Consider the following 57671-nt stretch of genomic DNA (forward strand, 5'->3'; position numbering starts at 1 on the left):
AACTGGTGCGCGGCTTGCGCCAGGTGGCGTTGCAGCTGGGCGTGCGGATTCATGAAGGCACGGCAATGACCGGGCTGGAGGAGGGCCGTCCGGCGCGCCTTCACACGGCGAGCGGCCGGGTGACCGCCGACCGCGTGGTGCTGGCGATGAACGCGTGGATGGCCCGCGCGTTCCCGCAGTTCGAGCGCAGTGTGGCGATCGTCTCCAGCGACATGCTGATCACCGAACCGCGGCCGGATCTGTTGCAGGAAATCGGTTTGATCAGCGGCGTGACTGTGCTTGATTCGCGGATTTTCGTGCACTACTACCACAACACCCCGGACGGCCGGATCATGCTCGGCAAGGGCGGCAATACCTTCGCTTACGGCGGGCGGATGTTGCCGGTGTTCGACCAGCCCTCGCCCTATACCGGGTTGCTCAAGCGCAGCCTCGACGACTTCTTTCCGGCCTTTGCCGATGTGAAAGTCGACGCAACCTGGAACGGCCCCTCGGATCGCTCGGTCACCGGCCTGCCGTTCTTCGGCCGGATGAGTGCCAGCGGGAATGTGTTCTACGGTTTCGGTTATTCCGGCAGCGGCGTCGGGCCGTGCCACATGGGCGGGCAGATCCTCGCTTCGCTGGTGCAGGGCCTCGACAACCCATGGACACGCTCGCCGCTGGTCAACGGGCCGCTGGGTTACTTTCCGCCGGAGCCGATCCGCTACCTTGGCTCGCTGATGGTGCGCAACGCCATTCGCCGCAAGGAGCGCGCCGAGGATCACGGTCGGCGACCCCGGCACCTTGACGTGCGTCTGGCGAAATTCGCGGCGGCGGCGGGCAAGGCCGACAAGGCGTGAGCGTCAGCGCGGCGGGGTGGAGCGGTTGAGCAGCCAGTCGAGCAACAGGTCCTCCTCGGGCTCGGTTTCTCTCGGTTGTGCCGGTTGGGGCCGGCAGGCGTCGAGGCAGAGGATCGGTCGGTCGGGATCGCTGTCGAGAAAACTGACCCAGACTTCGCTGCCGGCGCAGGGAAGATTTTCCCGAGGCACGCAGGCGTCGGCATGGGGCATGACCAACGGCAGCCACAACCCTTCGCTTGCGCCGTCAGGTGAATGTTCCGGCCATAACCGGACGGCCATGCGTCCCTGATCGTCCACCTGCGCCGGTTGCCCCGGTGCACCAAGCAATTGCGCCGGGTGATACCCCGGAATGCGCGGACGCGGTTGTTTCGGCGGCGGGCGAAACGGGGTCGACCAGGGCAGCGCCGTGAAGTCGTTGTGATAGCGGCGAACCGTCGGCACTGGGTCGAGAATCGAAGGTTGCTGGCCTTGATGACGCAACTCGGTGATCAGCCACTGCTCGTTGAAGGCGTTTACCGGGTGCTCCGTGACTTGCAACAGGCGTCCGCTGAGCAGGCGCAGACAATCGCTGCGGCCCTGAATCGAGCGCGACCGGCAGCGTTGGCGCTCGAGCAGACGGCGACTGCGCTGGGTGGCGTGACGTTGCGCAGTTGGCAGAGATTCCTGTGGGGCGACGGCACTGCCCAGCGTGTGATTGGCGGCCTCCTGACCCTTGATCGGTCGCCCTCGCTCTCGTACGCCGGCAGGCATCGGAGGCAGTACCGCCTCATGCCGCTGGAACAGGCTGCTGAGGCCGCTGGTTGGCGCATCGAGCTGGGTGTTGAAAGGAATCGCCGTCAGTTGCTGTGGCAGGCTCAGGCTGTCATCGGCGAACACCACCACATGGCCGTCCGGCTGATGTTCGAAGTGGTAGTGAATGCCTTCCTCTTCGCAAAGCCGTTGCAACAGGGCCAAATCGGTTTCGTCGTACTGAATGCAGAACGGACGCGGCGGATAGTGGCCGACGGTCATCTCGATCCGGTAGCTGTGGGCGGGCAGGTGATGTTCGATCAACAGTTGCTCAAGGATGGCCGGCACGCTCAGTTGCGTGAAGACCCGGCGTACGGGATGTTGCTCCAGCGCTTGCAGATGCGGCATCAGCACCAGTTGGTAGGCGATCCGGTGCGTTGCGCGATGTTCGCAGCTGGCACTTTGAATGATGCCGTGAATGCCGTGATCCTCATCCAGGTGCAGAAACGCCGCCTGATGCAGCAGCTTGCCGGGTGACCAGGCGGGCGCCAGGCCCATGACCTCGATTTCAAACCGATAAGGCTGATTCAGCGCTTCATGACCGCTGAAGCGCAGCACCGGCAGGCTTATCCCGCCTTCGGCCAGGGTCAGTGAAAACGGACTTTCCTTGTCATTGAGCATTCGGGCAGGCTCTGTTCTGGCAATACGGGCGACAGAGGGTACGAAAACGCGACGTTGATTGGACATGGCAAACCGGTTTTTCAGAATCGCCCTACAAGGCGCGTAGAAGATGTCGATCCGCAGCGGATTTTTTGGTCGATTGCCGACTTTAGGCCGTATAAACTTGCCGCCATGCGTCGGCCAATAGATGTCTCGGCGCCACAGATCAAGAGAGTGAGTAATGGGCGCACAGTGGAAGGTTAAACACAAAGAAGCGGCAGCCAACGCCAAGGGCAAGATCTTCGGCAAACTGGTGAAGGAAATCACCATTGCTGCGCGTAACGGTGCCGATACCGCCACCAACGCACACCTGCGTCTGGTGGTCGAACAGGCCAAGAAAGCCTCGATGCCCAAGGAAACCCTGGACCGTGCCATCAAGAAGGGTGCTGGGCTGCTGGGCGAAACCGTGCAATACCATCGCGTCACCTACGAAGGCTTCGCACCGCATCAGGTGCCGCTGATCGTCGAGTGCGTGACCGACAATATCAACCGCACCGTGGCGGAAATCCGCGTGGCGTTCCGCAAGGGTCAACTGGGTGCTTCCGGTTCCGTTGCCTGGGACTTCAACCATGTCGGCATGATCGAAGCGTCGCCGGACACCCCGGACGCCGATCCGGAAATGGCCGCGATCGAAGCCGGCGCGCAGGATTTCGAAGCGGGCGAAGAGGGTGCGACCCTGTTCCTGACCGATCCGACCGACCTCGATGCCGTGCAGAAAGCCCTGCCGGAACAAGGCTTCACCGTGCTGTCGGCCAAACTCGGCTACCAGCCGAAGAACCCGGTCAGCGGTCTGAGCGACGAGCAGATGGCTGAAGTCGAGGCGTTCCTCGAAGGCCTGGACAACCATGACGATGTGCAGGACATGTTCGTCGGTCTGGCCGGCTGATTTTTCGAGTCAGTAACGCTGCAATCGCGAGCAGGCTCGCTCCCACATTTGATCAGTGTTGTCACCCTTTACAGGGGTGATACAAGTCGATTGTGGCAGCGAGCCTGCTCGCGATTGATCGCGCAGTGGTCATTACTGTTGCAGCACCTCAACGATCTCGCCGAACCCCGGCCGTGCCAGCACGTCCGGCTGACAGCACTGCTGTTCCAGGGCCTCCAGCGCCTGACGTTGTTCATCGCTCAACCCCGAGTCGATGCGTGCCAGCAGTTCCCCCAGCAAAATCCCGAACGCCCGCACTTCGAGGCGCTGCAGTGCACGGGTTTCAGGCGTGTCCGCCGTGGCATGGAATGATGCCGCGCCAAAATCCCCCAGCAGACAATCGCCCTGATCGTTCAACAGAATGTTGTGTCCGTAGAGATCGCCATGGGTGATGCCGTGACGGTGCAGATGCCCGGCGACCGAGGCAATGCCCCGGGCAATACGCAGGGCGACGTCGGCACTGAAACGGCAATCATCGGCATACACATCCCGTGAACAGGACGCCAGGCTCGGCAGTCCGGCCAGGTTGCGGTAACTCGAATCGATCAGTTGCATCACCAGGCCTTGCTGACCATCGGGATGCTGGTCGATGCGGCCTTCGACGCGGATCAGGTTCGGGTGCATCCCGGCGGTGATGCACGCGTTCATTTCATGCAGCGGCGAGCCGTCGCTGGTCATCTCACCTTTGTACAACTTGACCGCCACCGGCGTAGCCGACTGGTCCGCAGACTGCCACTGCGCCCGGTAAATCACCCCGGAAGCGCCTTCGCCCAGCCGTTGCTCCAGCTGCAGCGCCGACCAGTCGATCAGGGGCGCGTTGTTGAGCGCGTCGGCATCGGCTTCGGTTTCCAGCGGATTGCCGGCGTAGGCCAGCCAGGTCAGGCTCGGCAAGGTCAGCAGCCATTGCGGCAGCTCGGTCAACTGGTTGGCGGCAATACGGATCAGTTCCAGCCGATGGCACTGGCTCAGTGACGGCGGCAGCGTGCGCAGGCGATTGCCGGCGAGCATGAGCTTTTGCAACAGCGGACGCTCGCCCAGTTCCGTGGGCAGGGTTTCGATGGCGTTGTCGGTCAGGATCAGCCAGCGCAACTGCGGCGGCAGCGCCGCGCCGGGCACCTGGGTGATCCGGTTGGCCTTGAAACCGATCATCGTCAGCGCCTGACACTGGCCCAGGCACGCCGGCAACCGGGTGAACTGATTGTCCGAGCAGAACAGCACGCGCAGGCGTGTCAGGCGGTGCAAGTCGTCCGGCAAGCTGCTCAGGGCATTGCCGCTGAGGTTGAGCACTTCCAGCGTGTCGGCCAGGTTGAAAATCTCCGGCGGAAATTCAGTCAGGCCTTCAGCCAGGTCGAGCCGGGTGATGCCCGACAGTTCGCCGGCGCGCAGTTGTGCAAGGGTGTGCATGAAAAGGATCGCTATCTGGAAGGCGCCCGAGCCCGGAAATGGGCGGCATGATAACGGCAAATCAGCCCGGTTCGTGCACTTCGCGCAATTGCCCGAGCCTGCTGCGGGTGCGGGCCAGATCGATCGCCTGGCCGCCGAGGCTTTCACGCAACGGGAGCTGGCCGAGCAGGGTCAGGTGTTTGTCCTGGTCGTAGAGCACGTCGATCAGGTTGATGAAACGTTGCTGGGCGGCGATCGAACATTCGCCCAGTTCCGGCAGTTCATCGATGATCCAGTGGTCGAAGCGCCGGCACAGTTCCAGATAGTCCATCACGGCGGTGGGCTGTTCGCAGAGGTCGCTGAAGGTGAAACCGACGCGCCGGTCTTCGCACAGCCGCGCCTGCAGATGCCGGCTACCGACTTGCAAAGGCAACGGCGCGGCGTCGAGTGGCGGCAGGTTCAAGGCCAGGCGCTGCGCCGGGGTGGCCGGCCAGACGTAATAGCCTTGGGTGAACACCTGATGCGCATGCCGACGCGCCTGGCTGCGGTAATCGTGCGGGCCGCCGACTTCCATGACCTGCATGCGCGCGTTGATCAGGTCGATCACCGGTTTGAACCGCGCGTGGTACAGCGGGTTGGGCAGCAAGCCTTCGGGCGGGTAGTTGGAAGTCACCAACAGCAGGATCCCGCGCTTGAACAGCGCCTTGAACAAGCGGGTGATGAGCATTGCATCGCCGATGTCATGCACATGAAATTCATCGAAACACAGCACCCGACAGTCCAGCAGCAGCGCATCGAGGGTAACGGCCAAGGCATCGTCGCAGTCACGATGCTCGAACATGCCTTGGTGCAACTGGGCGAAGAACCCATGGAAGTGCAGACGGCGCTTTTGCGCAATCGGCAACGCCTCGAAGAATCCGTCCAGCAGCCAGCTTTTGCCGCGCCCGACCGCCCCGTGCAGATACAGGCTGGGCGGGGTTTGCGCAGGGGTGCCGAACAACAGGCCGGCCTGCTGCGCCATGCAGTCGATGACTCGCTGCTGGCTGTGGCTGAGGGTGTAGCCCTGGCCGTGGGCCTTTTGCCGGAAGTAGTCGCGGACCGATTGCGCGCTGGCAGCGCACTGGCCCGCAGCGGTACTGGAGCGTTTGCCGAGGAGGCGGCGCAAGGCTGACCAGCGATGGGTCAGACGCGAACGTTCGGGCGGTCGGGCGGGCACTGCAATCACTCCGTCATCATCGGGCCGGCTCCCCGCGAGCGCGGCGGCGTAGTGTAACCAGACGGGTAGTTTTGCTTCCACTGCGCTTTATCGTTTTCCCGGACATTAATCTGCGGCATGTACAGGTTTTTTCAACATGATGAATCGACCTGTTGCCAACCTTTCGAAACAAATCCCGGCGGTTGCCTGGATCCAATCGACTGGCGCAATCGGCGTCCGTTGCTAACCTGAAACACTGTAACGGCAGATACGCCGTCGCGATCAAGGAGCGGGCGGTGAAAGCAGGGATGGTCTGGGCATTGCTGGGCGGGCTCGCGGCACCGGCCCACGCCGCCGATCTTCAGGTCGAGGTGCGGGTCGATGTGCAGCGCGGTTGCCAGTTGATTGGCCAGCAACGTGAAGCCGGTATCGAACAACTGGGCGTACTCGACTTCGGCGTCACGGCGCGGCTTGGCGACCGGGACGGGCCACTCGGCGCGGCGCTGACGAATTCGCGTCTGCCGCGTCTGGAATGCAACCCGGACACCCCGTACCAGTTGCGTGTCGATGGCGGCTTGCACGGTGGCGTCGGCGAGGTGCGTTATATGGCGGGAGAGGCCGGCAGCAAGCCGATTCCCTATCGCCTGTATCAGGACCCTGCGCGGCGGGTGCCGCTGGTGGTGGATGTGCCGGTCAGTGGCCGGGTGCCGGACAGCGGCACGGTGGACTTGCCGCTATACGGGCGGATCGAACGGATGGCAGAAGTGCCTTGGGTCAGCCGGTATTCGGATCTGGTGAAGGTGACGGTCACCTGGTGATCGCGGCGTTTTTTCAGCCATCCGCTGGATCCGGGTGGCGCAGGGAAGGGCGTTCAGTGATGAGCGCAATGTTCGAGTGATCCTGAAGGAGTAGGCGCTCAATGATGGACAGACACGGGCGGGTAATCGCCATAGCCACGCTGCTGATGTTCACCGAGGTCGCGCCAGCGGCAATCAGTGGGCAGATCGTCGCGCGGCTGACGTTGATCGCCGGCTGCGAAGTGACCAACGCCTCCAGCCCCGCCGGCCCGGTGGATGGGCTGGGCTCTCTCGATTTCGGCCAGCAGGGCCCGACCTGGAATGCACCGATCAAGGCCAGCCTCAGCGAAGCGGGCAGCGGCCAGCTCAATGTCGCCTGTAACCCTTCGGTCACCGGGTTCACCGTGACCATCGACGGCGGCACCCATGGCGACGGCACCACACGCCGCCTGAGCAACGGGCGCCAGACACTTCCCTATCAGCTGTTTCTCGATGCCTCCGGCAGCCAGAGCTACAGCATTGGTCAACAACACAATTTCGCTGTCACCAGCGGCGCACAGATACCCATTCCGGTATTTGGCTCGGTGGTGGCGAACACCCGTGCGGTACCGGCCGGTGTCTATACCGACACCCTGACGGTGACGCTCGACTGGTAACCCCGTAGAGGACGGACACCATGCGTACGATTGCATCAAGGATAGCTTTGTCGTTGCTCGGCCTGACGCTCGCTTCCAGCGTCAATGCCGCCACCACGGTCACCGGCCAGATCACCTCCAGCCTGACCCTGATCAGCAGTTGCCAGGTCAACGGTTCCGGCGGTTCTACCGGGCTGAACTTCGGTGCGTTGAACTTCGGCACCGCCAACAGCCTGTTCACCACGGCGACCGGACAGGTGCTGGGCGGCGGGGGCGGGGCGCTGTCGATCCTGTGCTCGGCTGGCACCACGCCGACGGTCAAGGTCCGGGCGGGCGCCCATGACGGGCTCTCGCCGGGCGGCACTCGCGCGTTGTATGACGGAGTGGCCAATTACGTGCCGTATGACCTGTACACCGACGCCGGGCACTCGCAATTGCTGGCCATCGACGGGGTGATCAACCTCGCGGCCAGCACCGGTGTAGCGCAGACCGTGAACATCTACGGTCAGGCGGTCGGCAAGGCCGGGCTGCCGGCGGGCACGTACACCGACACGATTTCCGTTGAACTGACGTTTTAGCGCCATGGGCCGGCATGGCTGTGCGGGGCTGTTGCTGCTGTGTGCGGGCAGCTTGCCGCTGCCGTTGGCGGCGGTGACCAGCCAGAGTTTCCAGGTCAGTGCCACGGTGACACCGGGCTGTCTGGTGGTGGGGGGCGTATCGAACTATGGCGGGCTGAATTTCGGTTCGCGGTCGGCGCTGGCTACCGGCACGGTGCAGGTAGCGTTGACCGGCGGTGTCACGCTGCAATGCACGCCGGGGGTGGCGCTGAACATGACGGTTGATGGCGGCCAGTACAACAGCGGCGGGCGACGCATGCAGATCAGCGGAGGCAGCGCGAAGGTGGCCTATGCGCTGTTTCGCGATGCGGCGTACAGCCAGAGCCTGGGCATCGGCCAGAGTGTGGCGGTGGCCTACAGCGATGCGAACAACATCAGTCTGCCGATCTACGGGCAGGTGCAATTGCCGGGCAATCAACCCGGGGGGACATACAGCGATGTGTTGCAGGTGCAGCTGTCGTGGTGATGTGAAATGACAAGGAGCAGGTTTATGGGGTTTTTCACGTCACGCTATTCGTTCGCGTGTTGCGCCGTGCTGGCGCTGGTCATGTTCGGGACGCTCAAGGCCCAGGCTGCCAGTTCGGTGCTGATCTGGCCGATCGACCCGGTATTGGAGGCCGATCAGCAGGCCAGTGCGCTGTGGCTGGAAAATCGCGGCACGGAAACCGCCAACCTGCAGATCCGCGTGTTCGGCTGGAGCCAGAGCGGTTTCGAAGAGCAGTACCGCAATCAGCGGGAGGTGATCGGCAGCCCGCCGGTGGCGAAGATCGAGCCGGGTCAGAAGCAACTGGTGCGCCTGACCCGCACCAAGGACGTGCCGCCAGGCCAGGAGCTGGCGTACCGGATCATCATCGATGAAATCCCCTCGGCTCAGCCGCCCGTCGCCGAAGACGGCAAGACCGCTGCGGCGATCCGCTTCCAGATGCGCTACTCGGTACCGCTGTTCGCCTATGGCGCGGGTTTGTGGAGCAAGGAGGACAGCGCCCGCCAGCGTGACCCCAAGGGTATCGGCCTGCCGCAATTGAGCTGGCGCACGGTGGCGGTGGAGGGCCGTCCTTATGTGGAAGTGCGCAATCAGGGAGCAGTTCATGCGCGGCTGACTGATGTCGCCATCAAGCAGGGTGGTCAAAGCAAACCGTTGGCCGAGGGCCTGCTCGGTTACGTGTTGCCCGGCGCGGTGATGCGCTGGCCGGCACCGGGGCCGGTGGCGGGAGAGCTGGTGGGACGGATCAATGGCGCGGCCAAGGTGCAGAGCATTCCGCCGGCGCGATAGCCATATCGAGTCATGTCGAAGTGATCAGGCTTCGGCGCCAGCGGTTTCAGGAGGAATCAGTCCATTGACGGACGTAACACGCTAATGAGTCCAGGATGGGCTCGCCGTATTCAGCGTCCGTTGTGGCTCATGACCGGCGCGTGGTGCCTGATGTTCATTCATCCATCCGGGGCCGGTGAACTGCCGCCGCCTCCCAGCGGCATGGAGGCCGTGAGTGATGCACAGTTGTTTCTGGAACTGGTGGTTAACCAGATGAATACCGGTCGGGTGGTGGCGGTGGAGCAGCGCGGCGGGCGCCTGTTCCTGCCGGCCAGCGTATTGCGCGACACCGGCATGAAGCTGCCGGCAGAGGCCGGTGCCGAAGTCGATCTCGACGGCCTGCCGGGCCTGCACAGCGATTACGACAGCGTCAGCCAGCGCTTGCTGCTCGACGTGCCACCGGACTGGCTGCCGGAGCAGTTCATCGGCAACCGCGAGGTTTATCCGCGCACCCCGGCGCTGAGCAGTTTCGGCGCTTTGTTCAACTATGACCTCTACCTCAATGACACCGACGACGCCGGCACTTATCTGGCGGCGTGGAACGAGGTGCGGCTGTTCGACAGTTGGGGCACGTTGTCGAACACCGGGCAATATCGCCGTACGTTGTCGGGGGATGCGGTCAGCACGCTGGACAACGGCTATCTGCGTTACGACACCACCTGGCGCTACTCCGATGATGAACGGATGCTGACCTACGAGGCCGGGGACGTGGTCAGCGGCGCCTTGCCCTGGAGCAGTTCGGTACGGCTGGGCGGTGTGCAGTTCTCAAGGGATTTTGCGGTGCGTCCGGATCTGGTGACCTATCCGCTGCCGCAGTTCGCCGGGGAAGCGGCGGTGCCGTCCTCGGTGGATCTTTTTATCAACGGCTACAAGTCCAGCAGCACCGACCTGCAACCGGGGCCGTACACCCTGACCAACATTCCGTTCATCAACGGCGCGGGCGAGTCGGTGGTGGTGACCACTGATGCGCTGGGCCGTCAGGTGTCGACCACGGTGCCGTTCTACGTCACCAGCAGCCTGTTGCAAAAGGGTCTGAGCGATTTTTCGGTGGCTGCCGGTACGTTGCGCCGGGATTATGGCCTGAAGGACTTCAGCTACGGACCGGGCGTGACCTCGGGCAGTCTGCGCTACGGCGTCAGCGACACGTTTACTCTGGAGAGTCACGCCGAGGCGGCGGATTCCCTGACCCTTGGGGGACTGGGCGGTAACTTGCGGCTGGGCAATTTCGGAGTGCTCAACAGTGCGATCAGTCAGAGCCGTTTCGACGGCGACGGCGGTCAGCAACTCAGCCTCGGCTATCAATACAGCGGGCAGCGCTACAGCTTTTCCTATCAGCGCCTGCAACGCCACGACCGTTACGCCGACCTGACCGTGGTCGACAGCCCTTACACCACACTCAGCAAGCGCAGCGAGCAGGCGACCCTGAGCCTCAACCTCGAACGCTGGGGCAGTCTCGGCGTCGGTTATTTCGATATTCGCGCGGCAGACGAAACCCGCACGCGGTTGCTCAATCTGAGCTGGAGCAAACCGCTGTGGCGCAACAGCAGTTTCTACCTGTCGGCCAACCGCGAAATCGGCGACAGCAACTGGGCGGTGCAGGCGCAACTGGTGATTCCGTTCGACCTGCGCGGCAGCCTGGCCATCAGCAGCGAACGCAGCAAGACCGGGCAGACGCAGCAACGAGTCAACTACAGCCGCGCCGTGCCGTCCGAGGGCGGGGTGGGCTTCAATCTCGGCTACGCCAAGGGCGACGGCGCCGATTACCGCCAGGCCGATGTGACCTGGCGCCTGCAATCGGTGCAACTGCAGGCCGGCGTCTACGGGACGTCCGACGCCGAAACCCGTTGGGCCGATGCCAGCGGCTCGCTGGTGTGGATGGATGATCAAGTGTTCGCCGCCAACCGCATCGACGATGCGTTCGTGGTGGTCAGCACCGACGGCTACGCGGACATTCCGGTGCGTTACGAGAACCAGCAGGTCGGCCAGACCGACCGCAACGGCCATTTGCTGGTGCCGTGGAGCAGTGCCTATTACCGCGGCAAGTACGAAATCGATCCGTTGAACCTGCCGGCCAACGTGCGCAGCCCGAATGTCGAACAGCGCGTTGCCGTGCGCCGGGGCAGCGGCTATCTGCTGGAGTTTCCGCTGAGCCGGGTGATTGCCGCGAGCATCGTGCTGGTGGATGCGCAGCAAAAGGAGTTGCCGCTGGGCAGTGGCGTGCTGCACGAACAGAGCGGCACGCGGACGGTGGTCGGCTGGGACGGACTGGTCTACCTGGAAAACCTCCAGGCGCAGAATTCGCTGCGGGTGACTCTCGCGGACGGCAAGACCTGCCAGGCGCAATTCAGCGTCGATCTGCAGCAGGATGAAGTGCCGCTGATCGGCCCGTTGGTGTGCCAATGATCCGGGCGCGGCTTGCTCTGTGGCTGTTGTTGCTGCTGCCGGGGATGGCGCAGGCGCTGTGTTCGGTGGTGACCACCACGCCGGCCGGGTTCGGCAACATCAGTTCGATCGCCGTGCGCACCACCTCGCAACCCAGTTCTACCCTGAACGGAGGCTTGAGTTGCACCGGTTCGCTGCTGTCGCTGTTGACCAACAATGACCATTTCTGGGCCACGGTCACCTCGACCCAGAGCGGCTTGCTCGGACCTACCGGCGACGTGATCGGTTACACGATCTACGCCAACAACAGCACCAGTTACCCGCTGACGCGTGGCACCGCCTATGACTTCGCCCGCAACGGCATTATCGACGCCCTCGGCTTGCTCGGCGGTACGGTGCCGAAAACCGTTCCGCTCTATTTCGGGACCACCATCGGCAGCAACGTGGCGGCCGGCGTGTATACCGAGACCCTGAGCATTTTCTGGAACTGGAATTATTGTTCGGGCATCGGTGTCGGCGGGCTTTGCCTGGGCCGCGACGTCAACAGCGGTACCACGACGCTGACGGTCAACCTGACGGTGTCCAACGACTGCACCATCACCGCACCGAACATCGCTTTCGGCAGCGCACCGGTGGTCAGCGCGTTTACCCCGGTGACCGGGCAGACCATCAACCTCGCCTGCACCAAGGGCAGCGCCTACACCGTGGGGCTGAACGACGGGCAGAATGCGCTGAGTGTCGGCGGACGGCGGCGGATGATTTCCGGCAGCAACTATCTGGCCTACGACATCTTCAAGAGTGCCGGCACCACCCGTTGGGGCAGTGTCGGCGCGGCTCGTCGGGCCAGCAGCGATGCCGAGGTCAATCCCGGCAACGGGCTGGGTACCGGCAGCCAGATCTTCAACTACAACGCGAAAATCTACACCGACCAGACCACACCGCCCGCCGGAACCTACCTGGACAATGTGGTGCTGGATGTGGGGTTCTGAACCGGCTAGAAGCTCAGGGATTGCTTGAGCATTTTCGCCGCCGGGGTGTCGGTCGGACTGACCATCGCGTAGTTGTAGCCTTTGCCGGACCAGTACTCGGCCTGCAGATCCCCGTCCTGGCGGCTACCCCGGGGCAGGAAGGTATTTTTCGGTCCCGGTGGACGCACGTAGAAACTGACCTTGTGCCCGCTCTGGTCTTCATACATCACCATCGCCGCCGGGCCTTCGTCAGTGCTCAGCAGGCGGCCGCTGACCGGTGCAAACCCGGCCGACGTCAGGTCCGGCAGGCGATTGGCCTGAGTGAAATAACGGTCGAGCCAGCGCTGGATGTCGCCGTCGCCATCGACTTTGTAGTCCGCCGGCAGAAGCCCTTGCTGGGCGATCAAACGGTACGCCTGCAAGGCGTCCGTCATCGGTGCCGGGGCATGAAACACGGTCATGTCCCGGGCCTTCCAGCCACCGACACCGCCGAGGCTGACGGCAATCAGCAACACCGCCGCGCTGGTCCACTGGCGGCGCGATTGGCGTTTGAGGCGCTGACGGATCAGCGCCGGATCGAGGTCCGGATTGGCCGGCTGTTGCAAGGCGCCGCCGAGGGCGGCGCGCAGGTGCTGGGCGTCCTGTTGCCAGGCGCGAACCTGCGCCGCTTCGTCCGGGTGACTGGCGAGCCAGGTTTCCAGCACATGCCGGTCGGATTCGCTGAGCTGATGGTCGACGTAGGCGTGCAGGTCACGTTCGTTGGGGGGCAGACTGATCATTTGAGTATCCGCAAGGAAGGGCTGCTGATTTCCCCGTCGCTGAGCTGGCGCAGGGCCTGGCGAGCACGGGACAGGCGCGACATCACGGTGCCGGTGGGGACGCCGAGAATCTCGGCGACCTCCTTATAGGTCAGGCCTTCGACCGACACCATCAGCAGCAGCGCGCGCTGTTCGGTGGGCAGTCGGTCGAAGGCCTTCAAAGTCGATTGGGCAATGACGGTGCGTTCCACAGAGGGCTCGGCGTCATCGCGTCCGGTGAAGAATTCGAGCATCCGCGCATAACGCCGCGAACGCCGGTGCGCATCGAGAAACTGCCGGTACAGGATCGAAAACAGCCAGGCGCGCAGATCACCGTCGGCGCGTTTGTCACCCCAACCCGACAGCGCCCGCTCCAGACTGGCCTGTACCAGGTCGTCGGCGCTGCTGCCGTTGCGAGTCAGCGACACGGCAAAACGCCGCAATCTGGGGATTATTTCTCGCAGTTGTTCGTCGAATTCGCTCATGAAGTTCTGCTAGTCGCTACGCTGTGGACTAGGAAGACGCCCGGCATTGGAGGTTATTCCACGTTCTGAAAAATAAATACCGGGCCGTGGAATAAATCCCGATGGCGTGCGTCTTGCTGATTCTTCCTACTTGTGGCCGATGGCCCTGGAGTGCTTCATGGTTGATCGCAGTTCATCGCCCGGCGGGCCACAACGCCCGCCACTGAGTGCCGCGAGCCTGGTGTTGCGTCTTGGCGGAATCGCCGTGGTAGTCGCAGCCCTGGCCGGGGCGTTTGCCTACGTTCATGGTTCATTTGACCCACAACGCCTGACACCAAAAGCGTTGGTGGATGTGCTGGAAAAGAACAACGGCGTGCATCCGGGCTTTCGCCGCAATCACGCCAAAGGTGTGTGCGTGATCGGACATTTCGAGAGCAGCGGCGAGGCTCGCTCGTATTCTGTCGCGCAAGTGTTCAACGAGCCGCGCACTCCGGTGGTCGGGCGCTTTGCGTTGCCGGCCGGCAGTCCGTATGCGCCGGACAGCGCCGTACCGATCCGCAGCCTGGCGCTGCGTTTCACTCAGGCCAACGGCCAGCAGTGGCGCACCGGGATGAACAGCATGCCGGTGTTCCCGGTCGGCACGCCCGAGGCGTTCTATCAATTGCAGCAGGCGCAATCGCCGGATCCCGCCACCGGTAAACCGGATCCGACCAAGGTGCCGGCATTTTTTGCCGCACACCCGGAAGCCGTACCGTTTCTGACCTGGATAAAAACCGCCAAACCTTCGGCCAGTTACGCGACGGAAACCTACAACAGTGTCAACGCGTTCTATCTGGTGGACGCCAGCGGCAAGAAGCAAGCGGTGCGCTGGAGCATGACGCCTCTGGCCCAGGACGCTGCCGGTGCGACCGCGCCTGAAGGTAGCGACTTCCTTGAAAAAGACCTGGTGCAGCGCCTGGCGGAAGGGCCGCTGCGTTTTCAGTTGAACATCACCTTGGCCAATGCCGACGATCCGGTGAACGATGCGAGCAAGACCTGGCCCGCCGGACGCAAGGTATTGAACGCCGGCACCCTGGTGCTGGAAAAGACCCAGCCGCAGCTCAGCGGCGAATGCCGTGACATCAACTACGATCCGCTGGTGCTGCCGGCCGGCATTCAGGGTTCCGACGATCCGCTGCTCGCCGCGCGCTCGGCCGGTTACGCCGATTCCTACCTGCGTCGCACCAGCGAAGTCAGCCAACTGCCCACCGGCAAAAAGGAGGCTCGCCCATGAGCACGCAACCGACTCATTTCAATCCGCTGGCGCGGTTGCTGCACTGGTTGATGGCGTTGATGATCATCGCGATGTTGTTCATCGGCGCCGGTATGGTGACCTCGGTGTCGGCGCGGCATGAATGGTTGATCAACCTGCATAAACCGTTGGGCATCGCGATACTCGCTTTGGTGATCGTGCGCATTCTGGTGCGACTGGGCACCCGTCAGCCGCCGCTGCCGGCGGATCTGCCGGGCTGGCAGGTGATGGCGGCCAAAGCCTCTCATCTGTTGCTGTACGCGCTGATGCTGGTGTTGCCGCTACTGGGCTGGGCGATGATCAGTGCGGCGGGGGATCCGGTGATGCTCGGCGCGTCCCTGCAATTGCCGTCGATCGTGCCGGCGGATGCGCAGGTGTTCGCGTTGCTGCGCAAGGCTCACGGGTATCTGGCGTATCTGCTGTTCCTGACCGTGCTGCTGCACCTGGCGGCGGCGCTGTTCCATGGCTGGGTGCGCCGCGACGAGGTGCTCGACAGCATGCTGCGGGGACGCAATCGCGGTTGATCGTGTGTCAGTCCGATGTGGCGAGGGCGCAAGCCGCCTCGCCACGTTTCTGTGTGGCCAGTGTGCGCCACCAATAAAGCAGCGCGACCATGTTGATTGCGGCACCCAGCCCGCAGACGCCTGGCCATCCTGCCCAGGCATACATGGCCGTCGAGGCGATTGAGCCCAAGGCGCTGCCAATTGAGTAAAACAGCATGTAGCCGGCGGTCAGTCGGCTCTGCGCCTCCGGGCGGACGCTGTAGATCATGCTCTGGCTGGTGACGTGCACGGCCTGCAAGCCCAGATCCAGAGTGATGACGCCAAGCAGTAGCGCCCATAGTGATAAATGGGTGAGTGCGATTGGCAGCCACGAGCCCAGCATCAGCAGCAGCGACAGACCGCTGACCCATTGTCCCCATCCTCGATCTGCCAGGTGTCCGGCTCTGGCGGCGGCGAGTGCACCCGCCGCGCCGGCGAGTCCGAACAATCCGATCTCACTGTGGGAAAGCGACAGCGGCGGGGCGGCCAGCGGCAACACCATCGGCGTCCACAGCACCATGGCGCTGGCGAAGGTGAGCAGGGCGAGGATCGCCCGTTGGCGCAGCACCGGTTCTTCACGAAACAGGCTGAACACTGAGGCGATCAATGCCACGTAATGCGTGGTCGGTCGTGCTTCTTCATCCTTGGGCAACACCCGAAACAGCAACACAGCCATCACCAGCGTCAATCCCGCTGACAGCAGATAGATCGAGCGCCAGCCGGCCAGATCGGCCATGCCGCCGGCCACCGTGCGCGCCAGCAGAATGCCGACGACGATGCCGCTGGTGATCACGCCGACTACCTTTCCGCGTTGTGCCGGGACCGCGAGAGTTGCGGCGTAGGCGACCAACACCTGGGTGACCACGGCCAGCAGGCCGGTCAGGGTGACGCCAATCAGCAGCCAGGTGCTGTTCGAGGCCAGAGCAATCATCAGCAAGGCTGCGGCGGACAACAGTGTTTGCGTGACGATCAGCCGCCGGCGGTTGAGCAGGTCGCCGAGGGGTACGAGCAATAACAGCCCGAAGCCGTAGCCGACCTGAGTCAAGGTCATGACGATGCCGATGCTGCCCGGCGAGATCTCGAAGGCTTCGGCCATCGCATCCAGCAGCGGCTGGGCGTAATACACGTTGCCCACCGCGAGGCCGCAAGCGATGGCGAAGAGCAGCACGACACCTTTATCGAGTGTTGCAGTTCTCATGTCCCGGTTCCTTTCAGGTTTCAAGTTGAAACTTGAATGACGGTAAGTAATCCGGTTTTGATTTGCAACCTGATTGAGTAAAAGTCGGCGCAAAAAAAAGATCGCAGACAGGCTGCGATCTTTTGTGAAGCGAAACTCAGGGGCGATCAGCGCAGGGTGTCGACCATGTCCGCGATGGTGGTCAGCACGTCCTTGCCCAGTTGCTTCGAGCGCTTGCCCGACCAGCCGGTGAGCGGATTCGGCGCATCATCGTGATCCTTGAACGGCATTTCCAGGGTCAGTGACAGGCAGTCGAACTTCTGGCCGACGCTGTTGCAGGCCAGGGTCATGTTGGCCTGGCCCGGTTCATCGCGGGTGTAGCCATACTTGGTCTGGAAATCTTTGGTGGTGTGCTTCAGGTGGCTGCGGAAGTGTTCTTCGAGTTTCTCGATCCGCGGGGTGTAACCCGGATTGCCTTCGCAGCCGGCGGTGAACACGTGGGGAATTTCTTCGTCGCCGTGTACGTCGAGGAACAGATCGACGCCGTGCTTTTCCATTTGCTGTTGTACGAAAAGTACTTCGGGGCTGACTTCCTGACTGGCGTTCTGCCAGGCGCGGTTCAGGTCCTGGCCCATGGCGTTGGTGCGCAGGTGACCGTGGAAGGCACCGTCCGGGTTCATGTTCGGCACCAGGTACAGATCGGCGCTGGCCAGCAGTTTGTTCAGCACTGGATCGTCATGATGTTCCAGGCGTTCGATCACGCCTTCCATGAACCACTCGGCCATGTGCTCGCCGGGATGTTGCTGGGCGATGATCCAGATCTTGCGGCGACCTTCGGCGCCAGTGCCTTTGCGCAGCAGCTGAATGTCGCGGCCTTCGACGCTTTTTCCGGTGGCCAGCAGTTCGGTGCCGGCCTTGGTCAGCGCCTGCTCGATCAGCCAGTCATGACGGCCACGGCTGTAGGGCTCGAAGTAGGCGAACCAGGCGTGGGTCTGCTCGGCTTCGAGGCAGAAGCGCAGGCTGTCGCCTTCGAATTGGGTCGGAATGCGGAACCAGTTGACGTGATCGTAAGAGGCGACCGCCTGATAGCCGGTCCAGGCTTTGTTGTAGGAGGACTGACTGGCGTTGACCAGACGGAACCAGTGTTCCTGATGAACGTGCAGGCCGCTGGCCTTGAAGTGGAACCACTGGAAATGGGCGCTGCGGGTATCTGGCCGAATTGCCAGAACCGGGTTGAGCGGATTGCTGATGTCGATGACTTGGATGTTGCCGCTGTCGAAGTTGGCGCTGATGTCGAACGAAGATTTGGCCACGGTCATAATCGGTTCCTGAATATGATTTTTATGGCGGCTACTTTACACGCAAGACAGGGGTGAAACCGAGGGAAATTGCGGGTTGTGGCGGGGGGCGTCTTCCGTGACGCGGATGCAGCTTAGTGGCTGTGCGATTGATTCTCAAGTGCTAATTGGCATTACTTTGCCCCAATGCGGCCGGGGTCCGCTTGCCAAGCAATATTCTTTTGATATTATCCGCGCCATCGAATTTGCAGCACCCAAAGACTTCATTAGCCTGAAGCCACAAGCCAGAAAACTGGCAAAAAAAAGACCCGGCAAAAAGCCGGGTCAAAAACCGTGATTAGCCTGATGAGGAGATAGTCCAGAAGACCGACCTAAGGTCTCTGGCCCATCGACTGATCTCGCGACCAGCTGCTTGCAATAATAATCATTATCATTTGCAAGTCAAATGTTTTTATCTGCGCGATTGGAAAGTTCTTTCCTGTCCGTCCTAACTCCCGTCTTCAGCGAACCGCGCCATCGAGCGAGTGATCGACCATCGCTCGTGCCATGTCCACCATGTGCACGACCGAAAACGCCAGATCCCGATTGACGCCCTGTAAGCCATCCGCAGCCTTGAACGCCGTGGCTGCTGCGCATCGCAGCAGGTCGGAGGCGTGGACCAGGGATTCTTCGCCACTCAGGTTGCTGTTCACGCCGAAGAAGCGTTCCTCTGCATCCGGTTCTGACACAGCTGGTTTCAAGTAATAGTCCAACGCCCGTTGCGCAGCGGCACACCCTTGCGGGGAGGTGAAGGTGGTGTCCATTTGCAGGTCGGGCAAGTCTTTGCTGGTGATATTCATGGTGAAAGGTCACTCCTTGGTCGATTCAAATCCGTGACTCAAGAATAGTACTATCAGTATTTGTGACCAGAATTTAAATACTACAATATGTGTTTTGCCGGCCGCAGGCGTCCACGTATGGTGCCGCACATGGATAAATGGATTGAGTTGGTCAAGGCCAAAATGAGTGAACTCAACGTCACTCAAGTCGAGCTCGGCGAGCGCGTCGGCATGTCTCAGGGCGGTATCGGCCATTGGCTGAACAAGCGCCGCGAGCCCGGCATTACGCAGATGAACCGCGTGCTGAAAGCGCTGGGCATGGAGTATCTCGAGGTCGCGGTGGTGATTCGTGAACCGCAGATCGATGCGGACGACGAAATGCCCCTGGCGCAGAAGTACAACCCTTACTTTCGCTATCCGGTCAGCGAGTGGAATGCGTCGGTCGAGGCCCGCGAGAGCCAGCCAGCGTATTCCAGTGCCAAGGACAAGCGACGTTTCGAACTGACGGATTACCACGCCCGTGGCCCGGCGTTCTGGCTGACGGTGACGGGTAACGCGATGACCGCGCCCACCGGGCAGAGCATCGGCGAGGGGATGATGATTCTGGTGGACCCGGCGCTGGAAGCCGAGCCCGGCAAACTGGTGATCGCCCAGTGGCCGGACAGCGACGAGGCGATTTTCCGCAAGCTGATCGAAGAGGGCGGCCAGCGCTACCTGGTGCCGCTCAATCCGACTTGGCCGAAAGCTTTGTTGACCGAAGAGTGCCGAATCATCGGCGTCGTGGTTCAGGCAACCGCCAAATACTAGTCAGATCGATCCTCGTCAGGCGTAGGATCGATCCACCTTTCAAGCTTCTTCCAGTTCGACCAGTGCGCTGCCTTCGCTGACCATTTCGCCTTCCTGGCAATACAGCGCCTTGATCACCCCGGCATGGGGCGCGCGGATGCTGTGCTCCATCTTCATCGCCTCGAGCACCACCAATTGCGCACCGGCTTCAACCGCTTGCCCGGCCTCCACCAACACTCGAACGATGCTGCCGTTCATCGGCGCCGTCAGACCGCCCTGATGGCTGTGGCTGGCGTCGACAGCGCTGATCGGGTCATACGTTTCAACGCGTCGCAACTCGCCGTCCCATTGCAGAAACAGCACCTCTTCACGACGAATCGCCCGCAGCTGCCGACGCAGCCCGTCGTGCTCGAGTATCAGTTGCTCGCCGATCAGTTTTGCACTGCCGCCAGCACCGAGCGTCAACGCCCGGTCCTGCCCCTCGCAACTCAAATGCAAAGTGATTTCACGTGGCAGGCCAGCACGCAAACCGCTGGGAAGCGCCCAAGGCGAAGCGGGATCATCCGCCCGAGCCATCCCCGGCAGGCTCTGCGCAAAAGCCTGCGCCGCCGCCTCCCAGAACTCATCGCTCAGCGCAGCAGGCGCTGGCAGCAGTTGCTCCTGATAGCGCGGAATGAACCCGGTATCCAGCTCGGCCGCCGCGAACGCCGGATGACCGATGATCCGCCGCAGGAAGTTGATGTTGGTCTTCAGCCCACCAATCGCAAACTCATCGAGCATGCTCAGCAGCCGCAAACGCGCCTGTTCACGATCCTCGCCCCAGGCAATCAGCTTGCCGAGCATCGGATCGTAGAACGGCGAAATCTCGTCGCCTTCTTCAACGCCGCTGTCCACACGGCGCCCCGGCCCTGCGGCGGATTCGCGATACAGATCCAGACGCCCGGTCGCAGGCAGGAAGTCATTCGACGGATCTTCCGCATACAACCGAACCTCAATCGCATGCCCGTTGAGCGGCACCTGATCCTGGGTGATCGGCAGTGCTTCGCCGCGAGCAACGCGAATCTGCCAGGCCACCAGATCGAGCCCGGTGATGGCTTCGGTGACCGGGTGTTCGACCTGCAGCCGCGTGTTCATCTCCATGAAGAAGAACTCGCCGCGAGCATCAAGCAGAAACTCCACCGTGCCGGCACCGACGTAACCGATGGCCTGCGCCGAACGCACCGCCGCTTCGCCCATCGCGCGACGCAGTTCCGGGCTCAAACCCGGTGCCGGCGCCTCTTCGACGACCTTCTGGTGCCGACGCTGGATCGAACAGTCGCGCTCATTCAAATACAGGCAGTTGCCATGCTGATCGGCGAACACCTGAATTTCTACGTGCCGCGGCTTGAGCAGGTATTTCTCCACCAGCATCCGCGAGTCGCCGAACGACGACTGCGCTTCACGCTGTGCGGAGGCCAGCGCTTCAGCCAGTTGACTGACGTCCTCGACGACCTTCATGCCTTTACCGCCACCGCCAGCGGTGGCCTTGAGCAGCACCGGATAGCCGATGCGCTCGCAAGCATCGCGGAAGGTGTCCAGATCCTGAGCTTCGCCGTGGTAACCCGGCACCAGCGGCACGCCAGCCGTTTCCATCAGGGCCTTGGCCGCGGATTTGCTGCCCATCGCGTCGATGGCCGAGGCGGGTGGGCCGAGGAAGATCAGGCCGGCCGCTTCGATGGCGCGAGCAAACCCGGCGTTCTCCGACAGAAAGCCATAACCCGGATGAATCGCCTGAGCGCCGCTGGCCTTGGCCGCCGCGATCAGTTTGTCGATTTGCAGATAACTGTCAGCCGCTTTGCTGCCGCCCAGATCCACACGGATGTCCGCTTCACGGCTGTGCCGCGCTTCACGGTCGGTGGCGCTGTGTACGGCGACGGTGGTCATGCCCAGCGCCTTGGCGGTACGCATGACCCGGCAAGCGATTTCGCCACGGTTGGCCACCAGCAGGGTGGTGAGAACAGGTGCGCTCATCAACGCGGCTCCTTGGTGGTGGTTGCGGCTTGCCAGCTCGGCGCACGTTTCTGCAAAAAGGCCCGCAAGCCTTCCTGGCCTTCCGGGCTGACGCGGATGCGGGCGATGGCGTTTTCGGTGTAGCGGCGCAGGGCCGGCGTCAGCGCGCCGTTGCCGACTTCACGCAGCAGGTCCTTGCTGGCGCGCATGGCGGCGGGGCTGTTGAGCAGCAGGTTGTCGATCCATTGTTCGACTTTCTGTTCAAGCTCGGCCGCCGGATAGCTTTCGGACAGCAATCCAATCTCACGCGCCCGTTGGCCGCCAAAACGCTCGGCCGTCAGCGCATAACGCCGCGCCGCGCGCTCGCCGATGGCTTGCACCACAAACGGACTGATCACCGCCGGCGCCAGGCCAATGCGCACTTCCGACAGGCAGAACTGCGCGTCATCGGCGCCAATCGCCATGTCGCAGCAACTGATCAGACCCAGCGCGCCGCCGAACGCCGCGCCTTGCACCACGGCAACGGTCGGGATTTTCAGCTTGGCGAGGTTATACATCAGCTCCGCCAGTTCCCGAGCGTCGTCGAGGTTGGTGTGGTAATCGAGTTCGGCCGATTGCTGCATCCAGGCCAGATCCGCGCCGGCGCTGAAGTGCTTGCCGCGTCCGCGCACCAGCAGGAAACGCAGGCTGGCGTCGCTGGCGATCTTGTCCAGCGCCAGGATCAGTTCGCGGATCATCTCGGCGTTGAACGCGTTGTTCTTTTCTTCGCGGCTCAGCCACAGGGTCGCGAAACCCCTTGGGTCGCTGTGCAATTCGAGGGTGTTGAAGTCGCTCATGAGGTTCTCCCGATCACATCCGGAACACGCCGAAGCGGCTCGGTTCGATAGGCGCGTTCAACGACGCGGACAAGGCCAGGGCCAGTACATCGCGGGTCTGCGCCGGGTCGATGACGCCGTCGTCCCACAGCCGTGCGCTGGAGTAGTAGGGGTGACCCTGTTCTTCGTACTGGTCGAGAATCGGTTGCTTGATCTCCCTTTCCTGCTCGGCGCTGAACGCCTGACCGCTGCGTTCGGCCTGCTCGCGCTTGACCTGAACCAGCACGCCCGCCGCCTGTTCGGCGCCCATCACGCCGATCCGCGCGTTCGGCCACATCCACAGGAAACGCGGATCGTAGGCCCGCCCGCACATGCCGTAGTTCCCGGCGCCGAAGCTGCCGCCGATGATCACGGTGAATTTCGGCACCTTGGCGCACGCCACGGCGGTCACCAGTTTGGCGCCGTGCTTGGCGATGCCGCCGGCCTCGTATTTCTGGCCAACCATGAAGCCTGTGATGTTCTGCAGGAACAGCAGCGGAATCCCGCGCTGGCAGGCCAGTTCGATGAAGTGCGCGCCTTTTTGCGCGGCTTCGGCGAACAGGATGCCGTTGTTGGCGAGGATCGCGATCGGGTAGCCGTGCAGATGGGCGAAGCCGCACACCAGCGTCGTCCCGAACAGCGCTTTGAATTCATCGAACGCCGAACCGTCGACCAGTCGCGCAATCACTTCGCGCACATCGAACGGCTGCTTGGCGTCCGCCGACACCACGCCGTACAACTCGTCGCTGGCGTACAGCGGTGCAATCGGCGTGCGCTGCTGCACTTCGCCGAGTTTGCGCCAGTTGAGGTTGGCGACGCTGCGGCGGGCGAGGGCGAGGGCGTGCTCGTCGCTTTCGGCGTAATGGTCGGCAACCCCGGAAGTCTTGCAGTGCACATCGGCCCCGCCGAGGTCTTCGGCGCTGACCACTTCACCGGTCGCGGCTTTCACCAGCGGTGGGCCAGCGAGGAAAATCGTCGCCTGATTGCGCACCATGATCGCTTCGTCGGCCATCGCCGGCACATAGGCGCCGCCGGCGGTGCAGGAACCCATGACCACGGCAATCTGCGGAATGCCCATGGCGCTCATGTTGGCCTGGTTGAAGAAGATCCGCCCGAAGTGTTCGCGATCCGGGAACACTTCGTCCTGGCGCGGCAGGTTGGCGCCGCCCGAGTCCACCAGATAAATGCACGGCAAGCGGTTTTGCTGGGCGATGGTCTGGGCGCGCAAGTGTTTCTTCACGGTCAGCGGGTAGTACGAACCACCTTTTACCGTCGCGTCGTTGGCGACGATCATGCATTCGACGCCTTCCACGCGGCCGATCCCGGCAATCACGCCAGCGGCCGGCACGTCCTCGCCATAAACGGCATGAGCGGCCAATTGGCTGATTTCCAGAAACGGCGAGCCCGGATCGAGCAAGCGGTTGATCCGCTCACGCGGCAGCAGTTTGCCGCGCGAGGTGTGACGTTCCTGAGCTTTCGCGCCGCCGCCCTGGGCCACTTGGGCGAGCAGGGTGTGCAGGGCGTCGACCTGTTTGAGCATCGCCGCGCTGTTGGCGGCGAACTCCGCTGAACGAGGGTTGAGCTGGGTATGCAGGATAGCCATGGACAGCTCCGTTTAGCGGGTTTCGTTGAACAGTTCGCGACCGATCAGCATGCGACGGATCTCACTGGTGCCGGCGCCGATTTCGTACAGCTTGGCGTCACGCAGCAGACGACCGGCGGGGAATTCATTGATGTAACCGTTGCCGCCGAGAATCTGGATCGCATCAAGGGCCATTTGTGTGGCACGTTCGGCGGTGTAGAGGATCACGCCGGCGGCGTCCTTGCGCGTGGTTTCGTTGCGCTCGCAGGCCTGGGCCACGGCGTAAAGGTACGCGCGGCTGGCGTTGAGCTGGGTGTACATGTCGGCGACTTTGCCCTGGATCAGCTGGAATTCGCCGATGCTCTGGCCGAACTGCTTGCGGTCGTGGATGTACGGCACGATCAGGTCCATGCACGACTGCATGATCCCGGTCGGGCCGCCGGACAGCACGACGCGTTCGTAATCGAGGCCGCTCATCAGCACTTTCACGCCGCCGTTGAGGACGCCGAGAATGTTTTCTTCCGGCACTTCGACGTCATCGAAGAACAGCTCGCAGGTGTTGGAGCCGCGCATGCCGAGTTTGTCGAACTTGTTGCTGCGGCTGAAGCCTTTCCAGTCACGTTCGACGATGAACGCGGTGATGCCGTGCGGGCCTTTTTCCAGGTCGGTCTTGGCGTAGATCACATAGGTGTTGGCGTCGGGGCCGTTGGTGATCCAGGTCTTGCTGCCGTTGAGCACGAAGCGGTCGCCGCGTTTATCGGCGCGCAGTTTCATCGAGACCACGTCGGAACCGGCGTTCGGCTCGCTCATCGCAAGTGCGCCGACGTGTTCGCCGCTGATCAGCTTCGGCAGGTATTTGGTTTTCTGTTCGTGGTTGCCGTTGCGGTTGATCTGGTTCACGCAGAGGTTGGAGTGGGCGCCGTAGGACAACGCCACCGAAGCCGAGCCACGGCTGATTTCTTCCATCGCCACCACGTGCGCCAGGTAACCCAGGCCAGCGCCGCCGTACTCTTCCGGTACGGTGATGCCGAGCAGGCCCATGTCACCGAACTTGCGCCACAGATCAGCCGGGAACAGGTTGTCGCTGTCGATCTGCGCGGCACGCGGGGCGATCTCCTTGGCGACAAAGGACTGAACCTGATCGCGCAGCATGTCGATGGTTTCACCGAGGGCAAAGTTCAGGGATGGGTAGCTCATGGGTCACCTTTTGGCTTTTTTGTAGGGTGGGGAGAAGGGCGTTTCAGTTCTCACCTTTACGTTAACGTAAGCCTGTGACGAATGGCTGTCAATCACCCTTTACGTTAACGTCAACTTGAGCGAGAGTAGGGCCAGTTCTGAATGGTCGGAGCTGCCGTGGCTCCGTTCCAACACCCACTAATAAAGACAATAGGGGTCGTCATGGATCAATCCAGTGCAAACCCGCAGCGCAGCTATACCCGTGGATCCCAGGACAAAGCCTTGCTGGCGATGACCATCGGGCAGAAGTTCGACGAGACCGTCGCGCAGTACCCGGACGGCGAGGCGCTGGTGGTGCGTCATCAGCAGCTGCGTTACACCTGGCGGCAACTGGCCGACGCGGTGGATGTTCACGCCAGAGCGCTGCTGGCGTTGGGTTTGCAGGCCGGTGACCGGCTGGGTATCTGGGCGCCGAATTGCGCGCAGTGGTGCATCACACAGTTCGCCACCGCGAAGATCGGCGTGATCCTGGTCAACATCAACCCGGCCTACCGCAGCTCCGAACTCGAATACGTGCTCAAGCAATCCGGTTGCCAATGGCTGGTCTGCGCCGGTGCGTTCAAGAGCTCCAACTACCACGGCATGTTGCAAGGCCTGCTCCCGGAACTGGTCGAGCAATCCATCGGCGAGCTGCGCAGCGAGCGCCTGCCGGAGCTGCGCGGCTTGATCAGCCTCGATCCGCGGCCGCCTTCGGGTTTTCTTCCGTGGTCGCAACTGGCAGATCTGGCCGCCAGTGTCTCTCCAGCACAATTGCGTGAACGCAGCGACAGCCTGCACTTCGATCAACCGGTCAACATCCAGTACACCTCCGGCACCACCGGTTTTCCCAAGGGCGCGACCCTCAGTCACTACAACATCCTCAACAACGGTTACATGGTCGGCGAAAGCCTCGGCCTGACCGCTGTCGATCGCTTGGTGATTCCGGTGCCGCTGTATCACTGCTTCGGTATGGTCATGGGCAACCTCGGCTGCATCACCCACGGCAGCACCATGATCTATCCCAACGATGCCTTTGATCCGCTGCTGACCCTGAGCACCGTCGCCGAAGAAAAGTCCACCGCACTCTACGGCGTGCCGACCATGTTCATCGCCATGCTCGATCAGCCGCAGCGCGCCGAGTTCGACCTGTCGACCCTGCGCACCGGGATCATGGCTGGCGCCACCTGCCCAATCGAAGTGATGCGCCGGGTCATCAACGAAATGCACATGAGCGAAGTGCAGATCGCCTACGGCATGACCGAAACCAGCCCCGTGTCCCTGCAGACCGGCCCATCCGACGAGCTGGAACTGCGCGTCACCACCGTGGGCCGCACTCAGCCGCAACTCGAAAGCAAAATCATCGACGAGGCCGGCAATCCGGTACCGCGCGGCACCATCGGCGAGCTGTGCACCCGTGGCTACAGCGTGATGCTCGGCTACTGGAACAACCCGCAGGCCACCGCCGAAGCCATCGACGCGGCAGGCTGGATGCACACCGGCGACCTGGCGAGCATGAACGACGAGGGTTACGTGTGCATCGCCGGGCGTAACAAGGACATGATCATCCGTGGCGGCGAAAACATTTACCCGCGCGAACTGGAAGAGTTCTTCTTCACCCATCCAGCGGTGGCGGACGTGCAGGTGATCGGTATTCCCTGCTCGCGTTACGGGGAAGAAATCGTCGCCTGGATCAAATTCCATCCCGGCCACAGCGCCACCGAACAAGAGCTGCAAGCGTGGTGCAAGGAGCGCATCGCCCACTTCAAGACGCCACGGTACTTCAAGTTTGTCGAGGAGTTTCCGATGACGGTGACCGGCAAGATCCAGAAATTCCGGATGCGTGAGATCAGTATCGAAGAGTTACGCGAAAACCAGACCTGACAAAGATCGAATGTGGGAGCGGGCTTGCTCGCGAATGGAGTGTGCCATTCACCAAGCATGTTGACTGACCTGACGCATTCGCGAGCAAGCCCGCTCCCACAAAGGGGGCGGTGAAAACAGAAATCACAGGAAGCACAAAGGGGAGCCGAAGCTCCCCTTTAATTTTGTCGTCGCGTGCTCTTTTTTATTATTGAGGGGCGGTCTGTTGTTGTTTTTGGCAACCGTGGCCCTTTACCGCTGTTTTTGGCGACCCCCATCCGGGGTCAAGAGCAAACGTATTTTTTTGAGCGCTGATCTGCTTTCTCGTCTAGCGATCCAACCGATTCGGGAGCTACCTGAAGGTAGTTTTATTGTTCTCTGCCCGGTTGCGGGTCATTCCGAGGAATACCCTGAAAAGCACACCTTCTCCAAAAAAATCTGTTAGCTGCGTCTCTGCCGTGTTGTTTTTGTTATGTCAGAGTCGGTACGTCTTATTTTTATTGGTTTGCTGCTTTTTATTCTTGTTATGCCATAGAGATAGCAGAAGCCGTGCCAACTTTTAAAAACCCTTTTAAATCAATGGCTTGATGTTTTTGAAGGATTTTTCCTTCAGGCAACACCAGACAATTTGTTTCCGTGTTACTCGCTTGTGCCCACGTTTCGCGCTCGGCGGTAACACCATCCCCTCACTGTGCGCTACGGGCCTTGGCCACGCGCGAACCGGTCGGGCGACCCAGCACCGCACTGATCTGTTGGCCGGCGGCAATCAAGGCGTCGAGGTCGATACCGGTCTCGATGCCCAGGCCGTTGAGCAGGTACACCACGTCTTCGGTGGCGACGTTACCGCTGGCGCCTTTGGCGTACGGGCAGCCGCCGAGGCCGGCGATCGAGCTGTCGAACACCGCGATGCCTTCCAGCAGGCTGGCGTAGATATTGGCCATGGCCTGGCCGTAGGTGTCGTGGAAGTGGCCGGCGAGTTTCTCTCGCGGCACCTGTTTCGAGACCACTTCGAACAGACGGCGGGTCGCGCCCGCGGTGCCGGTGCCGATGGTGTCACCCAGCGAAACTTCGTAGCAGCCCATCGCGTACAGCTCGCGGGCCACCATTGCCACTTGCTCTGGAGCGACCTCGCCTTCGTAAGGACAGCCGAGCACGCAGGAGACGTAACCGCGCACGGTAACGCCGTGCTGTTTCGCCGATTCCATGATCGGCGCGAACCGCGCCAGGCTTTCGCTGATCGAGCAATTGATGTTGCGTTGCGAGAACGCTTCGGACGCGGCGGCAAACACGGCGACTTCCTTGACCCCGGCGGCGAGTGCATCCTCAAAACCGCGCAGGTTTGGCGCCAGTGCGCCGTAGGTCACGCCGGGCTTGCGCTGGATCTGCGCGAATACATCAGCGGAGCCGGCCATCTGCGGCACCCACTTGGGCGAAACGAAACTGCCGACTTCTATATAGCCGAGGCCGGCGGCGCTCAGCGCGTCGACCAGTTGCACCTTGTCGGCGACGCTGATGGGCTGGGCTTCGTTCTGCAGGCCGTCACGCGGGCCGACTTCGATCAGGCGTACTGGGGAGGGGAGGGACATGGCGTTGACCTGCTCTTTGAATTCCTGCGGAACCCCTTGTGGGAGCGGGCTTGCTCGCGAAAGCGGAGTGTCAGCCGACAAATCTGTTTCTGAAACACCGCTTTCGCGAGCAAGCCCGCTCCCACATTGGGATTTATTTAGGTTACTGAACTGATTGCTGACTCTTGAGCGTCTGCTCCAGCGCCTGCACGCAGCGTTCTTCGGCGGTGTCGAGTTCCAGCTTCATCTGTTCGATGTCCAGCAATTGCTGTTCAAGCTGTTCCCGCCGTTCGCTGATTTTCGCCAGCATGCTGTTGAGTTGTTTGGTGTTACCGCTGGAGGGGTCGTAAAGTTCGATCAGCTCGCGGCACTCGGCCAGGGAAAAACCGATGCGCTTGCCCCGCAGGATCAGCTTCAGGCTGACCTTGTCGCGTGGCGAATAGATGCGTTCCTGGCCTCGGCGCTCAGGGCTGAGCAGGCCTTGTTCTTCATAAAAGCGGATCGCCCGGGTGGTGATGTCCAGCTCGCGGGCGAGGTCGGAAATGCTGTAGGTCTGGCTGCTCATGAAAGCGCTCGAAGAAGGGTCTTGGCGCTAAGCTAATGGCAGGTTGACGTTTACGTCAAGTAGCGGGCGCCTGCAGCTTGTCGAGCTTCTTCTCGTGCGCTGTCACTTGCTGGCACAACTCGATCATCTGCTCGCGCATCCAGCGGTTGGCCGGGTCTTGGTCGGTGCTTTCGTGCCAGTACAAATGGGTTTCCACCGGCGGTACATCGTTGACCGGCAGATTGAACGCATGCAGGTCATGGCGGCGGGCGAAACGCTCCGGCACGGTCATCACCATGTCGGTCTGCTGCAACACTTGGGACGCCATCAGATAGTGCTGCGAGCGCAGGGCGATCTTGCGCTGGATGCCCATTTTGCCCAGCGCCAGATCGACATGGCCCAGGCCACTGCGCCGGCTGGAAATATGAATGTGGGTCAGCGACAGGTAATCGTCGAGGGTGAATTTTTCCTTGGTCGCCAGCGGATGACCCTTGCGCATCGCGCAGACGTAACGGTCTTCCATCAGCTTGACGTGGCGCACCTGCGGGTCGGTGTTGAGCGGCGCATCCACCGCGAAGTCGAGGCGCCCGGCGGCCAGTTCCTTGGTGGTTTCCCGGCGTTTGGACAGGAAGCTTTCGATGATCACCGTCGGCGCCAGACGACGCAGACGCTGGAACAGCGGCGGCAGAATCACCGCTTCGGTCAGGTCAGTCATGCTGATGCGATAGGTCTTGACCGCTTGCGAAGGGTTGAAAATGCGGCTTTCCTGAACCGAAACCCGCAACAGCGAGAGAGCGTTGCGCACCGGGCCAATGATGTTCTGCGCCATGGGCGTCGGCACCATGCCTTGGGCGGTGCGCACGAAGAGCGGGTCGTTGAAGGTCTCGCGCAACCGCGCCAAGGCGTTGGACACCGCCGGCTGGGTAATGCCGACAATCTGCCCGGCGCGGGTCAGGTTGGCTTCGGTGTAGATCGCGTCGAAGACGATGAAAAGGTTGAGGTCGACCTTGCTCAGATTCATTACGCGGCTCTCTTTTTATAGGTGGATGGCGCGGGTCAGGGCGGCCAGGAAAATCAACCAATCATATATCGGTGATGAATGTTTATACACGCCGAGAATAGGCTAGGTAAATTATCAACGCTGTTCTAGCATCGATTGCATGACTTAAACAACCTGCCGAAAAAAGGTAATTGCTCATGGATTTCGCTTATTCGCCCAAGGTGCAAGAACTGCGTGAGCGCGTGACCGCGTTCATGGACACTTACGTTTACCCGGCCGAAGCCGTGTTCGAACGGCAGGTTGCCGAAGGCGATCGCTGGCAGCCGACGGCGATCATGGAAGAACTCAAAGCCAAGGCAAAGGCCGAAGGTCTTTGGAATTTGTTTCTGCCTGAGTCGGAACTCGGCGCCGGCCTGACCAACCTTGAATACGCGCCATTGGCGGAAATCATGGGCCGTTCGTTGCTCGGTCCCGAGCCGTTCAACTGCTCGGCCCCCGACACCGGCAACATGGAAGTGCTGGTGCGTTACGCCAACGAAGAACAGAAGCAGCGCTGGCTCGAACCGCTGCTGCGCGGCGAGATCCGCTCGGCATTCGCCATGACCGAGCCGGACGTTGCGTCCTCCGACGCCACCAACATGGCCGCCCGTGCCGTGCGTGATGGCGACGAGTGGGTGATCAACGGCAAGAAATGGTGGACCTCCGGCGCCTGCGATCCGCGCTGCAAGATCCTGATTTTCATGGGCCTGAGCAACCCCGACGCCCCGCGTCACGCTCAGCACTCGATGATCCTGGTGCCGGTCGACACTCCCGGCGTGAAGATCCTCCGTCCGCTGCCGGTGTTCGGTTACGACGACGCGCCCCACGGCCACGCCGAAGTGCTGTTCGACAACGTGCGGGTGCCGTACGAAAACGTCCTGCTCGGTGAAGGACGCGGCTTCGAAATCGCACAAGGTCGTCTTGGCCCGGGCCGGATTCACCACTGCATGCGTTCGATCGGCATGGCCGAGCGCGCACTGGAACTGATGTGCAAACGCTCGGTGAGCCGTACCGCGTTCGGCAAACCGCTGGCGCGTCTGGGCGGTAACGTCGACAAGATTGCCGACTCGCGGATGGAAATCGACATGGCACGCCTGCTGACCCTGAAAGCGGCGTACATGATGGACACCGTGGGTAACAAGGTCGCCAAGAGCGAGATTGCACAGATCAAGGTCGTGGCACCGAACGTCGCGTTGCGGGTGATCGACCGGGCGATCCAGATTCATGGCGGGGCCGGGGTGTCGAACGACTTCCCGTTGGCCTACATGTACGCCATGCAACGCACCCTGCGCCTGGCCGACGGCCCGGACGAAGTGCACCGCGCGGCGATCGGCAAGTTCGAGATCGGCAAGTATGTGCCGAAGGAAATGCTGCGCAGCGAGCGCTGATCCAAAAGCGCGTTATCGTTCATCGCTGGCAAGCCAGCTCCCACAAGTCTGCTGGTGTTCACACCATTTGTGTTCACCGAAGATCCCTGTGGGAGCGGGCTTGCCCGCGAAGGCGTCAGTGCCTGCAACGCATCAACACCAGATTCAATAAACCCACACCTCAACCCGCCGATTCTTGATCCTGCCTTCATCCCCGCTGTTGGTCGCCACCGGCATCAGCGCGCCAAACCCGCGCACCTCGCGCAGCACCACGCCGTTCTTCACCAACTCCCGGCGGACCGCCATCGCCCGCAGCTTCGACAGCAAATCCGCCCGCGCCGGGTCGTCCTTGGCGTCGCCGAATCCCACCAGCGTTACCGCGCGGTCAGTCTTGTCGTGGTGCTTTATATAGTCGAACACCCGGGCCAGATCCTGACGGGCCTTGTTGTCGAGGCTGGCGCTGCCTTCTTCAAAGCGGAAGTTCACGGTCAGACGCTGGGCGTGGCGGCTGAGGGATTGATAACCCTCGGGCATCAGCGCATTCGGTGTGACGGCGATGGCCTGCACGGTCTGGGCAATAAAACCGTTGGCCGCGACAATCGCCTGGCCCCGGCGGCTCTGCGCAAACTCCACCAATGCCTTGGCCCAGGGATTGTTGCTGTCCGGCGGCAGATAGAAGAACAGCCGTCGCGACAGCGGATAGTCTTCGGTGGCGATCAGGCTGGCGAGCGGCAGCATCGCCTGGGATTGCCCGTCGACAATCGCCACGGCCTTGGCCTGACGCACATAGGGCAGGCCGATGAAACCGATGGCCTGCGGGTCGGCGCTGACGGCGTCGGACAACTGCTCGCTGGATTCAAACCGTTTCGCGGCATTGCTCAGGGATTTCCCACGACGGCTGAGGACAAGTTCCTTGAACGTGTCGTAGGTGCCGGACTGATCATCCCGCGCATATAAATGAATCGTCCCACCCTTGCCGCCGACGTCTTCCCACGTCTTCGCCTCGCCGCTGAAGATCCGCGCCAGTTGTTCGGTGTTCAATTGATTCAGCGGATTGTCGGGATGAAGGATGATCGCCAGGCCATCGATGGCAATGACTTGCTCGGCGTCGGGACTTTTCAGATCGCCCCGGGCTTGCAGGTTCAGCAGTTCGCTGTCCTTGATCGGGCGCGAAGAGGCGGCCAGATCGGCGCTGGCGTTCTTGAGTGCAGTGAAACCTGTGCTCGAGCCGTGGGCAGCGATTTCCACCACGACCCTCTGGCCTTGGGCCGTCAGGCCGACGACCCGTTGTTCGTTGGCGGTGTCCGGGGTTTCGCTGTGGACTTTCAACAGCCCCCGGTCTTGCAACAGGCCTTCCACCAGCGCCGGGCCGAGCGCCGCGCCAATGGTGTTGGAACCCTGGATGCGCAATACCGGGCCGTTCTCGGGAATGGGCAACGCCGCAACCGCAACCTGCAGCCAGGCGCTCAGGAGAAAGACGAACAGAACACGCAGGGTCATGCCGGCACCGATTGCAGCCAAGGGGATTGCCGGGGAGATTAAGTCAGTGAGGTTGCTGAAAGATGACAAGGCAGAAGATCACAACCGCTGGCTGTGATCTTCTGTTTTCAAGCGAATCAGCTCAATTCAAGCCAGATCGGCGCATGGTCCGAAGGCTTTTCCATACCGCGCAGTTCATAGTCGACGCCGGCGGCTTTCACCCGTGGCAGCAAACCGTGGGACGCCAAAATCACATCGATGCGCAGACCACGCTTCGGCTCGTCTTCAAACCCGCGACTGCGGTAGTCGAACCAGCTGAACGTGTCGGTCACGTCCGGGTTCAGGTGACGGAAACTGTCAGTCAGGCCCCAGTTTTTCAGGCGGGCCATCCACTCGCGCTCTTCCGGCAGGAAGCTGCATTTGCCGGTTTTCAGCCAGCGTTTCATGTTGTCCGGGCCGATGCCGATGTCGCAGTCTTCGGGGGAGATGTTGACGTCGCCCATCACCACCAGCGGCTGTTCGTTGTGGAACTGGCTTTCCAGCAGCGCTTGCAGATCGCTGTAGAAACGCTGCTTGGCCGGGAATTTGGTCGGATGGTCGCGGCTTTCACCCTGTGGGAAATAGCCGTTCATGATCGTCACCGGCACGCCGTTGGCGTCGGCGAATGTGCCCCAGATGAAGCGCCGCTGCGCGTCTTCTTCATCGGTGGCGAAGCCTTTGTGTACGGCAATCGGTTCCAGGCGCGAGAGCAGGGCGACACCGTAATGGCCTTTCTGGCCGTGGAAATACACGTGATAACCCAGGGCCCGCACTTCATCCAGCGGGAACTGGTCGTCGTGGACCTTGGTTTCCTGCAGGCCGATGACGTCCGGCTGATGCTTTTCGATCAGCGCCGCCAGCTGATGCGGGCGGGCCCGCAATCCGTTGATGTTGAAGGAAACGATCTTCATGGTCGGCAGTCCTGGCAAAAGGGCGATGCTAGCTGACATGTAGGATCTGGGCCAGCGTGGCGGTAGTCCATATGCGCTGCTAATGTCTTTCGGGTGTGGGAACGATCCCTTCTGCCCAAGGCTCGTATAACAAGAACGGGGCCTCTTGAGTCCCGTCCAGGGAGAATCACCGTCATGCCTGAAACCCAAACCGCCGTTGCCGACATCCACATGCTCGACCGCGGCTATTCCCGTGAAGCGCGATCTCTTCTCTATCAGGCTTATCGCCACGAGCCGACCTTCGCTTACCTGTTCGAAGCCGAGCGCGCGGGTTACGAGCAGCGGGTACGGGCCACGGTGCGGGAGCTGGTCAAACAGCATTTCCTGCAGGATCTGCCGGCCATCGGCCTGCTGGTCAACGACCGCTTGATCGGCATCGCCCTGATCGCGCCGCCGCAACGGCGTCTGGGCGTTACCGAAAGTTGGGCCTGGCGTTTGCGCATGGTGCTGAGCACCGGCTTCCGCTGCACCCGCCGTTATCTGGAATATCACGCTGCCGTTGAAGCCTGCGTGCCGACCGACTCGGTGCACATGCTGCCGCTGCTCGGTGTGCATCCACAATTTCAGGGCAAGCATTTCGGCGAGCAACTGCTGCAAGCGGTGCACAACTGGTGCGCGGTGGACGAAAGCTCCCAAGGCGTGATTCTCGACACCGGCAACCCGCGCTATCTGGAGTTCTACAAGCGTCAGGGTTACGAGGAAATCGGCGAAGTGGCCGTCGGCCCGGTGCGCGAGCACGTGTTTTTCCACGCCAACCCGCAGGTGTTACAAACTGCAACGGGATGACCGTCGAACTTTTGGGGGAATTTCCTGTTCTATCACGCTCCCAAGCCCGTGATAGCATCCGCGCCTATGAAGTTTCCAGGAAGATTTACCAGTGGCGTGCTCATGCTGTTAAGCAGCTGCGCGGCGCTGGCGCAAAGTGAATTGGATGTGCGGATCAAACCGTCCAACGATGAACTGAAAGCCAATATAGAAGGCTATATCGGCAGCCTCGGCGATCGTGACGAAGAAGCCTTGCAGCGCTTCAGTCGCGGCGCCGAAGAACAGGCGCGCAAGGCCGCCCAGGCCTTGGGTTATTACCAGCCGCAGATCGAAAGTGACGTCAAGGGCGGTGAAAAACCGCGTCTGGTGCTGAACATCGATCCCGGCGAGCCGATCCGCCTGCGCAACGTGACCGTTCGGGTCGACGGCCCGGCGGCCTCTCTCAAATCCTTTCGAGTCCCCAAGAGTGACGTGCTCAAGCCCGGCGCGGTGCTCAACCATGGGCGTTACGAAGACGCCAAACGCCTGATTCAGAACCAGGCCTCGCGCTACGGCTTTTTCAGCGGCCGTTTCACCAGTCAGAAATTGATGGTCGATCCCCGCGCCGGAGTCGCCGACGTCGAACTGATCTACGAAAGCGGCCCGCGTTATGCGCTGGGCAAAGTCAGTTTTGAGGGCGATACACCGTTCGATGAAGACCTGCTGCAACGCATGGTGCCGTTCAAGGCCGGCGAGCCGTATGACTCCGAGCTGATCGCCGAACTCAATCGCGACCTGCAATCGAGCGGATATTTTGAAGGCGTGCGGGTCGACGCCGCACCGACCGCCGCGAAAAACGACGTGATCCCGGTGGACGTCAAACTCGACACCCGCAAGCCGCGCACCATGGGCCTGGGTCTGGGTTATTCCACCGACGTCGGCCCGCGAATCAAGGCCAACTGGACCCGCCATTGGGTCAACCCGCAGGGCGACAGTTATGGCTGGGAGGCCGAACTCTCGGCGCCACGGCAGAACGTCGGTCTGTTCTACGACATCCCGCTGGACCCGCCGCTGACCGACAAGCTGCGCTGGGCCGGCGGTTATCAATACGAGGACATCGACGGTTCCGACACCTTGAGCAAGCTGCTGACCTTCGGCCCGGAATGGCACAGCAAACTGCCGAGCGGCTGGCAGCGGGTGATCTCGTTGAAATGGCAGCGTGAGGAATACCAGCTCGGCGACGACTCCGGTCTGAGCACCTTGCTGATGCCCGGCGTCAGCTATTCCTACCTCAAGAGTGACAACCGCATCGACCCGCACAACGGCTATCGCCTGACCTTCGAAAGCAAAGTGGCGAAAGAAGGGCTCGGTTCGGACAACAACCTGCTTTATGGCACGGCGCTGATCAAGGGCCTGACCACCGTGTTCGACAAGCATCGCTTGCTCGGCCGGGTGCAGGTCGGCGGCAGTGCCACCAACGGTTACAAATCGGTGCCGCCGTCGCTGCGCTTCTTCGCCGGTGGCGATCAGAGCGTGCGTGGTTACGACTATCAGAGCCTGTCCCCGGAGAACTCCGAGGGCGACCGTATCGGCGGGCGCTACATGGTGGCCGGCAGCGTCGAATATCAATATTCGATTGCCGAGAAGTGGCGCGTGGCGACCTTCGTCGATCAGGGCAACTCCTTCAACAAACTCGAACTGCCGAACCTCAAGACCGGGGTCGGTATCGGCGTGCGCTGGGTCTCGCCGGTGGGGCCGATCCGCCTCGACCTGGCCCACGCGCTGGACGACGACGGCGGCATCCGGCTGCACTTTTCCATGGGGCCTGAGCTGTGAAGCGTGGTTTGAAAATATCGGCGCTGGCGCTGTTGTCGCTGGTGCTGCTGATCGTATTGAGCATCACCGCTGTGCTCGGAACCCAGGCCGGCAGCCGTTGGGTGCTGGGGCTGGTACCGGGCTTGAGCGTCGACAATTTCCAGGGTCGCCTCGGCGGGCAGTGGAGCGCCGATCATCTGCTGTGGCAGCAGGACAGCAGCCGCGTCGAACTGGACAAACCGATCTTCGAATGGTCGCCGCTGTGCCTGACGCGCATGACGTTGTGCATCCAGCAGCTGAAGGCCGATACCGTCAGCCTGCAATTCCCGCCGAGCGAAGAAGTCACTGAAAGCGGCCCGATCAAGCTTCCGGATCTGCAATTGCCCGTGGCCATCGAGCTGGGCGACGTGCAGGTCGGCAGCCTGTTGTTCAACGGCAGCGAAGCGTTGAAAGGCCTGCAACTGGCGGCGCACTGGACCGCCAAGGGCATGCAGATCGACAGTGTGAAACTGCAACGCGACGAGTTGAGTCTGAATCTGTCCGGCCTGCTGCAACCGACCGGCAACTGGCCGCTGAACATTGCCGGTGATCTGACCTTGCCGTCGCCCGCTCCCGAGCCGTGGACGCTGGCGCTGAAAATCGACGGCGACCTGCTGAAAACCCTCAACCTGCACGCCGACAGCCGTGGCTACCTCAACGGCCAGTTGAGCGGCGAGCTGCAACCGCTGGCGGAAAACCTGCCGGCCAAAGTGCGGATCACCTCGGAGGCGTTCAAGCCGAGCGCCGATCTGCCGGACACCCTGCAATTCAATCAGCTGCTATTGACCGGCGAAGGCGACCTGAAAAACGGTTACCAACTGCTCGGCAATGCGACGCTGCCTGCCGAGAAAGGCCCGGTGGCGCTGTTGCTCAAAGGCAAGGTTGACGCCAAAGGCGCGCAGATTGCTGGCCTCGACCTGACAGCCAACGACAAGCAAAGCCTCAAGCTCACCGGCAATGTCGACTGGAGCAAAGGCCTCAGCGCCCAGGCCAACATCAACTGGCTGGATTTTCCTTGGCACCGGCTCTATCCGGAAATCGACGAGCCGCAGGTCGCTTTGCGTACCTTCACCGGCGAAGTCTCCTACACCGACGGTCAGTACCTCGGTAACTTCGCCGCCGCTGCAGATGGGCCGGCGGGGGCGTTCACCCTGAGCAGTCCGTTCAGCGGCAATCTCAAGCAGATTTTCCTGCCACAACTGAAACTCGAAGCCGGGCAGGGCAAGGCCGAAGGCCATGTGAACGTGCAGTTCGCCGATGGCATTGCCTGGGACACCGCGCTGGAGTTGTCGGCGCTCAACCCGGCGTACTGGGTTGCGGAGTTGCCGGGCACCCTGGCTGGGCCGTTGAAGAGCAAAGGCGAAATGAAGAACGAACGCCTGAGCCTGAATGCCGACCTCGATCTGAAAGGCAAACTGCGCGGGCAACCGGCGGTCCTGCAAGCCAAGGCTGACGGCGCTGGCGAGCAGTGGAATCTGAATGCCCTGCAAATTCGCCTCGGCGACAACAGCATCAACGGCAAGGGCAGCCTGCAACAGAAGCTCACCGGGCAGATCGACATCAAACTGGCGCGACTGGCCCAGCTCTGGCCGCAACTGCGCGGGCAGATCAACGGGCGGATCGATGTCGCCGGCACGCTCAAGGCGCCGCAGGGCAAGCTCGGCCTGCAAGGTTCGCAACTGGCGTTCCAGGACAATCGCCTGCAAAGCCTCAACCTCGACGCCACCCTCGACAGTGCGCAACGGGCGAAGATCGACCTCAAGGGTAGCGGCATCCAGGCCGGCGATACGTCGCTGGGCACCCTGACCGTCAGCGCTCAGGGCGATATCAAAAACCAGAAACTCAACCTCGACCTGCTCGGGCCCAAGCTGAAACTGGCGTTGGGTCTGGACGGCAATCTGGACAAGGGCAACTGGCGCGGGCGTCTGGCCAGCGGCGACATTCAGGCCGGCGGCCAGGACTGGAAGCTGCAAAACCCGGCCAAACTCGAACGGCTGGCCGACGGCAAGATCAACTTCGGCGCCCATTGCTGGATGTCCGGCAATGCCAGCCTGTGCGGTGAAGATCAGCGCCTGATGCCGGAGCCGAAGCTGCGTTATCACCTCAAGCAATTCCCGATCGAAAGCCTGGCGCAGTGGCTGCCGAAGGATTTCGCCTGGCAGGGCAAGCTCAACGCCGACCTGCAACTGGACCTGCCGGCCAGCGGCCCGAACGGCCAGGTCAGCATCGATGCCAGCGGCGGCACCTTGCGCATGCGCGAGAAGGATCAGTGGGTCGACTTCCCGTACCAGACCCTCAAGCTCACCAGCAAACTCACGCCGAAACGCATCGACACTGATCTCAACTTCGTCGGCGGCAAGCTTGGCGAGTTGATGGTGCAGGCGCAGCTCAACCCGCTGCCGAAGAACAAACCGCTCAGCGGTACATTCCGCCTCAGCGGACTGGATCTGTCGGTGGCGCGGCCGTTTGTGCCGATGGTCGAGAAACTCACCGGGCGCCTGAACGGCAGCGGCACGATTTCCGGTGGGCTGCTCGCGCCGCTGGTCAACGGCACGGTGCAGCTCAGCGACGGCGAAGTGTCCGGGCCGGAGTTGCCGATCGAGCTGCAAGCGTTGCAACTGCAAGCGGTGATCGCCGGTGAAGCCGTGCAATTGAACGGCGGCTGGAAAAGCGGCAAGAGCGGGCAGGGCAGTCTGAACGGCAACATCGCCTGGGGTCAGGCGTTGGTGGTGGATCTGGCGCTCAAGGGCACGCAATTGCCGGTGACGGTCGAGCCCTACGCCAAACTGGAAGTGGCGCCGGACCTGAAGATTTCCATGGCCGGCGATGAGCTGGCGATTGCCGGCAAGGTGCTGGTACCGAAAGGCGAAATCACCGTGCGCGAACTGCCGCCATCGACGGTGAAAGTCTCCGATGACACGATCATCGTCGGCGCGCAGACCGAGGAGGGCAAACCGCCGCTGGCGATGAAAATGGACATCGATGTGGTGGTCGGCCAGGACAAGTTGAGCTTCGCCGGGTTCGGCCTGACCGCGAACCTGCAAGGCCAGGTGCACATCGGCGACAACATGGACACCCGTGGCGAACTGTGGCTCAACGACGGACGCTACCGCGCCTACGGCCAGCGTCTGACGGTACGTCGCGCGCGTCTGCTGTTTGCCGGCCCGATCGATCAGCCATATCTGGACATCGAAGCGATTCGCCAGACCGATGATGTGATCGCCGGTATCCGCCTGAGCGGCAGCGCCGAGCAGCCGACGACACAGATCTTCTCGGAACCGGCCATGAGCCAGGAACAGGCGCTGTCTTATCTGGTGCTGGGGCGTCCGCTGAGCACCACCGGCGAGGACAACAACATGCTCGCGCAAGCGGCACTCGGTCTGGGCCTGATGGGCAGTTCCGGGGTCACCAGCAGTCTGGCCAGCGACCTGGGCATTCAGGACTTCCAGCTCGACACCCAGGGCAGCGGCAACACCACCAGCGTAGTGGCCAGCGGCAACATCTCGGAAAAACTCAGCCTGCGCTATGGCGTCGGCGTGTTCGAGCCGGCCAACACCATCGCCTTGCGTTACAAACTGAGCAAAAAGGTTTACCTCGAAGCCGCCAGCGGCGTGGCCAGTTCGCTGGACATCTTCTACAAGCGGGATTTCTAGCCCGCTTTTCCCTGCCTGTATTAACAAGTTGGTGCAATCGCCAGCAGGCTGACTCCCACAGGGTTTTGTGAAGTTCACAACTGTGTGGGAGCGAGCCTGCTCGCGATGGCGTCTGCACGGACGACAGAAAAACCCAATCCATTGGTCAACTAATTACAAAGCAACCTAACTATTACGTTGACATTCGCTGCCTAGGCAGTAACATCTCGACATACATTCACTGCCTAGGCAGTTATTAGGTGAGCACATGAAGCATTTCACCCCTGACGAATTCCAGCATTGCCATCTCGGCCTGTTGCTCGGCCGTGCCGCTTTACTCAAGGACAAGATCATCGACACCCACATGGAACCCCACGGCATCACCGCCGCGCAGTTCAAGGTGTTGATCATCATGGCCCAGTTCGGCGTCGACACCCCGGCCGAGCTGTGCCGGCACCTGTCGCTGGACAGCGGTTCGATGACCCGCATGCTCGATCGTCTGGAGCAGAAAGGTTTCCTGGTTCGCCAACGCAGCGAAGGCGATCGCCGTCAGGTGCAACTCAAGCTCACCGAGCAGGGCCAGCAACTGGCCGATCGCCTGCCGCACATCGGCGCCGACGCCATGAATGAACTGGCCGGCGCCGTGACCCCGGACGAGTTGAAAACCCTGGAATACATCCTCAAGAAAATTTTGCTGGCAGCCGGTGACCCGATCACCCTCCAGCGGTTAGGTGAACACAATGAGCGGTAAAACCTTGCGCAGCAGCCTGACACTGGTGCTGTCGGCGATGATCCTCGCCGGTTGCGCCAACTACAGTGGCCTCGATACCCAGGGCGCGAGCCTCGATGCGAAAACCCTGCAAACCGGGCAATCGCTCAACGGCGTCACCCTGTCCCAGGCCGCGTGGCCGAAGAGCGACTGGTGGACCAGCCTCGGCGATCCGCAGCTCGACGGCCTGATCCGCGAAGCCCTGAAAGACAGCCCGGACATGCAGATCGCCGACGCGCGCGCCCATCAGGCCAGCGCCGCCGCGTATGCCGCCGATGCCGAGCGTTATCCGACCCTCGACGCCAGCGCCGGCATCAGCCGCTCGCGTCTGGCCCGGGATCAGGATCCGCTGGGGCAGGGTGGGGCTTACTCCACCGTGCGCAACATCAGCGCCGGTTTCAATTACAACTTCGACCTGTGGGGCGGTCAGCGTGACGCCTGGGAAGCCGCACTCGGTCAGGCCCGTGCCGCCGAAGTCGACCGTCAGGCCGCGCAACTGACCCTGGCTGCCGACGTGGCTCGGGCCTACAGCGATCTGGGTCAGGCGCACATCGTTTATGACCTGGCCAACGAAGATTTGAAGCGCACCAAACAGATGCTCGACCTGAGCCAGCGCCGCCTGAGTTCCGGGATCGACAGTCAGTACCAGTTCCAGCAGACCCAAAGTCTGGAAGCCAGCTCCGAAGCCAGCCTGATCGACGCCGAAAAACGCCTGAACAGCGCAAAAATCGCCCTGGCCGTACTGCTCGGCAAAGGCCCGGATCGCGGCAACGAAATCGCTAGACCGAAAGTTTTGCAAGCCAGCGCCGTGGCATTGCCCTCGGTGCTGCCGGCCGAGCTGCTGGGCCGTCGCCCGGATCTGGTCGCCGCGCGCTGGCGTGTCGAGGCGGCGAGCAAGGACATCGACTCGGCCAAGACCCGCTTCTATCCCAACCTGAACCTGTCGGCTTCCGCCGGTGCCGAATCCTTGTTGGGGGACGCGATGTTCGGCTCCGCCAGTCGCTTCTTCAACATTGCCCCGACGATTTCGGTGCCGATCTTCGATGGTGGACGCCTGCGCGCCAATCTCGATGCCCGCGACGCCGACTACGACCTCGCCGTGGCGCAGTACAACAAAAGCCTGGTGAAAGCCCTGGGCGATGTCAGCGACACGATCAACCAGCTGCGTGACATCGGCCGGCAGATCGGCGCCCAGCAGCACGCGACCGAGATTGCCCAGGATTCTTACAACACCGTCGTCCAGCGTTACGGTTCCGGCATCGGCAACTACCTGGACGTGCTCAGCATCGAGCAGCAATTGCTGCAGGCCCAGCGTCAGCTGGCCAACCTGAATGCCGAGCAGATCGACCTGTCGATTCAACTGATGCAAGCGCTGGGCGGCGGCTTCCAGGGTGAAACCCTGACCGCAGCCAACGCCACCCCAGCCACGCCGCACAACTAATTCAAGGTACTTGTCATGGCCACTGCCGAAAACACACAAGCTCAAGACAACGCCCAGGACACTGGCAATCCGCGCAAACGCAAGCTGATGCTGCTGGTGCTGGCCGTTGTGGTTGCCCTCGCCGGTGCCGGCGTCTGGGCGTATCACGAATTCATCGGACGCTGGAGCGAAAGCACCGACGACGCCTACGTCAACGGCAACGTGGTGGAAATCACCCCGCTGGTGACTGGCACCGTGGTCAGCATCGGTGCTGACGATGGCGATCTGGTGCACGAAGGCCAGGTGCTGATCAACTTCGACCCGAACGATGCCGAAGTCGGCCTGCAAAGTGCCAAGGCCAATCTGGCCCGTACCGTGCGTCAGGTGCGCGGTCTGTACAGCAACGTCGACGGCATGAAGGCCCAGGTCAATGCGCAACAGGCCGAAGTGCAGAAAGCCCAGGACAACTTCAACCGTCGTAAGAACCTCGCTGCTGGCGGGGCGATTTCTCAAGAAGAACTGTCCCACGCTCGCGACGACCTGACCTCGGCGCAAAACGCCCTGGCCAACGCCAGGCAGCAGTTGAAAACCACCAGCGCGCTGGTCGATGACACCGTGGTCTCCTCGCACCCGGACGTGATGGCTGCCGCCGCGCAACTGCGTCAGGCTTACCTGACCAACGCTCGCAGCACTTTGATCGCGCCGGTTACCGGTTATGTCGCCAAACGCACCGTGCAACTTGGCCAGCGTGTGCAGCCGGGCACTGCGCTGATGGCGGTGATTCCATTGGATCAGCTGTGGATCGACGCCAACTTCAAGGAAACCCAGCTGCGTGACATGCGCATCGGCCAACCGGTGGAAATCGAGTCGGACATCTACGGCAGCGACGTCAAGTTCAGCGGCACCATCGACAGTCTTGGCGCGGGCACCGGCAGCGCGTTCGCCCTGTTGCCGGCGCAGAACGCCACCGGTAACTGGATCAAGATCGTGCAGCGTGTGCCGGTACGGATTCACGTCAACGCCGAAGAGCTGGCCAAGCACCCGCTGCGCGTCGGTCTGTCGACCAATGTCGAGGTCAACCTGCACGACCAGAGCGGCCCGGTACTGGCCCAGCAGCCGCCGCAAAAGGCCTCGTTCAGCACCAACGTCTACGACCGCCAACTGGCCGAAGCCGACGCGATGATCACCCAGTTGATCCACGACAACAGCGCCGCGGTCAGCAAGACTGTGCAACGCTGATCTCATCCTGTGGGAGCGAGCCTGCTCGCGATGGCGATTTTCAATTCAACAGTTTTGTTGGCTGAGCCGCCGTCTTCGCGAGCAGGCTCGCTCCCACAAAGGGCGGCTGCGTCTGTAACAGACACGGCGCCAACCCGGCTTCATAGGATTCACGATGAGCAATAACGCCTCTTTTACGCCGCCCAGCCTGTTGCTCAGCACCATCGGCCTGTCGCTGGCGACCTTCATGCAGGTGCTCGACACCACCATCGCCAACGTGGCGTTGCCGACCATTTCCGGCAACCTCGGCGTGAGTTCGGAGCAGGGCACCTGGGTCATCACCTCGTTCGCCGTGAGCAACGCCATTGCGCTGCCTCTCACCGGCTGGCTGAGCCGTCGCTTCGGCGAAGTAAAGCTGTTTCTGTGGGCGACCATCCTGTTTGTGCTGGCTTCGTTCCTCTGCGGTATTTCCACGTCGATGCCGGAACTGATCGGCTTCCGCGTGCTGCAAGGCCTGGTGGCCGGGCCGTTGTACCCGATGACCCAGACACTGCTGATTGCGGTGTATCCGCCGGCGAGGCGGGGCATGGCCCTGGCGTTGCTGGCGATGGTCACGGTGGTGGCGCCGATTGCCGGGCCGATCCTCGGCGGCTGGATCACCGACAGTTACAGCTGGCCGTGGATTTTTTTCATCAACGTGCCGATCGGGATCTTCGCGGTGATGGTGGTGCGCCAGCAGCTGGCCAAACGCCCGGTGGTCACCAGCCATCAGCCGATGGATTACGTCGGGCTGATCACGCTGATCATCGGCGTGGGCGCGTTGCAGGTGATCCTCGACAAGGGCAATGACCTGGACTGGTTCGAGTCGAACTTCATCATCATCGGCGCGGCGATTTCGGTGATCGCGCTGGCGGTGTTCGTGATCTGGGAAATGACCGACCAGCATCCGGTGGTCAACCTGCGGCTGTTTGCCTATCGCAACTTCCGCATCGGCACGTTGGTGTTGGTGTTGGGGTACGCCGGGTTCTTCGGCATCAACCTGATCCTGCCGCAGTGGTTGCAGACCCAGATGGGCTACACCGCGACCTGGGCCGGTCTGGCGGTGGCACCGATCGGTATTCTGCCGGTGCTGCTGTCGCCGTTTGTCGGCAAGTACGCGCACAAGTTCGACCTGCGCCTGCTGGCCGGGCTGGCGTTCCTGGCGATCGGCTTGAGCTGCTTCATGCGCGCCGAGTTCACCAACGAAGTGGACTTTCAGCACATCGCCCTGGTGCAGTTGTTCATGGGGATTGGCGTGGCGCTGTTCTTCATGCCGACCTTGAGCATTCTGATGTCGGACCTGCCGCCGAGCCAGATTGCCGATGGCGCTGGTCTGGCGACGTTTCTGCGGACACTGGGCGGTAGCTTTGCGGCGTCGTTGACTACGTGGATCTGGATTCGCCGGGCGGATCAGCATCATGCCTATATGAGCGAGAGCATCAGCACCTTCGAGCCAGCGACTCGCGAGACCTTGCATTCGCTGGGTGGCGCGAGCCAATCGGCCTATGCGCAGATGGATCAGATCCTCACCAGTCAGGCGTACATGCTCTCCACCGTGGATTACTTCACGTTGCTGGGCTGGGGGTTCATGGGGTTGATTCTGATTGTGTGGCTGGCCAAGCCGCCATTCGCAGCCAAGGCTGGCCCGGCTGCTTCCGGGCACTAAGATCAAAAGCTTTCCCTCACCCTAACCCTCCCGAAACGTCGGACCGCCCGGAGGGAGAGGGGACTGACCGAGGTGGATGTGCGAGGTCATCGACCTGAAAGTCTTCAGTCGAACTCAGGTTTGAAAAGCATGAAGGTCGGCTCCCTTTCCCCCTCGCCCCCTTGGGGGAGAGGGCTGGGGTGAGGGGGTGGCGATCTTCAGCCGTGCGGCAATGCCAGCGGCGGCGCAAAGTCAAACGGCGCCAACGCAAACCCGTTCTCATCCACCTGCAACGCCCAACCCTGACGATCCCAATCCCCCAGCACAATCCGCTTCGCGGCCTGATCACCGATCTGCAACTTGTGGATGGCCGGGCGGTGGGTGTGCCCGTGAACCAGGGTTTTCACCCCGTATTCCTGCATGATCCGCGGAATTTCCTCCGGCGTGACATCGACGATGTCATTGGCCTTCATCCGCGTCTGCGCCCGGCTTTCGCTGCGCAGCTTGCGCGCGAGCTTGTGCCGGGTGCGCAAGGGCAGATTGCGCAGGATGAACAGGCTCAGCGGATTGCGCAGGTAGCGGCGCAGCTTCATATAGGCTTCGTCGCGGGTGCACAGGCTGTCGCCGTGCATCAGCAGCACCGGTTCGCCGTAAAACTGCACGACACTTGGGTCCTTCAACAGCGTGCAGCCGGCCTGTTTGCAGAAGGCCTTGCCGAGCATGAAGTCGCGATTGCCGTGCATCAGAAATATCGCCGTGCCGCTGTCGCTGAGTTCGCGCAGGGCCTGGCAGATGGAACGCTGGAAGGGGGTCATGGCGTCGTCGCCAATCCACGCTTCGAAGAAGTCGCCCAGAATGTACAACGCACTCGCCGAGCGGGCGCGTCCGGCGAGCAAATCCAGAAACGCCCGGGTAATGTCCGGGCGCTCCTCTTCCAGATGCAAGTCTGAAATCAGCAATATCACGCTTCGATGATCTCGGCTTTCTCGATGATCACGTCGTCTGCGGGTACGTCCTGGTGGCCTGCCTTGGAGGTGGTGGAAACGCCTTCGATCTTGTCGACAACGTCGGTGCCCGAAACCACTTTACCGAACACGGCATAACCCCAGCCCTGAGCGGTCTTGGCGGTGTGGTTCAGGAAGCTGTTGTCGGAGGCGTTGATGAAGAACTGCGCCGAAGCCGAATGCGGGTCCATGGTGCGGGCCATGGCGATGGTGTACTTGTCGTTCTTCAGACCGTTGTCGGCTTCGTTCTGGATGCTCGGGCTCTTGTCTTTCTTTTCTTTCATGCCTGGCTCGAAACCGCCGCCCTGGATCATGAAGCCTTTGATGACGCGGTGGAACACGACGTTCTCGTAGTGACCTTTTTTGACGTATTCGATGAAGTTGGCGGTGGTGAGAGGCGCCTTTTCAGCGTTCAGTTCGATGACGATGTCACCGAAGTTGGTGGTCAATTTAACTTGAGTCATGATCGATGCTCTTTATAAGGAATTCGTGGGTATTGGGACATTTGGGCCCCGTACCGGTTCAGCCCGTGAGGGCCAAGGTGCGCAGTTTAGCGTGACAGGCGCGAATTTCGAGGCTGTTTTTCAAATCCCTGCGATTAAATACGCTCCTTTATAAGGCCTGCTCTGTCAGCCCCTTGACAGCATCGGCTATGATAGCCGCTTTGTTTTGTCAGGCCCGTGTCCCGGCCGCGCACTGTACGTTCAAGGATCCTATGAGCAAGCCCACTGTCGACCCTACCTCGAATTCCAAGACCGGCCCCGTTACGCCGGTCAATTTCCTGCGCCCGATCATCCAGGCGGACCTGGACTCGGGTAAGCACACGCAGATCGTCACCCGTTTCCCGCCTGAGCCCAACGGCTACCTGCACATCGGCCACGCCAAGTCGATCTGTGTGAACTTCGGCCTGGCCCAGGAGTTCGGCGGCATTACCCACCTGCGTTTCGACGACACCAACCCGGCCAAGGAAGACCAGGAATACATCGACGCGATCGAAAGCGACGTCAAATGGCTGGGCTTCGAATGGTCCGGCGAAGTGCGCTACGCCTCGCAATATTTCGACCAGTTGCACGACTGGGCCGTCGAGCTGATCAAGGCCGGCAAGGCCTACGTCGACGACCTGACGCCCGAGCAAGCCAGGGAATACCGCGGCAGCCTGACCGAGCCGGGCAAGAACAGCCCGTTCCGCGACCGTTCGGTGGAAGAGAACCTGGACTGGTTCGCTCGCATGCGCGCCGGCGAATTCCCGGACGGTGCCCGCGTACTGCGTGCCAAGATCGACATGGCCTCGCCGAACATGAACCTGCGCGACCCGATCATGTACCGCATCCGCCACGCCCATCACCACCAGACCGGTGACAAGTGGTGCATCTACCCGAACTACGACTTCACCCACGGTCAGTCGGACGCCATCGAAGGCATCACCCACTCGATCTGCACCCTGGAGTTCGAAAGCCATCGTCCGCTGTACGAGTGGTTCCTCGACGCACTGCCAGTGCCAGCGCACCCGCGTCAGTACGAGTTCAGCCGTCTGAACCTCAACTACACCATCACCAGCAAGCGCAAGCTCAAGCAACTGGTTGACGAGAAACACGTCAACGGCTGGGACGATCCGCGCATGTCCACGCTGTCGGGCTTCCGCCGCCGTGGCTACACCCCGGCATCGATCCGCAACTTCTGCGAGATGATCGGCACCAACCGTTCCGACGGCGTGGTCGACTTCGGCATGCTCGAGTTCAGCATCCGTCAGGACCTCGACGCGAACGCCCCACGCGCCATGTGCGTGCTGCGTCCGTTGAAAGTCGTGATCACCAACTACCCGGAAGGCCAGGTCGAGAACCTCGAACTGCCGCGTCATCCGCAGAAAGAAGAACTCGGCGTGCGCCAGCTGCCGTTCGCCCGTGAAATCTACATCGACCGCGATGACTTCATGGAAGAACCGCCAAAAGGCTACAAGCGTCTGGAGCCGAACGGCGAAGTGCGTCTGCGCGGCAGCTACGTGATCCGTGCCGACGAAGCGATCAAGGACGCCGACGGCAACATCGTCGAGCTGCGTTGCTCGTACGATCCGGACACCCTGGGCAAGAACCCTGAAGGCCGCAAGGTCAAAGGTGTGATCCACTGGGTGCCGGCCGCTGCCAGCATCGAGTGCGAAGTGCGTCTGTACGATCGCCTGTTCCGTTCTCCGAACCCGGAGAAGGCCGAAGACAGCGCGAGTTTCCTGGACAACATCAACCCTGACTCACTGCAAGTGCTGACCGGTTGTCGTGCTGAACCCTCGCTGGGCAACGCACAGCCGGAAGACCGTTTCCAGTTCGAGCGCGAAGGCTACTTCGTCGCGGATATCAAGGACTCGAAACCAGGTCAGCCGGTATTCAACCGTACCGTGACCCTGCGTGATTCGTGGGGCCAGTGATCAAGTCTTAAGGAAACACCGTGCTTACGATCTACAACACGCTCACCAAGAGCAAAGAAGTCTTCAAGCCGCTGGATGGCAACAAGGTGCGCATGTACGTCTGCGGGATGACCGTGTACGACTACTGCCACCTGGGCCACGGCCGCAGCATGGTCGCGTTCGACCTGGTGACCCGCTGGTTGCGGTTCAGCGGTTATGACCTGACCTACGTGCGCAACATCACCGACATCGACGACAAGATCATCAACCGGGCCAACGAGAACGGCGAGTCGTTCGAAGCGTTGACCGAGCGCATGATCGCCGCGATGCACGAAGACGAAGCGCGCCTGAACATCCAGAAGCCGGACATGGAGCCGCGCGCCACGGACCACATTCCGGGCATGCACGCGATGATCCAGACCCTGATCGACAAGGGTTACGCCTACGCCCCGGGCAATGGCGATGTGTACTACCGCGTCGGCAAGTTCATGGGCTACGGCAAGCTCTCGCGCAAGAAGATCGAAGACCTGCGCATCGGTGCGCGGATCGAGGTCGACGAAGCCAAGGAAGATCCGCTGGACTTCGTGCTATGGAAAGGCGTCAAGCCGGGCGAGCCGAGCTGGGAATCGCCGTGGGGCGCCGGGCGCCCGGGCTGGCACATCGAGTGCTCGGTGATGTCCACCTGCTGCCTGGGTGAGACGTTCGACATTCATGGCGGCGGCAGCGACCTCGAGTTCCCGCACCACGAAAACGAAATCGCCCAGAGCGAAGCGGCCACCGGCAAGACCTACGCCAACGCGTGGATGCATTGCGGCATGATCCGTATCAATGGCGAGAAGATGTCCAAGTCCTTGAACAACTTCTTCACCATTCGCGACGTGCTCGACAAGTACCACCCGGAAGTCGTGCGTTACCTGCTGGTGTCGAGCCACTACCGCAGCGCGATCAACTACTCGGAAGACAACCTCAAGGACGCCAAGGGCGCACTGGAGCGTTTCTACCACGCGTTGAAAGGCCTGCCGAACGTGGCACCGGCTGGCGGTGAAGCGTTCGTCGAGCGTTTCACCACGGTGATGAACGACGACTTCGGCACGCCGGAAGCCTGCGCGGTGCTGTTCGAGATGGTCCGTGAGATCAACCGTCTGCGCGAGAGCGATCTCGATGCAGCTGCCGGTCTGGCGGCGCGTCTGAAAGAACTGGCCAGCGTGCTGGGTGTGTTGCAGCTCGAAGCCGATGACTTCCTGCAAGCTGGTGCCGAAGGGCGCGTGGATGCAGCCGAAGTCGAGGCGCTGATCGCTGCGCGTCTGGCGGCACGGGCCGGCAAGGACTGGGCCGAATCCGACCGCATCCGCGACCAGCTCACCGCCATGGGCGTGGTGCTGGAAGACGGCAAGGGCGGCACGACCTGGCGTCTGGCTGACTGATCGCTGCGCTTGCTACAAACAAAACCCGCCTTGTGCGGGTTTTTGTTTGGCTGCGAGAAGAGCCCCTCACCCTAACCCTCTCCCAAAGGGAGAGGGGACTGAATGGGGGATATTCAAGAAATACGCCGTCCTGAAAGGTTTTCTCCGAATCCATAATCGACGCAATCTCTCAGGTCGATGTAGAACGCCAGACACCTCGGTCAGCTCCCTCTCCCTCCGGGCGGTCCGACGTTTCGGGAGGGCTGGGGTGAGGGATTGCTTTTGACGTTCGCGTAGGTCTTGATGTCCGCAACGCGCTCAGCCGGATGCTGATCGGCGACGTTTATGGAATGGAGGAATCATGGCTAATCACTATCGCGAGTTGGTATCGACACCCGGCGCGACCGGGCTGATCCTCGCGAGCTCTATTGCCCGACTGCCCCAGGCAATGATCGGCATCGGCATCATCACCATGCTGGTGCAGCAGACCGGCGTTTACTGGCTGGCCGGTGCAGTCGCCGGTACGTTTACCCTGGCCAATGCGCTGCTCGGCCCGCGCATCTCGAAACAGGTTGATCGGCGTGGCCAGAGTCGCGTGCTGCCCGTCGTCACGGCGTTCAGCATCGTCATGTTGCTGGCACTGATTGTTGCGGTGCACCTGAGGGCGCCGGCCGCGCTGTTTTTTGTGCTGGCGGCACTGGCGGGGACGATGCCGAGCATGCCGTCCATGATCCGCGCACGCTGGACGCAATTGTTTCGTGGCAAGCCGCAACTGCACACCGCGTTCTCGCTGGACACGGTCCTCACCGAACTCGCTTACATCATCGGCCCGCCACTGGCGATCGGTTTGAGCGTGAGTTTCTTCGCGGAAGCCGGGCCGCTGGTGGCGGTGGGGCTGCTGGCCGTCGGCGTGACGGCGTTTCTCATGCAGCGTCAGACCGAACCGAAAGTCGTGGCGGGCAACCGGAAAAACAGTGGTTCGACCCTGCTGATTCCCGGCGTTCGCACCATTGTCCTGGCACTGCTGGCGATGGGCGCCATTGGCGGATCGATCGATGTCGCCGTTGTGGCCTTCGCCAATGCCCAGGGCTGGCCAGCGTCCGCCACCTTCATCCTCGCCGCTTATGCGTTCGGCTCGCTGGTGGCGGGCCTGACCTTCGGCGCGTTGCGGGTTTCGCTGGCGATTGAAAAGCAGTTCTTTATCGGGATCCTGGTCACGGCAGTCACCGGCGTATTGCCGATTTTCTCACCGGACGTTTATGTCCTTACCGCGATGCTGTTTATCACCGGCATCTCGTTCGCGCCGACCATGGTGGTGGTCATGAAGCTGGGAACAATCATCATCCCAGCAGCGAGGATGACCGAAGGCCTGACGTGGATGACCACCGGAATCAGCATCGGCGTGGCGCTCGGCGGCATGCTGGCGGGGCTGGTGATTGATGCTTTTGGTGCACGGGCAGGGTTCGCGGTCGCGATTGCTGCAGGTCTGATGATGATGGTCGTGGTGCTGATGGGCCTGCGGACGTTGGCGTCCGCATCGGCTGCGCCTGTTGAACCAGCAATTTCGGCCTGACCCGCTATGGGGGCGCTCAGCTTTCAAGCTGCCGCAATCGCTTGTACAGCGTATTGCGGCTCACCCCCAATCGCCGAGCCAGGTGGGAAATATTCCCGCCGGCCAGTTGCAACTCCCGGTTCAGCGCCTCGGCATCGTTCAGGTCGATGCCCAACGGCTCGGCCACTTCCACGGGCTCCATCTCCAGATCGACGAAGAAGTCGTCCGGCAAATGCTCGGGCCGGATCGGTTGTTCCTCGGCCATTGCCAGCGCCACCTGCATCACGCTGCTTACCTGGCGCAGATTGCCCGGCCACGGGTGCCGTTCGAACAGTTCCAGCACCTCGCGACTCAATCCCGCCCACTGCGATGGCTCGCGATGCTGTTCCCACAACCGCTTGAACAGCGCCTGCTTGTCACTGCGCTCGCGAAGCGGTGGCAATTCCAGAGTCAAACCGCCAATGCGGTAGTAAAGATCCTCACGAAAACGCCCCAGTTGCACCTGTTCCCTGAGCGAACGGTTGGTGGCGGAGATGATCCGCAGATCCACCGGGAACAGCTCGCTGCTGCCCACCGGTTGCACGCAGCGCTCCTGCAATACGCGCAACAGGCGAGCCTGAGTTGGCAGCGGCATGTCGCCGATTTCATCGAGGAACAGCGTGCCTTTGTCGGCCTTGCGGATCAGGCCAATGCTGCCTTTTTGGTTGGCGCCGGTGAACGCGCCTTTCTCGTAGCCGAACAACTCTGACTCCACCAGTTCGGCGGGGATCGCCGCGCAGTTGACGGCAATGAACGCCTGTTTGCTGCGGGAGCTGGCCTGGTGCAGGGCCTTGACGAAGACTTCCTTGCCGACCCCGGTTTCGCCGTGAATCAGCAGCGGGATGTCCTTTTCCAGCAGACGTTCAGCCTGGCGCACGGCTTTCTCCACGCGACTGTCGCCGAAGTGCAAAGTGCTCAGGCTGATGGCCGTGGGTGCGGCGACTTTCGGTTCGGCGGTTCTTGTTTCAGTGAAGACCCGCGCCTGAACCGGCGCCTGTTTAGGTCGCTTCAACAAACACTGGAAACGATTGCGCCCGGAAGTCTGCAAGGCGAACGGCAAACCGTCCGGCTGATTGATCAACTCCAGCAACGACACCTTGAACAGGCTTTCAACGCTGACCCGCGACAAGCGCACACCCAGCAGATTGTCGGCCCGACGGTTGGCCGACAGCACCTGACCGCTTTCATCAAAGATCAGCAGCCCGGCCCACTGGCTGTCGAGGTTGTTCAACCCGGTGTTGAAGGTCAGTTGAAAGTGCTGGCCATGGAACAGGTTGAGGATCAGCCGGTTTTCCACGGTCTGGCTCATCATCTTGACCATGCCGAGGGTGTGCGAGGGCGGCAGATAACTGTCGCTGGACACATCGAGTACGGCGATGACCTTGCGCTCGGCGTCGAAAATCGGCGCGGCGGAACCGGTCATGAAGCGGTTGGCCTTGAGAAAGTGTTCATCGTGTTCAATGTGCACCGCCTGCTCGCAGGCCAGTGCCGTGCCGATGGCGTTGGTGCCGCTGGCGCGTTCGATCCAACTCGCTCCCGGTTGAAAACCCCGCGCCAGACTCGGCTCGATAAAGCGTTGCGTGCCCCACGAGGTCAGCACCTGGCCCTGATTGTCGGCGAGCATGATCAGGCAGTTGGAATTGCTGAGGATGTTTTCGTAGTAGGGCAAGACTTCCTGGTGGGTGGTCTGCACCAGCGCGTGATGGCTGTCGAGCAGATGCGCGATGCCGGCGGCGGGCAACTGATCAAAGGCCGGGGCGCTTTGGTGATCCAGACCGAACGCGCGGCAACGTTGCCAGGAACTCTGGACGAGGGCGTCGTGGGAAAGCGGCGAGGCAGGTGCGGCCATGATTGGCAGTCTCTGAAGGGTGCTTTGTTGTTTTTGTTATGGCTCGTTCGACGAGCAAAAAGCATCCATAGAGTGTTGTTCACTATTGTTCATTGTCAATCGCCCGACTGTTCAATTGTTCAGTCGCGACTGTTCACTTGTGTTCAGCTGCGAACCCCGGTTTGCGTGGCCTCCAGCGAATTTTGCGGTAAATCAACAGCTTGCCGTTTCTGGCACGAATGTCGCTCTACAGGACAGGTCGCTTGACTCCAATAATAAAAAGGCCGAGCCATGTCACTCACCCTGGAGCACGTCTGCCGTACCGTCGAGGGCCAGACCTGGATCGACGATGCGAGCCTGAAATTCGAACCTGGATCTTTCAACGTTTTGCTCGGACGCACACTGTCCGGCAAGACCAGTCTGATGCGCCTGATGGCCGGTCTGGACAAGCCCGACAGCGGCCGCATCCTGATGAACGGCGTCGACGTCACCCAGCGCCCGGTGCGTTTGCGCAACGTGTCGATGGTCTATCAGCAGTTCATCAATTACCCGACCATGACGGTGTTCGAGAACATCGCCTCGCCGCTGCGCCAGGCCGGGATCTCCAACGAGCAGATCCAGAGCAAGGTGCAGGAAACCGCGAAGATGCTGCGCATCGAGAAGTTCCTGAAGCGCTATCCGCTGGAACTGTCCGGCGGCCAGCAGCAGCGCACGGCCATGGCCAGGGCGCTGGTCAAGGATGCCGAGCTGATCCTGTTCGACGAACCGCTGGTCAACCTCGATTACAAACTGCGCGAAGAACTGCGCCAGGAAATGCGCGAGCTGTTCAAGGCGCGCCACACCATCGCCATCTATGCCACCACCGAACCCAACGAAGCGCTGGCGCTGGGCGGTACCACGACCATTCTGCACGAGGGCCGGGTGATCCAGAGCGGCCCGTCGACCGAGGTCTACCACCAGCCACAAACGGTGCTGGCCGCCGAATTGTTCTCCGAGCCGCCGATCAACCTGATGCCGGGGCGTATCGCCGGTAACGAAGTGAGTTTCGCCAACTTCGTGCACTTTCCGTTGAACGTCGATCTGCGGCCGGTGGGCGAGGGCGAGTTCCGTTTTGGCGTGCGCCCGAGCCACATCTCGCTGGTGCCGAGCAACGATGACGACCTGGAACTGGCGGTGACCGTCGAGGTGGCGGAAATCAGCGGTTCGGAAACCTTCCTGCACGTGCGCAACGAGCATTTCCTGCTGGTGCTGCATTTGCCGGGGGTTCACGAATACGACGTCGATGCGCCGATCCGCATCTATATCCCGACCCATAAACTGTTTGTGTTCGATGCGCAGGGCCGTCTGGTGCAGGCACCGGGCCGGCGTGTCGCGAGGGTTGCCTGATGGCCGAAATCCGTTTGCAGCACCTCGCCCACAGCTACAGCAAAACCCCGAGCGGGCCCGAGGATTACGCGATCCGCGAGATGGACCACATCTGGGAGCAGGGCGGCGCCTATGCCTTGCTCGGCCCTTCGGGCTGCGGCAAGTCGACGTTGCTCAACATCATTTCCGGTCTGCTCAGCCCGTCCCAGGGGCATGTGCTGTTCGACGGCAAAGCGGTCAACGACCTGACCCCGGAGAAGCGCAACATCGCCCAGGTGTTCCAGTTCCCGGTGGTGTACGACACCATGACCGTGTTCGACAACCTGGCCTTTCCCCTGCGCAATCAGGGCCTGGCCGAGGCGAAAGTTCACAGCAAGGTGCAGGAAATCGCCGAAGTTCTCGACCTGCAGAACCTCCTGAGCAAGAAGGCGCGCAACCTCACCGCCGACGAAAAACAGAAAGTCTCCATGGGCCGTGGCCTGGTGCGCGATGACGTCTCGGCGATTCTGTTCGACGAGCCGCTGACGGTGATCGACCCGCACCTGAAATGGAAACTGCGGCGCAAGCTCAAGCAGATCCACGAGCAGTTCAACATCACCATGGTCTACGTAACTCACGATCAGCTGGAGGCTTCGACTTTTGCCGACAAGATCGCGGTGATGTACGGCGGCCAGATCGTCCAGTTCGGAACGCCACGGGAATTGTTCGAGCGGCCGAGCCACACCTTTGTCGGCTACTTCATCGGCAGCCCGGGGATGAACCTGATCGAAGTGCAACCGCAACCGGGCGGGGTCGGTTTCAACTCGACCCATCTGCCGCTGTCCGACGGCTTGCAGCGCCATATCGAACACGGCCAGTGGAAAAATCTGAAGGTCGGCATCCGTCCCGAGTTCATCCATGTGTGGGACGAGCCGTTTGATGACGCGATGCAGGCGCGGGTCGTACACGTCGAAGACCTCGGCACCTACAAGATCATGACCCTGGATCTGGACGGCGCACCGCTGAAAGTGCGTCTGGCCGAGGACAAACCGGTGCCCCAGGGCACGGCGTACATCAGTTTTCCGGCGCAGTGGCTGATGGTCTATGCCGACGAGTTTCTGCTGGATGCCACCGACAGCGAGGTACAGCCATGAATAAGGTGCAGAACAACAAGGCCTGGTGGCTGGTGTTGCCGGTGTTCCTGCTGGTGGCGTTCAGTGCCGTGATCCCGATGATGACCGTGGTCAACTATTCGGTGCAGGACATTTTCGACCAGTCCAGCCGCTACTTCGTCGGTGCGGACTGGTACAAGCAGGTGCTGCTCGATCCGCGTCTGCACGACTCGTTGCTGCGCCAGTTCATCTACTCGGCGTGTGTGCTGCTGATCGAAATCCCCCTCGGGATCGCCATTGCCCTGACCATGCCGACCAAGGGTCGCTGGTCGTCGGTGGTGCTGATCGTGCTGGCGATCCCGTTGCTGATTCCATGGAACGTCGTCGGCACCATCTGGCAGATTTTCGGCCGCGCCGACATCGGCCTGCTGGGTTCGAGCCTCAACGCCATAGGCATCAGCTACAACTACGCGGCCAACACCATGGACGCCTGGGTCACCGTGCTGGTGATGGACGTCTGGCACTGGACTTCGCTGGTGGCGCTGCTGTGTTTTTCCGGCTTGCGGGCGATTCCCGATGTGTATTACCAGGCCGCGCGCATCGACCGGGCCTCGGCCTGGGCCGTGTTCCGCCACATTCAGTTACCGAAGTTGAAGAGCGTGCTGTTGATCGCGGTGATGCTGCGCTTCATGGACAGCTTCATGATCTACACCGAGCCGTTCGTGCTCACCGGTGGCGGGCCGGGTAACTCGACGACCTTTCTGAGTCAGACCTTGACCCAGATGGCCGTAGGCCAATTCGACCTGGGGCCGGCGGCGGCATTCTCGCTGGTGTACTTCCTGATCATCCTGCTGGTGTCCTGGCTGTTCTACACCGCCATGACCCACAACGATGCCAACCGCTGAGGCCCGGCCATGAGCAAAAGAAAGCTGATTCCCCTGCTGCTCTACATTCTGTTCCTGCTGGTGCCGATCTACTGGCTGCTGAACATGTCGTTCAAGAGCAACACCGAAATCCTCGGCGGACTGACCCTTTTCCCACAGGATTTCACGCTGGCGAACTACAAGGTGATCTTCACCGACCCGAGCTGGTACACCGGCTATATCAACTCGCTGTACTACGTCAGTCTGAACACGATCATCTCTTTGACCGTGGCACTGCCGGCGGCCTACGCGTTTTCGCGCTACCGTTTTCTCGGCGACAAGCACCTGTTCTTCTGGCTGCTGACCAACCGCATGGCGCCACCGGCGGTGTTCCTGCTGCCGTTCTTCCAGCTGTATTCGTCGATCGGCCTGTTCGATACCCATATTGCCGTGGCGCTGGCGCACTGCCTGTTCAACGTGCCGTTGGCGGTGTGGATCCTTGAAGGCTTCATGTCCGGGGTGCCGAAGGAAATCGACGAAACTGCCTACATCGACGGCTACAGTTTTCCCAAGTTCTTCGTGAAGATCTTTATCCCGCTGATCGGCTCCGGCATCGGTGTGACGGCGTTTTTCTGCTTCATGTTTTCCTGGGTCG

Annotated in this window: 49 protein-coding genes (2 of these 49 only partly in view); 29 read left to right on the plus strand and 20 right to left on the minus strand. The window is 61.6% G+C overall.

All coding sequences use genetic code 11. The features are described from left to right. Positions 1-836, plus strand: partial view of an FAD-dependent oxidoreductase gene (locus tag ACKUG4_RS15095; RefSeq protein WP_445434397.1) — the 3' portion only. 562 nt of this gene lie to the left of the window's left edge; the window shows 836 of its 1398 coding nt (coding positions 563-1398); its start codon lies beyond the left edge, outside the window; it ends in the stop codon at positions 834-836. Positions 837-839: 3 nt separating this feature from the next. On the opposite strand, the gene ACKUG4_RS15100 is transcribed toward ACKUG4_RS15095, so the two are convergent. Beyond that, positions 840-2246 (minus strand): type VI secretion system Vgr family protein, encoded by a 1407-nt coding sequence (locus ACKUG4_RS15100; RefSeq protein WP_445434310.1) that lies wholly within the window; start codon positions 2244-2246, stop codon positions 840-842. Positions 2247-2466: 220 nt separating this feature from the next. Here ACKUG4_RS15100 and ACKUG4_RS15105 point away from each other — a divergent pair, with 220 nt between their 5' ends. Beyond that, on the plus strand, positions 2467-3171 hold the full coding sequence (locus ACKUG4_RS15105) for a YebC/PmpR family DNA-binding transcriptional regulator (protein WP_011335021.1): 705 nt from the start codon (positions 2467-2469) through the stop codon (positions 3169-3171). Positions 3172-3303: 132 nt separating this feature from the next. Here ACKUG4_RS15105 and ACKUG4_RS15110 read toward each other — a convergent pair whose 3' ends face one another. Next, a complete protein-coding gene (locus ACKUG4_RS15110; protein WP_236189224.1) occupies positions 3304-4614 on the minus strand; it encodes a leucine-rich repeat-containing protein kinase family protein in 1311 nt (436 codons plus the stop codon). Between the two features lie 61 nt (positions 4615-4675). Beyond that, positions 4676-5809, minus strand: a complete 1134-nt coding sequence (zapE, locus tag ACKUG4_RS15115) for a cell division protein ZapE (protein WP_445434311.1) — start codon at positions 5807-5809, stop codon at positions 4676-4678. Between the two features lie 287 nt (positions 5810-6096). Here zapE and ACKUG4_RS15120 point away from each other — a divergent pair, with 287 nt between their 5' ends. The 7 genes from ACKUG4_RS15120 (at position 6097) to ACKUG4_RS15150 (ending at position 12520) form a co-directional block, all read left to right on the plus strand. Then, positions 6097-6606: a Csu type fimbrial protein gene (locus tag ACKUG4_RS15120; protein WP_445434398.1), complete on the plus strand. Its 510-nt coding sequence runs from the start codon at positions 6097-6099 to the stop codon at positions 6604-6606. A gap of 101 nt (positions 6607-6707) precedes the next feature. Beyond that, positions 6708-7241 (plus strand): Csu type fimbrial protein, encoded by a 534-nt coding sequence (locus ACKUG4_RS15125; RefSeq protein WP_445434312.1) that lies wholly within the window; start codon positions 6708-6710, stop codon positions 7239-7241. A gap of 20 nt (positions 7242-7261) precedes the next feature. Continuing rightward, positions 7262-7798: a Csu type fimbrial protein gene (locus tag ACKUG4_RS15130; RefSeq protein ID WP_064597818.1), complete on the plus strand. Its 537-nt coding sequence runs from the start codon at positions 7262-7264 to the stop codon at positions 7796-7798. 4 nt (positions 7799-7802) lie between these two features. Further along, positions 7803-8303: a Csu type fimbrial protein gene (locus tag ACKUG4_RS15135; RefSeq protein ID WP_064597816.1), complete on the plus strand. Its 501-nt coding sequence runs from the start codon at positions 7803-7805 to the stop codon at positions 8301-8303. Positions 8304-8327: 24 nt separating this feature from the next. Continuing rightward, positions 8328-9110 (plus strand): fimbrial biogenesis chaperone, encoded by a 783-nt coding sequence (locus ACKUG4_RS15140; RefSeq protein ID WP_445434313.1) that lies wholly within the window; start codon positions 8328-8330, stop codon positions 9108-9110. 84 nt (positions 9111-9194) lie between these two features. After that, complete coding sequence (locus ACKUG4_RS15145; protein ID WP_445434314.1) at positions 9195-11552, plus strand: fimbria/pilus outer membrane usher protein; 2358 nt, start codon at positions 9195-9197, stop codon at positions 11550-11552. Next, on the plus strand, positions 11549-12520 hold the full coding sequence (locus tag ACKUG4_RS15150; protein ID WP_445434315.1) for a Csu type fimbrial protein: 972 nt from the start codon (positions 11549-11551) through the stop codon (positions 12518-12520). Before ACKUG4_RS15145 ends, ACKUG4_RS15150 begins: the two co-directional genes overlap by 4 nt. 5 nt (positions 12521-12525) lie before the next feature. On the opposite strand, the gene ACKUG4_RS15155 is transcribed toward ACKUG4_RS15150, so the two are convergent. Both ACKUG4_RS15155 and ACKUG4_RS15160 read right to left on the minus strand, forming a co-directional pair. Continuing rightward, positions 12526-13278: an anti-sigma factor family protein gene (locus ACKUG4_RS15155; RefSeq protein ID WP_445434316.1), complete on the minus strand. Its 753-nt coding sequence runs from the start codon at positions 13276-13278 to the stop codon at positions 12526-12528. Then, on the minus strand, positions 13275-13781 hold the full coding sequence (locus ACKUG4_RS15160; protein ID WP_085612697.1) for an RNA polymerase sigma factor: 507 nt from the start codon (positions 13779-13781) through the stop codon (positions 13275-13277). The genes ACKUG4_RS15155 and ACKUG4_RS15160 overlap by 4 nt, the downstream gene beginning before the upstream one ends. A 157-nt stretch (positions 13782-13938) precedes the next feature. Here ACKUG4_RS15160 and ACKUG4_RS15165 point away from each other — a divergent pair, with 157 nt between their 5' ends. Continuing rightward, on the plus strand, positions 13939-15033 hold the full coding sequence (locus ACKUG4_RS15165; protein ID WP_039767523.1) for a catalase family peroxidase: 1095 nt from the start codon (positions 13939-13941) through the stop codon (positions 15031-15033). Continuing rightward, a complete protein-coding gene (locus ACKUG4_RS15170) occupies positions 15030-15575 on the plus strand; it encodes a cytochrome b (RefSeq protein WP_085612696.1) in 546 nt (181 codons plus the stop codon). Before ACKUG4_RS15165 ends, ACKUG4_RS15170 begins: the two co-directional genes overlap by 4 nt. 7 nt (positions 15576-15582) lie before the next feature. Here ACKUG4_RS15170 and ACKUG4_RS15175 read toward each other — a convergent pair whose 3' ends face one another. Both ACKUG4_RS15175 and ACKUG4_RS15180 read right to left on the minus strand, forming a co-directional pair. Further along, complete coding sequence (locus ACKUG4_RS15175; RefSeq protein ID WP_445434317.1) at positions 15583-16791, minus strand: MFS transporter; 1209 nt, start codon at positions 16789-16791, stop codon at positions 15583-15585. Positions 16792-16937: 146 nt separating this feature from the next. Beyond that, positions 16938-18089: a M14 family metallopeptidase gene (locus tag ACKUG4_RS15180; RefSeq protein ID WP_445434318.1), complete on the minus strand. Its 1152-nt coding sequence runs from the start codon at positions 18087-18089 to the stop codon at positions 16938-16940. Between the two features lie 97 nt (positions 18090-18186). Here ACKUG4_RS15180 and ACKUG4_RS15185 point away from each other — a divergent pair, with 97 nt between their 5' ends. Beyond that, positions 18187-18405 (plus strand): hypothetical protein, encoded by a 219-nt coding sequence (locus tag ACKUG4_RS15185; RefSeq protein ID WP_143492966.1) that lies wholly within the window; start codon positions 18187-18189, stop codon positions 18403-18405. Positions 18406-18568: 163 nt separating this feature from the next. Here the strand turns inward: ACKUG4_RS15185 and ACKUG4_RS15190 are convergent, their stop codons facing one another. Continuing rightward, positions 18569-18907: a DUF6124 family protein gene (locus ACKUG4_RS15190; RefSeq protein WP_039767517.1), complete on the minus strand. Its 339-nt coding sequence runs from the start codon at positions 18905-18907 to the stop codon at positions 18569-18571. A gap of 129 nt (positions 18908-19036) precedes the next feature. On the opposite strand from ACKUG4_RS15190, the gene ACKUG4_RS15195 reads away from it, so the two are divergent. Beyond that, entirely contained in the window at positions 19037-19693 is a 657-nt protein-coding gene (locus ACKUG4_RS15195) for a LexA family protein (protein ID WP_445434319.1), read from the plus strand. A gap of 39 nt (positions 19694-19732) precedes the next feature. On the opposite strand, the gene ACKUG4_RS15200 is transcribed toward ACKUG4_RS15195, so the two are convergent. From ACKUG4_RS15200 to ACKUG4_RS15215, 4 genes are read right to left on the minus strand one after another with little or no spacing between them, the layout of a single operon-like run. Beyond that, positions 19733-21682, minus strand: coding sequence for an acetyl/propionyl/methylcrotonyl-CoA carboxylase subunit alpha (locus tag ACKUG4_RS15200; protein ID WP_074689010.1), 1950 nt, complete (start codon positions 21680-21682; stop codon positions 19733-19735). Then, positions 21682-22497, minus strand: coding sequence for a gamma-carboxygeranoyl-CoA hydratase (locus ACKUG4_RS15205; RefSeq protein ID WP_445434320.1), 816 nt, complete (start codon positions 22495-22497; stop codon positions 21682-21684). Before ACKUG4_RS15205 ends, ACKUG4_RS15200 begins: the two co-directional genes overlap by 1 nt. Positions 22498-22510: 13 nt before the next feature. After that, positions 22511-24118 carry a carboxyl transferase domain-containing protein gene (locus tag ACKUG4_RS15210; RefSeq protein WP_445434321.1) on the minus strand — a complete coding sequence of 536 codons (1608 nt, stop codon included), beginning with the start codon at positions 24116-24118 and terminating at the stop codon, positions 22511-22513. 12 nt (positions 24119-24130) lie between these two features. After that, positions 24131-25294: an isovaleryl-CoA dehydrogenase gene (locus tag ACKUG4_RS15215; protein ID WP_064597789.1), complete on the minus strand. Its 1164-nt coding sequence runs from the start codon at positions 25292-25294 to the stop codon at positions 24131-24133. 201 nt (positions 25295-25495) lie between these two features. Between ACKUG4_RS15215 and ACKUG4_RS15220 the strand changes: the two genes are divergently transcribed. After that, positions 25496-27193 carry an AMP-binding protein gene (locus ACKUG4_RS15220; RefSeq protein WP_445434322.1) on the plus strand — a complete coding sequence of 566 codons (1698 nt, stop codon included), beginning with the start codon at positions 25496-25498 and terminating at the stop codon, positions 27191-27193. Between the two features lie 665 nt (positions 27194-27858). Here ACKUG4_RS15220 and ACKUG4_RS15225 read toward each other — a convergent pair. The 3 genes from ACKUG4_RS15225 to ACKUG4_RS15235 all read right to left on the minus strand — a co-directional run bounded on the left by ACKUG4_RS15225 (position 27859) and on the right by ACKUG4_RS15235 (position 30302). Beyond that, positions 27859-28758 carry a hydroxymethylglutaryl-CoA lyase gene (locus tag ACKUG4_RS15225; RefSeq protein ID WP_445434323.1) on the minus strand — a complete coding sequence of 300 codons (900 nt, stop codon included), beginning with the start codon at positions 28756-28758 and terminating at the stop codon, positions 27859-27861. A 142-nt stretch (positions 28759-28900) separates the two neighbouring features. Beyond that, positions 28901-29302: a MerR family transcriptional regulator gene (locus ACKUG4_RS15230; RefSeq protein WP_085690041.1), complete on the minus strand. Its 402-nt coding sequence runs from the start codon at positions 29300-29302 to the stop codon at positions 28901-28903. Between the two features lie 55 nt (positions 29303-29357). Further along, complete coding sequence (locus ACKUG4_RS15235; protein ID WP_011334997.1) at positions 29358-30302, minus strand: LysR family transcriptional regulator; 945 nt, start codon at positions 30300-30302, stop codon at positions 29358-29360. Between the two features lie 176 nt (positions 30303-30478). Between ACKUG4_RS15235 and ACKUG4_RS15240 the strand changes: the two genes are divergently transcribed. Next, positions 30479-31708, plus strand: coding sequence for an acyl-CoA dehydrogenase (locus ACKUG4_RS15240; protein WP_074688994.1), 1230 nt, complete (start codon positions 30479-30481; stop codon positions 31706-31708). A gap of 144 nt (positions 31709-31852) precedes the next feature. Here the strand turns inward: ACKUG4_RS15240 and ACKUG4_RS15245 are convergent, their stop codons facing one another. Both ACKUG4_RS15245 and xthA read right to left on the minus strand, forming a co-directional pair. After that, positions 31853-33187, minus strand: a complete 1335-nt coding sequence (locus tag ACKUG4_RS15245) for a substrate-binding domain-containing protein (RefSeq protein WP_445434324.1) — start codon at positions 33185-33187, stop codon at positions 31853-31855. A 116-nt stretch (positions 33188-33303) separates the two neighbouring features. After that, complete coding sequence (xthA, locus tag ACKUG4_RS15250) at positions 33304-34116, minus strand: exodeoxyribonuclease III (protein WP_445434325.1); 813 nt, start codon at positions 34114-34116, stop codon at positions 33304-33306. 174 nt (positions 34117-34290) lie between these two features. Here xthA and ACKUG4_RS15255 point away from each other — a divergent pair, with 174 nt between their 5' ends. The 7 genes from ACKUG4_RS15255 (at position 34291) to ACKUG4_RS15285 (ending at position 45497) form a co-directional block, all read left to right on the plus strand. Continuing rightward, the gene (locus ACKUG4_RS15255; protein WP_085612687.1) at positions 34291-34941 is read left to right on the plus strand and encodes a GNAT family N-acetyltransferase; all 651 of its coding nucleotides are present in this window, start codon (positions 34291-34293) and stop codon (positions 34939-34941) included. Positions 34942-35007: 66 nt separating this feature from the next. Beyond that, positions 35008-36735, plus strand: coding sequence for an autotransporter assembly complex protein TamA (locus tag ACKUG4_RS15260; protein ID WP_443524537.1), 1728 nt, complete (start codon positions 35008-35010; stop codon positions 36733-36735). Next, positions 36732-40406, plus strand: coding sequence for a translocation/assembly module TamB domain-containing protein (locus tag ACKUG4_RS15265; RefSeq protein WP_445434326.1), 3675 nt, complete (start codon positions 36732-36734; stop codon positions 40404-40406). The genes ACKUG4_RS15260 and ACKUG4_RS15265 overlap by 4 nt, the downstream gene beginning before the upstream one ends. Before the next feature lie 247 nt (positions 40407-40653). Continuing rightward, positions 40654-41136 carry a MarR family winged helix-turn-helix transcriptional regulator gene (locus ACKUG4_RS15270; RefSeq protein ID WP_085612677.1) on the plus strand — a complete coding sequence of 161 codons (483 nt, stop codon included), beginning with the start codon at positions 40654-40656 and terminating at the stop codon, positions 41134-41136. Further along, positions 41126-42595 (plus strand): efflux transporter outer membrane subunit, encoded by a 1470-nt coding sequence (locus ACKUG4_RS15275; RefSeq protein ID WP_064597775.1) that lies wholly within the window; start codon positions 41126-41128, stop codon positions 42593-42595. The genes ACKUG4_RS15270 and ACKUG4_RS15275 overlap by 11 nt, the downstream gene beginning before the upstream one ends. Positions 42596-42610: 15 nt before the next feature. Further along, a complete protein-coding gene (locus ACKUG4_RS15280; protein WP_445434327.1) occupies positions 42611-43813 on the plus strand; it encodes an HlyD family secretion protein in 1203 nt (400 codons plus the stop codon). 154 nt (positions 43814-43967) lie between these two features. Beyond that, the gene (locus tag ACKUG4_RS15285) at positions 43968-45497 is read left to right on the plus strand and encodes a DHA2 family efflux MFS transporter permease subunit (protein WP_039767480.1); all 1530 of its coding nucleotides are present in this window, start codon (positions 43968-43970) and stop codon (positions 45495-45497) included. Between the two features lie 197 nt (positions 45498-45694). On the opposite strand, the gene lpxH is transcribed toward ACKUG4_RS15285, so the two are convergent. Continuing rightward, positions 45695-46441 (minus strand): UDP-2,3-diacylglucosamine diphosphatase, encoded by a 747-nt coding sequence (gene lpxH, locus ACKUG4_RS15290; protein ID WP_102687173.1) that lies wholly within the window; start codon positions 46439-46441, stop codon positions 45695-45697. Then, positions 46438-46944 (minus strand): peptidylprolyl isomerase, encoded by a 507-nt coding sequence (locus tag ACKUG4_RS15295; RefSeq protein WP_039767476.1) that lies wholly within the window; start codon positions 46942-46944, stop codon positions 46438-46440. The genes lpxH and ACKUG4_RS15295 overlap by 4 nt, the downstream gene beginning before the upstream one ends. Positions 46945-47195: 251 nt before the next feature. Here ACKUG4_RS15295 and ACKUG4_RS15300 point away from each other — a divergent pair, with 251 nt between their 5' ends. From ACKUG4_RS15300 to ACKUG4_RS15310, 3 genes are all read left to right on the plus strand, one after another. Continuing rightward, on the plus strand, positions 47196-48896 hold the full coding sequence (locus ACKUG4_RS15300; RefSeq protein ID WP_445434328.1) for a glutamine--tRNA ligase/YqeY domain fusion protein: 1701 nt from the start codon (positions 47196-47198) through the stop codon (positions 48894-48896). A 20-nt stretch (positions 48897-48916) separates the two neighbouring features. Then, positions 48917-50299 (plus strand): cysteine--tRNA ligase, encoded by a 1383-nt coding sequence (gene cysS, locus ACKUG4_RS15305; protein WP_039767472.1) that lies wholly within the window; start codon positions 48917-48919, stop codon positions 50297-50299. Positions 50300-50639: 340 nt separating this feature from the next. Next, positions 50640-51851, plus strand: coding sequence for an MFS transporter (locus tag ACKUG4_RS15310; protein WP_445434329.1), 1212 nt, complete (start codon positions 50640-50642; stop codon positions 51849-51851). A gap of 16 nt (positions 51852-51867) precedes the next feature. Here ACKUG4_RS15310 and ACKUG4_RS15315 read toward each other — a convergent pair whose 3' ends face one another. Then, a complete protein-coding gene (locus ACKUG4_RS15315) occupies positions 51868-53718 on the minus strand; it encodes a sigma-54-dependent Fis family transcriptional regulator (protein ID WP_445434330.1) in 1851 nt (616 codons plus the stop codon). A gap of 270 nt (positions 53719-53988) precedes the next feature. Between ACKUG4_RS15315 and ACKUG4_RS15320 the strand changes: the two genes are divergently transcribed. The 4 genes in view from ACKUG4_RS15320 to ACKUG4_RS15335 are tightly spaced (at most 9 nt apart) and all read left to right on the plus strand, a layout consistent with a single transcriptional unit that may run on beyond the window. Beyond that, on the plus strand, positions 53989-55083 hold the full coding sequence (locus ACKUG4_RS15320; RefSeq protein WP_064597764.1) for an ABC transporter ATP-binding protein: 1095 nt from the start codon (positions 53989-53991) through the stop codon (positions 55081-55083). Further along, on the plus strand, positions 55083-56195 hold the full coding sequence (locus tag ACKUG4_RS15325) for an ABC transporter ATP-binding protein (protein ID WP_007951488.1): 1113 nt from the start codon (positions 55083-55085) through the stop codon (positions 56193-56195). Before ACKUG4_RS15320 ends, ACKUG4_RS15325 begins: the two co-directional genes overlap by 1 nt. Next, positions 56192-57058, plus strand: a complete 867-nt coding sequence (locus ACKUG4_RS15330; protein ID WP_445434331.1) for a carbohydrate ABC transporter permease — start codon at positions 56192-56194, stop codon at positions 57056-57058. The genes ACKUG4_RS15325 and ACKUG4_RS15330 overlap by 4 nt, the downstream gene beginning before the upstream one ends. A gap of 9 nt (positions 57059-57067) precedes the next feature. Beyond that, positions 57068-57671: the 5' portion of a carbohydrate ABC transporter permease gene (locus tag ACKUG4_RS15335; RefSeq protein ID WP_007951486.1), read on the plus strand. The gene runs 197 nt beyond the window's last position; 604 of the gene's 801 nt are visible here — the first part of the coding sequence; the start codon lies at positions 57068-57070; the stop codon falls past the right edge of the window.

This window comes from Candidatus Pseudomonas auctus (genome assembly GCF_048654275.1).
GTDB lineage: Bacteria > Pseudomonadota > Gammaproteobacteria > Pseudomonadales > Pseudomonadaceae > Aquipseudomonas > Aquipseudomonas pharyngis.

Excerpts from the sequence above, each read along its gene's own strand:
- ACKUG4_RS15100 (WP_445434310.1), bottom strand. The coding sequence starts at position 2,246 with ATGCTCAATGACAAGGAAAGTCCGTTTTCACTGACCCTGGCCGAAGGC.
- ACKUG4_RS15105 (WP_011335021.1), top strand. The coding sequence starts at position 2,467 with ATGGGCGCACAGTGGAAGGTTAAACACAAAGAAGCGGCAGCCAACGCC.
- ACKUG4_RS15110 (WP_236189224.1), bottom strand. The coding sequence starts at position 4,614 with ATGCACACCCTTGCACAACTGCGCGCCGGCGAACTGTCGGGCATCACC.
- ACKUG4_RS15120 (WP_445434398.1), top strand. The coding sequence starts at position 6,097 with ATGGTCTGGGCATTGCTGGGCGGGCTCGCGGCACCGGCCCACGCCGCC.
- ACKUG4_RS15125 (WP_445434312.1), top strand. The coding sequence starts at position 6,708 with ATGATGGACAGACACGGGCGGGTAATCGCCATAGCCACGCTGCTGATG.
- ACKUG4_RS15130 (WP_064597818.1), top strand. The coding sequence starts at position 7,262 with ATGCGTACGATTGCATCAAGGATAGCTTTGTCGTTGCTCGGCCTGACG.
- ACKUG4_RS15135 (WP_064597816.1), top strand. The coding sequence starts at position 7,803 with ATGGGCCGGCATGGCTGTGCGGGGCTGTTGCTGCTGTGTGCGGGCAGC.
- ACKUG4_RS15140 (WP_445434313.1), top strand. The coding sequence starts at position 8,328 with ATGGGGTTTTTCACGTCACGCTATTCGTTCGCGTGTTGCGCCGTGCTG.
- ACKUG4_RS15145 (WP_445434314.1), top strand. The coding sequence starts at position 9,195 with ATGAGTCCAGGATGGGCTCGCCGTATTCAGCGTCCGTTGTGGCTCATG.
- ACKUG4_RS15150 (WP_445434315.1), top strand. The coding sequence starts at position 11,549 with ATGATCCGGGCGCGGCTTGCTCTGTGGCTGTTGTTGCTGCTGCCGGGG.
- ACKUG4_RS15155 (WP_445434316.1), bottom strand. The coding sequence starts at position 13,278 with ATGATCAGTCTGCCCCCCAACGAACGTGACCTGCACGCCTACGTCGAC.
- ACKUG4_RS15160 (WP_085612697.1), bottom strand. The coding sequence starts at position 13,781 with ATGAGCGAATTCGACGAACAACTGCGAGAAATAATCCCCAGATTGCGG.
- ACKUG4_RS15165 (WP_039767523.1), top strand. The coding sequence starts at position 13,939 with ATGGTTGATCGCAGTTCATCGCCCGGCGGGCCACAACGCCCGCCACTG.
- ACKUG4_RS15170 (WP_085612696.1), top strand. The coding sequence starts at position 15,030 with ATGAGCACGCAACCGACTCATTTCAATCCGCTGGCGCGGTTGCTGCAC.
- ACKUG4_RS15175 (WP_445434317.1), bottom strand. The coding sequence starts at position 16,791 with ATGAGAACTGCAACACTCGATAAAGGTGTCGTGCTGCTCTTCGCCATC.
- ACKUG4_RS15180 (WP_445434318.1), bottom strand. The coding sequence starts at position 18,089 with ATGACCGTGGCCAAATCTTCGTTCGACATCAGCGCCAACTTCGACAGC.
- ACKUG4_RS15190 (WP_039767517.1), bottom strand. The coding sequence starts at position 18,907 with ATGAATATCACCAGCAAAGACTTGCCCGACCTGCAAATGGACACCACC.
- ACKUG4_RS15195 (WP_445434319.1), top strand. The coding sequence starts at position 19,037 with ATGGATAAATGGATTGAGTTGGTCAAGGCCAAAATGAGTGAACTCAAC.
- ACKUG4_RS15200 (WP_074689010.1), bottom strand. The coding sequence starts at position 21,682 with ATGAGCGCACCTGTTCTCACCACCCTGCTGGTGGCCAACCGTGGCGAA.
- ACKUG4_RS15205 (WP_445434320.1), bottom strand. The coding sequence starts at position 22,497 with ATGAGCGACTTCAACACCCTCGAATTGCACAGCGACCCAAGGGGTTTC.
- ACKUG4_RS15210 (WP_445434321.1), bottom strand. The coding sequence starts at position 24,118 with ATGGCTATCCTGCATACCCAGCTCAACCCTCGTTCAGCGGAGTTCGCC.
- ACKUG4_RS15215 (WP_064597789.1), bottom strand. The coding sequence starts at position 25,294 with ATGAGCTACCCATCCCTGAACTTTGCCCTCGGTGAAACCATCGACATG.
- ACKUG4_RS15220 (WP_445434322.1), top strand. The coding sequence starts at position 25,496 with ATGGATCAATCCAGTGCAAACCCGCAGCGCAGCTATACCCGTGGATCC.
- ACKUG4_RS15225 (WP_445434323.1), bottom strand. The coding sequence starts at position 28,758 with ATGTCCCTCCCCTCCCCAGTACGCCTGATCGAAGTCGGCCCGCGTGAC.
- ACKUG4_RS15230 (WP_085690041.1), bottom strand. The coding sequence starts at position 29,302 with ATGAGCAGCCAGACCTACAGCATTTCCGACCTCGCCCGCGAGCTGGAC.
- ACKUG4_RS15235 (WP_011334997.1), bottom strand. The coding sequence starts at position 30,302 with ATGAATCTGAGCAAGGTCGACCTCAACCTTTTCATCGTCTTCGACGCG.
- ACKUG4_RS15240 (WP_074688994.1), top strand. The coding sequence starts at position 30,479 with ATGGATTTCGCTTATTCGCCCAAGGTGCAAGAACTGCGTGAGCGCGTG.
- ACKUG4_RS15245 (WP_445434324.1), bottom strand. The coding sequence starts at position 33,187 with ATGACCCTGCGTGTTCTGTTCGTCTTTCTCCTGAGCGCCTGGCTGCAG.
- xthA (WP_445434325.1), bottom strand. The coding sequence starts at position 34,116 with ATGAAGATCGTTTCCTTCAACATCAACGGATTGCGGGCCCGCCCGCAT.
- ACKUG4_RS15255 (WP_085612687.1), top strand. The coding sequence starts at position 34,291 with ATGCCTGAAACCCAAACCGCCGTTGCCGACATCCACATGCTCGACCGC.
- ACKUG4_RS15260 (WP_443524537.1), top strand. The coding sequence starts at position 35,008 with ATGAAGTTTCCAGGAAGATTTACCAGTGGCGTGCTCATGCTGTTAAGC.
- ACKUG4_RS15270 (WP_085612677.1), top strand. The coding sequence starts at position 40,654 with ATGAAGCATTTCACCCCTGACGAATTCCAGCATTGCCATCTCGGCCTG.
- ACKUG4_RS15275 (WP_064597775.1), top strand. The coding sequence starts at position 41,126 with ATGAGCGGTAAAACCTTGCGCAGCAGCCTGACACTGGTGCTGTCGGCG.
- ACKUG4_RS15280 (WP_445434327.1), top strand. The coding sequence starts at position 42,611 with ATGGCCACTGCCGAAAACACACAAGCTCAAGACAACGCCCAGGACACT.
- ACKUG4_RS15285 (WP_039767480.1), top strand. The coding sequence starts at position 43,968 with ATGAGCAATAACGCCTCTTTTACGCCGCCCAGCCTGTTGCTCAGCACC.
- ACKUG4_RS15295 (WP_039767476.1), bottom strand. The coding sequence starts at position 46,944 with ATGACTCAAGTTAAATTGACCACCAACTTCGGTGACATCGTCATCGAA.
- ACKUG4_RS15300 (WP_445434328.1), top strand. The coding sequence starts at position 47,196 with ATGAGCAAGCCCACTGTCGACCCTACCTCGAATTCCAAGACCGGCCCC.
- ACKUG4_RS15310 (WP_445434329.1), top strand. The coding sequence starts at position 50,640 with ATGGCTAATCACTATCGCGAGTTGGTATCGACACCCGGCGCGACCGGG.
- ACKUG4_RS15315 (WP_445434330.1), bottom strand. The coding sequence starts at position 53,718 with ATGGCCGCACCTGCCTCGCCGCTTTCCCACGACGCCCTCGTCCAGAGT.
- ACKUG4_RS15320 (WP_064597764.1), top strand. The coding sequence starts at position 53,989 with ATGTCACTCACCCTGGAGCACGTCTGCCGTACCGTCGAGGGCCAGACC.
- ACKUG4_RS15325 (WP_007951488.1), top strand. The coding sequence starts at position 55,083 with ATGGCCGAAATCCGTTTGCAGCACCTCGCCCACAGCTACAGCAAAACC.
- ACKUG4_RS15330 (WP_445434331.1), top strand. The coding sequence starts at position 56,192 with ATGAATAAGGTGCAGAACAACAAGGCCTGGTGGCTGGTGTTGCCGGTG.